This window comes from Flavobacterium sp. AG291 (assembly GCF_003350375.1).
Taxonomy (GTDB): domain Bacteria; phylum Bacteroidota; class Bacteroidia; order Flavobacteriales; family Flavobacteriaceae; genus Flavobacterium; species Flavobacterium suzhouense.
In genome coordinates this window covers 358,397-414,681 of sequence record NZ_QQAR01000002.1, presented here as the reverse complement: position 1 = coordinate 414,681, position 56,285 = coordinate 358,397, and the positions used below count along the sequence as shown (strand labels likewise).

The window sequence follows — 56,285 nt, the reverse complement described above, 5'->3', positions numbered from 1 at the left end:
GCGGCAGTAGTGATCAAAAGCGGATCGGCCGTTAAAGTGGGCAGGGGTTATTATGTGACCAACTACTTTAGCGACAACCAGACCATAACAGTAACGGTAGAAGGTTATGGCGTATACCAGTACAGCCTTGACAACGGCCCATGGCAGGATAGCAATATCTTCAGCAATGTGGCACCGGGCAGCCATACGGTAAGGGTGAGGGATACCAACCCTGACTCGTGTGATGAGCTTGTGATCACCGATGCGAGCATTGTGGATTACCCTAACTTCTTCACCCCGAATGGCGATGGCTTCCACGATACCTGGAACATCATCGGGCTGCAGGACACAGGATCGGTCATCTATATCTTCGACCGCTACGGCAAACTGATCAAACAGATCAGCCCTGACAGTGATGGATGGGATGGTACCTTCAACGGTGTACAGGTACCGGCAACCGACTACTGGTTTACGGTTACCTACCCGGAATATGACGGAACAACAACCGTGATACGTGAATTTAAATCGCATTTCTCACTGAAGAGATAATATAAAATAATCAAAATTATAGTAAGGCCCTGTTTTTATAAAAGACAGGGCTTTATAATTTTTATAGAAAAATGACGTTTTAAAAATAATTTTGGCAGGATTTGTGTGGTGTATGGTTTTATATAATATGTTTGCATATTGAAATGAAGTTTAATAAAGTACATATAGGTCATAGAATATTATGGTTAATGATGGCATTGCACATCCTTAACTTTAGTATTGATAACCCGCATACGCTTTTTGAACACAATAAGGTTGATGCAGACTTTGATGAAATTGATAGTGTTGTAGAGCTTGTTGTTGAAGATGTACTTAATATGGACGACGCCATACCGGAGCATCATTCAAAAACTCCGATGTCTCATAAATTCATGGCTAAAAAAATGATTTGGTTATTTGAAGAGCAGATGGCCTTAGTTTTTAGTGAACCTACTACAATAAATTTCAGGATTGTGCAATCAAATATTCATTATGCCAATCCAATATATAACTCACCATTGGTGAATATATTTTCTCCACCTCCTCAGGTTTAAATACTATAACTTTTTCCGGCATAGCAATATATATTGCGATGAATTTTTACATGCTCATTTTTGAGGTAAATCCGGTATATCTATGTTTTGCCCCTCAATAGGCATAACTAATTCATATATAGTATTTAAACAATTTTATCATGGAATTTAAAAGTAAATTCTTTGTCTGGATAGCAATTTTGTTCATCCAGACAGTAGGCATGGCACAAACTCCTGAGCCGGTTACGCTTACTATAAAACAGGCTGAAGAACTATTCTTCAAAAACAACTTTATGCTGTTGGCTCAACAATATAATATTGGCAAGGCAGATGCCGCAATCATTCAATCAAAAGTATATCCTAATCCTGAAGTAACGGCAGATATGATTGCTTATCAGGCTCAGGACAATTTATATTTTCCAACAGGTAACAGGGGAAATTTCGCAGCAGGTATTGAGCAGCTTATTATTTTAGGAGGCAAACGTCGTAAAGAAATTGAAATGGCTAAACTTGATAAAAAGATTGCTGAGACCGAACTTACCGATTTGACCCGAACCCTTCAATTACAGATATGGGAATCTTTTTATACACTTCACCACCAGCAAAAGGTAATTGAGAAATATAATAAGCTTCTGGATAGGCTACAATCTCTAATTACAAGTTATGAGATTCAGGTAGCTAAAAATAATATTGCGCTTAAGGATTTAGTTCGTTTAAAATCGGTATATGTAAAAATTAATAATGATAAGTCAGAGGAAAGCAAAGTCCTGATTGATGAACAGCAAAAACTGAATATTCTTTTAGGATTAACATCTACAACTCAGACTATTTATACTGCCGGTGATGCTGACCTTTACGCCGGAAAGCCTTTGTTTTATGATAAGCTATTAAATGAATCGCTTGAAAGCAGACCGGATATGAATCAGGCAAAACTGGAAATCGAATCCGCAAAGCTTAATGTTTCGTTGCAGAAAAGAACAGCTATTCCGGATATTACACTGAGGGGTGGCTATAACCAGCAGGGGGATGCTTTTATGAATCAGTACAATGTGGGACTTGGTATACCTCTTCCAATATTTGACAGGAATCGTGGCAACATTCAGGCGGCAAAAGTTAATCAGGAGCAACAGACTACAAATGCTTCTTATAAAGAGCTTGAAATAAAGAATCAGGTTTTGGCCGCATGGCAAAATTATACCCGAAGCGTAGAGGAGTACAAGCACATTGGTTTACTTATAAACAATGATTTTGATTCTGTTTATAACGGGATGACTTCAAACTTTCAGAAAGGCAATGTTTCAATGATTGAATTTGCCGACTTTTTTGAAGCTTATAATGAAGCGCAAACAGAAGTAGAAAGGGTTAAAAAACAACTTGCCCTTGCTGCAGCCCAGATTAATTATGTAACAGGAACCAACAATTTTTAAGAAATGAAAGCATTTAAATATATATACCCAATAATAATATTTACTACAGCATTTGTAAGCTGTTCAAAAAAGGAAGAAGCTCCTGCAGATGAGAAGAAAAAGTTTGTGATGAGTCAAACCATGTTTAATACAAGCACTTTTGCTGATGCTAAGATGGAAGATGCTCAAAATGAAATTAGGCTGTTTGGTAAGGTAACTGCAGAAAACAACAATATGGCACAGGTGTTTCCTGTTGTTGGAGGAAGCGTACTTACCATTAAAGCTGAACTTGGCGATTATGTTAAACAAGGACAGTTGCTTGCCAGTATTCAGAGTAGTGAGGTGGCAGGATTTCAGAGCCAGACCAGTGATGCCGATGCCGATGTTAGTATAGCAGAACGTAACCTGCAAAGTGTTAAAGATATGTATGACGGGAAACTAGCGTCTGAAAAAGATCTGGTAATGGCTAAAAAAGAGCTTGAAAAAGCTCGTGCTGAAAAGGAAAGAATGACAGAGGTAAATAAGATCTATCGTTTAAAGAGTGGATCTGTTTATAATATGTATGCACCTATAAGCGGATATGTGGTAGCTAAAGATATCAGTCCTAATGAGATGCTTAGCAATAACAGGGATGAAGCTGTTTTCACTATTGCAAAACTTGATAATGTCTGGGTTTTGGCAAATGTAAATGAAAGCGATCTTGGAAGGATAAAACAAGGGCAGGATGTGAGCATCCAGACGATTGCTTATCCAGACAGGAAAATAACGGGTAAAATAGATAAGATTTTTAATGTTATTGATCCTCAGACAAGAGCGGCTAAAGCGCTTATAAAAGTTCCTAATAGTGATGGTTCACTTAAACCGGAGATGAATGCGACGGTTACCGTACATTATTTGGATAATGATAAATATATAGCTGTACCATCGGCAGCTGTAGTGTTTGATAAAAATAAAAATTTTGTGATGGTTTATAAGTCGAAAGATGATGTGGAAACACGAGAGGTTAGTATTTACAGGACTCTTGAAGATAAGACATATCTTAAAGGCGGATTGAAGGAAGGAGAGAAGGTAATTGTGAAAGGCAATTTACTTATATACGACGCTATAAACGACTAAATAAAACAGCATGAACAAGTTAATTAAAGGCATAATAGGGTTTTCCCTACGCAATAAGCTGTTTACCTTTTTTTGGGTAGGTTTGGTAGTTATTGCAGGTATTATAAGCTATAAAAATATTCCGGTGGAAGCATTTCCGGATGTAACAAATACTCAGATAATAATTGTAACGCAATGGCCTGGCCGTAGTGCAGAAGAGGTTGAGCGATTTGTTACTTCACCCGTAGAGATTGCAATGAATTCGGTGCAGAAAAAAGAAAATGTGCGTAGTGTAACCATGTTCGGGCTTTCTGTAATCAAAATTATTTTTGATGATGATGTAGATGATTTTTTTGCAAGACAACAGGTAAATAATCAGCTAAAGAATGTACAGCTTCCTGATGACGTTGATCCTGAAGTTCAGCCGCCATATGGACCCACAGGAGAAATTTTCAGGTACACTTTAAATAGTAAGGAAAAAGATACGAGAGAACTTCTTACGATACAAAACTGGGTAATTGACCGCCAGCTTAGAGCCGTACCCGGAATTGCCGATGTTGTAGCTTTTGGAGGGCGTGAAAAAACGTATGAAGTAGAAATAGACCCTATTTTATTGCAAAAGTACGAGCTTACATCTCCTGAAGTTTATGAGGCGATTAGTAAAGCTAATGTAAATGTGGGTGGCGATATTATTGAGAAAAATGGTCAGGCTTATGTTGTGCGTGGTGTAGGCTTACTGGACTCTCGTGCTGATATTGAAAATACTATTGTGGCACAGTCTGAAGGAAATCCTATACTGATTAAGAATATTGCCAAGGTTACCGAATCTAATATTCCAAGAGTAGGGCAGGCGGGACTTAATGGTAATGATGATGTGGTAGAAGGTATTGTTGTAATGCGTAAGAATGAAAACCCGTCTGAAGTACTGGCACGCCTTAAAGAGAAAATTGCATACGTTCAGGAAAATGTATTGCCCAAGGATGTAAAAATGGAAACATTTTATGATCGTGACAGGCTTATGGAATATTGTACCCATACCGTAACCCATAACCTTGTAGAGGGTATAATTCTGGTTACAGTAATAGTATTTTTATTTATGGCCGATTGGCGTACCACTGTTATTGTATCCATTATTATCCCTTTGGCACTTTTGTTTGCATTCCTTTGTCTTAAGCTAAAGGGAATGAGTGCAAACTTACTGTCTCTGGGTGCTGTTGACTTCGGTATCATTATCGACGGTGCCGTGGTTATGGTCGAGGGACTCTTTGTGACCTTAGACCAACTCCAGCATAAGATAGGTGCGGAACGCTATAATAAGCTTTCTAAACTTGGATTAATTAGAAAATCAGGTACTAAATTAGGTATAGCGATCTTTTTTAGTAAACTGATCATTATTTCTGCATTACTGCCAATTTTCTCATTTGAAAAGGTAGAGGGTAAAATGTTCTCTCCCTTGGCATGGACTTTAGGTTTTGCTTTATTGGGAGCTTTGATATTTACTTTGACTCTGGTACCTGTACTATGCTCAATATTACTGAACAAAAATGTAAAAGAGAAGCACAATGTGTTTGTTGAGTTCTTTAATAAGATAGTAGCAAAAGGACTTAATGTAACCTTTAAAAATAAAAAGATTTCTATAATTATTTCTATGGTTATATTAGGTTTAACCTTGTTTTCAACACGTTTTTTAGGGTCTGAATTCCTTCCTCCACTTAATGAGGGTGCGCTTTGGGTTACAGCCGAGTTACCTATAAGTAATTCGCTTACCGAAAGTGTAAAAATGGCAAAGATTATCCGTAAGGAATTAAAAGAATTTCCGGAGGTAGATGATGTGTTATCCCAAACCGGGCGTAGTAACGATGGTACCGATCCTAATGGGTTTGGTTTCCTTCAGTTTCAGGTAGACCTTAAGCCAAAAGACGAATGGAAAAGGGGAGTTACCCAGGATGAGCTTATTGAAGAAATGAACCATAAGTTAAGCCGTTACCAGGGTATTACCTGGAATTACTCGCAGCCGGTCGTTGATAACGTTGCGGAAGCTGTGGCCGGATTTAAAGCATCTAACGCTGTAAAGATATATGGTGATGATCTTGAAACCCTTGACAAACTTGCTAATGAAGTAATGGAGAAGATAAAACATGTTGAAGGCGTTAAAGATGTCGGAGTGCTTCGTAATCTTGGACAACCCGGAATAAGCGTCAAATTTGATGAAGAAAAAATGGCCTTATACGGTGTTCAGAAACAAGATGCCCAAAGTATTATCGAAATGGCCATAGGTGGTAAAACGGCTACCCAGAAATATGAAGGTGAGAAGAAGTTTGACATAAGGCTACGTTATCAAAAGGATTACAGAAAAGACGAGCAGGATATTATGAACTTAATGGTGCCAACCCTAAGAGGTACTAAGGTACCGCTTAAGGAAATAGCCGAGTTGACTACCGAAACAGGTCCGGCGCTTATTTACAGAGATAATACCAAACGTTTTATTGGAGTTAAATTCTCAGTTCGTGACCGTGATCTTGGAAGTACGATTGCAGATGCTCAGGCAAAAGTCAAAACCCTTAAAGTTCCAGAAGGATATTCAGTAGGGTGGACAGGAGAGTATGAAAACCAGATAAGGGCAAGTGCGAAACTAGCTCAGGTAGTGCCAATTTCACTAGTGTTGATATTTGTACTGCTATTCATAATGTTTGCTAACATTAAGGATTCATTACTGGTTCTTGTAAATGTACCTTTTGCAGTTATAGGAGGAATACTTGCTCTTCATGTAACGGGAATTAATTTTGGTATATCAGCAGGTGTTGGCTTTATTGCTTTATTGGGTATTTGTATTCAGAATGGAGTAATACTCGTCTCAGAGTTCCATAGCAATCTTAAGATGAAGATGTCATTGACAGATGCTATCATTAATGGGGTAAAAACAAGAACAAGGCCGGTTATTATGACTGCCCTTATGGCCGCTATAGGACTTCTGCCTGCAGCCTTATCTACCGGTATTGGTTCAGAATCGCAGAAACCACTTGCAGTATCAATCATTGGCGGACTTGTTACCGCTACAGTATTTACATTGTTAGTATTCCCTAATTTCTTTTATTGGGCAATGCGAAAAAAACATCAGAACCTGATGGAATAAGAAAGTTTTAGTTGATTGGTTAATTTGGAATCGTCCGGAGCACTATGTTTCGGGCGATTTTTTCATTGCCTTATCCATTTTTTCATTTTAGGAAATGAATATTCATCATAAAAAGCGTCATCTTTTGAATATGCCATTCCAAACCATTGTAATAGGGGTAAGCCTATATAATTTTGATTTGTGAAGTTTTCAATATACCATTCCGAATGTCCTTTGTATCCATCTTTATGAAAAACGAATTCACATGGTAGATCTAAATGTTTTAAAGCAGCATAAGACCATAGAATAGCAGCAATTTCATCTCCTTGTGAAGGCCAGTTCTGAGAGATTTCATTTGTTCCGATAAGTGATCTTTCATGGGGTGTAGTGACAGCAATATGTCCTGCTTCATGTAGGATATCCCCCGGATACTTTATCTTACCGTGGTCTATGTATATGGTATTGCTGCCAAGTAAAAGACCGGGAAGAAAACAGGTGTCATCTAATTTTTTTTCTATTACTTTGATACCTATACTTTCAAGAAACTGCATGCATTTTTGAAGATATCCTGTGCTATATTCCATGAATTAAGAGCTGTTAATTTGTTCATTTTCAAAGTTAAGATGTAAAGGATTTTGAAAAACAGGTGTTTTTACGCATATTTTGAACTACTCAAATATTTAATTTAGTCCTGACAAAAGTGAACCTTACCACTTAAATCAAAGGGGCGGTATCTGAAAAGCCAATGAGTAAGAAACAACTAAAAAAACTTTAATATTATGAGTACAGCTACAGCAGAAAAAGCAACAAGCAAGTTAATTGGTGCTTATTTAGTAAACGGAACAATGGGTAATGTTGGGATGCCTGGTGCACCTATAATGCATTTCTCTTTAGTGGTAGTTCCATCTACTAACAGTGTATCGGGAACTGTTGAAATTACACAAGCTATCCCTGGAGGAGACATTGTAGTAAGAAACGTAACAGGAACAATTCGTGCAACCGGTTATGGAAACGTAACTCAGGTTGTTGCTCTTGAAGGGCAGTATGTACAATCTGTGCCACCACCGGCAATAGGTTCTTACCTTGCAGAGTTCTCAGCTCATATGGCTATCGATAACAACTGGAACGGAAAAGGCGGTTTCACTTATGGTAACCACAACGTAGAAAATGTTGATGTTAGAAAAGCGTAAATATCACTTTACTTACTATTACAGAAATCCTCACTTAGTGAGGATTTTTTGTTTTATAGCAATAATGTAGGAGGGAGATAATATTTTGGCTAAATTTCACGAATAATATTTTCATATGGAAAACAAAACTTTTGCATACAAACTAACTATCAAAGAATTTCATCTTGACACATTTGGGCATGTAAATAATGCTACTTATTTACAGATATATGAAGAGGCGCGTTGGGAATTTATAACTCAAAATGGTTATGGGCTTGACAAAATCAGATCTACTGGAAAGGGGCCTGTCATTCTGGAAATAAATATACGTTTTATAAAAGAGCTGGGCTTAAGGGAAAACATAACTATATATTCACAAACAGGAGAATATGAAGGTAAAGTAGGTAAGATCAGACAATGGATTGTTGATGAGCAAGGCAGTATATGTTCTGACGTTGAGATGAAAATAGGTTTGTTCGACACACAATTACGCAAACTCGTTGCACCGACTGAAGACTGGCTGGCGGCGATTAAATAATTTTATAGTTCTGGAAGCAAAGATTATTTCCCCTTCAATAAATTAATGCTGACAGTAGCTATATCAGCATCCGGAAAGCGTTTAAAAATTGTAGGATCAGGAAATAGTCCGGCTTCCGCAGCAACAGTATTGAAAACGTCAATCTCGACAATATACTGATCCGAAAAACCATGGGTGGCATCATAAGCCGTAGCCGGTGTCTTGCCTAAATTATTGGCTGTGAGTTTAGGGTCAATAGTATGTAACTCAATTAATAACAATCCGAATTTACGAACATAGGGAGACCATTTTTGAAGATGTTCAAGCAGATTGTCTTCAACCAGATTATTGCTGATTCTTTTTCCTCTATAAGCAAAGGCTCCGGTAGATTTACTGATTCTGTTTTGGTTTATATGTTTAGGGTCTTCCCAAATTCTGTTATGATCTAAAAAAGTCCTAACGTTAAGCAAATCTTTCAGATCAATGTTGTAATTCTCTTTTAAGTCCTCAGAAAGTAAGTGGGGTTGTCCGATATCTCCCCAAATTACTTTTGCCCAGATATCAGCCTTAATTAAGTTGGCTCTGGTTACTTTTAACGCTGCTTCATTATAATCTGCACCAACAAGAAACAGTGGGTAATCATCAAGCATTTTACCTCTTAAGGTTTGTCGGTCTATTACCTCAAAAATATGCTGAAGGAATGCTCCGTTACCGCAGCCCATATCTAAAATACCTTTAGGTTGCTCTTCAATAGGCAGGTTAAAAAGTTTAACGAGAATCTCATCTATAACTTTAAAGTAAGTGTCATGAGCCCCACCGCTTCCCCAAACATTCATCTCGCGGTCTACATGTATTTCATTTTCACCTTCAGCAACCATCCGCAATGCATTAGGATCTCCAAAAATCAGTTCTTCAATTTTGGCAAATGTTGGAAGATAGGATACAGTAACTCCATAAGCACTCGCTCTTCTGGCGTAGAACAAACCTGTATCGGTAAATTGGTAATTGCCTTTTTTTTCCTGAAACCATCCCAGGTGAACAAAAAAGTCTAATATTTTTTTAAAATTTTCAGGTGATCTGTGAAACTCCTCAGGCCTGAAAGAAGTTTCCATAAAGTATTTATGAAACATTCCGTTCATTGCCAGTCGTACTATTGTAGGACCTATCAAATAGCCTTCAATATGCTTCAGGATTTGTCCCTGAATTGTATTTGTAAGCTTGTCATCCGATGGTACTATCCCATAATTTGCTTTATATTTTTCAAAAATAACATTTAGTTTTTCGAAAGGAGCATCTTCAAAAAGACGCGGATGAAAGTGAGTCGAAAACTGAAGCAAATCAACTACGTCTTTATACAGATGAAAATTAGAAAAAGCTATTTGTGATTTTTCATTTGTCGATATGGTTATTTCCTGTGTATTGTTATCTACTTCATATTCTAAAAATCCCTGTGAGGCCAATACCCTTAATCCAACATTTAAATAGCCCTCATTTGCTTTATATGTTGTTAGTAGCTCAGATAAATATATTTGCTTTTTGCTCAATAGTGTTTCGAGAATTCCCTTTTTTTGTATAGCTATGGCCACCGGTGCAACAGCTAATCCATCAAGGTGTCGGAATATAGAGCTTCTAAGTAGGGATTTATCGTTCATAATAAACAGGTCATATATACTCAAAAATAGTGAATTTTTTAAAATAAACGAATTCCTCTCAGTTACTGAAAAATAAAAAGCTACCTGTTTTAGGTAGCTTTTAAAAATAAACTAAATATGTCTTATTAATTTTGTCTTAGTTACGATTTTTTAGAAAGTGCTTTTTTCTTTTCTATTTCCTTTTCTGCTTTTTGGAGGTCTAGCCTTGCAGCTTCGAGTTGTTTCTGAGCTTCTTTCATTTGTTGTTTTGCCTGCTCCATTTCTTTCATGACCTGCTTCATTTCATGATCTTTTACCCCTGAATCTCTTAAAGATTCATTGATTGATTTTTCGATTTCCTGTCTGTCAATCTGAAGTTCTTTCATAGCCTGTTGTATTTCAATCTGGGCTTTTTTCATCTCATCCTGAATCTCTTTTCGTTCTTCTTCAGAAATACCTTCAAAAGCAAAGTTCTTTTGCCAGTCAATATTAGCTAATGCATCCATACCTGTACTTACGCCATTTAGAGCTAAAGACATTACTTCATCCATATTTGGCATAGTAAAGTTGAATGAGTTATTCATATTGTCACTGTTGCCATATGAATAGCTAAAATTAGATTGAATTGGTTGTGTAGTAATTTCAACTGCACCGTTTTTAGCTTTCTTTCCATATTTCTTTTTAGCATCTTTTGCTGTAAGAACGGCCATGTTCATTATTGTCTGGCCTTTTGGTAACTGTAAATCTTTAAGATTATCACCAATTTCTTTTTGTTCAACTCCATTTACATAAAATACTGCTCCTTTGTAAAGATTTACAGCATTCGGGCCATTGATATATCCGGTAGAAGATGATGTGTTGTAGTTAACATTTGTATGAATCGGTACATTTTCTTTAGCTGATGCTACACTTGCCTTATTTGCAGTAACATTAAACGGATTCGGATTTCCAAAACCAATGATATTGCCATTAGCATTACTATTCTTTTCCATTTCTATTGTAAATGGTTTAATTGGAGTTGTCCCGCTAACATAGTGGTCCTGAGACTGGTCTTTGTCTTTGACTGTTGCTTTTATAGCAGTAATTTCACCAGAGGTATTTCGGGCTACATTACTAAATGTAACGTCGGCTTCAAATTCATCTTTAAAAATGTCTGCGTTAGCATTTAGTTCTTCGTCGCTGGTGCTCTTATCAATTGTAATAACAATTTTTGTTTTTTCCTGAGAGCTGGTATTTACCTCAGTAGCTTTTTCCTGAGCCACAACTTTTACCTGAAACATTAAGATAAATGCTGCCAGGGCCGGAAGTACAATTCCATATTTCCATGAATTGCGTTTTTTTGATTGCTTTTTGTTTAACATAACGATTCGTTTTTTGATTAATGATTGATAAAAATGATTAGTGATTGATATACATTCCGGCTGAAGTGTAATTTTCAGCAGGGTTTTTTGATATGCTTTTTTGTCGCTCAGCTGCTTTATGGCAACCGCATCGGCAATGAATTCAAGGTTTTGAGATATGGCTTTTTTATAAAACCATACAAATGGATTAAACCAAAATACAATACAGAATAACTGACTGATAATCATATCAGCTGAGTGTTTTTGACTGCTATGTACTTTCTCGTGATTTAAAATACTTTCAAGTTCTTCAGTTTGTAACGATGCAGAGTTGTAAACGATATAATTAAAGAATGAAAAGGGCGATTGTACCTTTTCGGAATCAATAAGTTTGAAACGGCCTTGCTTTATAATACTGTTTCCTTTGAGTATTTTTCGAATGGATAAAAAATCCATAACAAAGCGCATTAGAAAAAATAGTAACCCTATGCTATAAATTGCTATTACTATGTAATACCAGTTTATGGTAAAAGGTTCCTGTTTAGCTGCCATAAACTGTTGCATTACCAAATACTGTTGTAACTGCTCATTACTGATATTCTCAGATACAATAGATTGCTGAACCGGCTCTACAAATATTGTTTTGGTATATTTTACTAGTGGGAGCAGGGTTGAGGTTATTAAACCTGCCAATAAAAAGCCTCTGTTTGAATTGAAAAAAGTTTCTTTTCTCAAAAAGACATAGTACGCAATAAAGAATACGGCAAGTAATCCTGACGCTTTAGATATGTATATAATAAAGTTTTCCATATCATTCCTTTTTTTCGATCATATCAAGAATCTCGCGAAGCTCTTTGGCGCTAATCTTTTCCTCTTTTGCAAAAAAGGAAATCATGCTCTTGTAAGAATTATTAAAGTAATTCTCTATAGCATTGCTCATAAAACCTTTTCTATATTCTTCTTTAGTTACTAAAGGAAAATATTGATGGGTGTTACCATATGCATTATGGCTAACATAACCCTTTTCTTCAAGATTTCTTATTATAGTAGAGAGCGTATTGTAATGAGGTTTGTCATCCTCAATTTCCATTAGTACATCTTTTACAAAGGCTTTTTCAAGCTTCCACAAAATGTGCATTATCTCTTCTTCTTTATTGGTCAACTTTTGCATGGTATCATATTTAGTATTCCAAACTTAAAACTATTTTTTTAGTTACACAACTAAATTTATAGTTAAATAACTAAAATGATAGTTTTTTATTGTATGATAACCTTTAAAAAAGCTTTTAAGTATTTTCAGAAAGTAATTTTTTATGGAGCCAAAGTAGTGATAATGTTGCTACTATAGCTAAGGTACCCATAAAGATCCAATTGGCAAAATATCCATCTTCTTTATAATAGGCAATAATGGCAAGTCCGGTCTTACCGCTTACAATATGCGCGAGGCTGAACATCATTGTGTAATATGCCATGTACTGGCCTTCACGTCCGCGGGGAGCACGGTTCATGGCGAATCCGTTAGAAAAAGGAAAATTAAACATTTCGGCATAGGATATTATAAACATGCTAATAATAAGTATGCCTGCCCATCCTTCAAATAACAATGCATAAAAGCTTAAACCCATACAAAATGCGCCCAGAGCAATTACCTTTATTTTTTGGATTCCCTTACGTTCTACATAACCTACGATAGGCATTTCGCAGAGTAATACCAGGAATCCGTTAAAGGACATGAGTAAACCGGTTTGGAACTCTGAAAGACCGTATTGCTTATGATGGTATAAAGGCAAAGTAGAGAAGAGCTGGAAAAATACTGTTGCCGTAATAAAACTGCAAAACAGAAAAAGCCAGTAAAGCTTATCATTTTTTATAGAACGTTCAATTTTGCTTTCATCTACTGTAACAGCTTCCGGTTTTAATCTTTCTTTTTCTTTGACCAAAAACATAAAGATAAGTATGGAGATGATGCACGATGTTCCATCGGCCCAAAACAAACCTTTATAACCTATTCCTAATATTATTAGTCCGCCCATTGCCGGTCCGGCCATAAAGCCAAAGTTTACAGCAAGTCGCACAAGGGTAAATGCTCTGGTACGGTTCTCGGGTTTAGCATAAGTACCCAGAGAAACAAACATTGCAGGTCGAAACATATCCGCAATAATCATAATGCTAAACATGGCAATACACAGTCCGGGAAATGTGTTAATGTGTTCTATAATAAAGAAAGATGCTCCACTGACAAGCATACTGAACACCATTACCTTATAAAAGCCTATCTTATCGGTTAATTTACCGCCTAACCAAGAACCAATCATAGAACCAGAACCGAAACAAACCATAACCCATCCCACCTGATCCAGACTAAAATGCAGGTCTTCATTAAGGTATTTTGAAAGAAAAGGGAATACCATAGTACCGGCACGGTTAATGAAAGTAATGATGGCGAGTATCCATACTTCTCTGGTAAATCCTCTAAAATTATTTATGTAACGGGTGAAAGCCTGCTGAAGCATTTGTTTGATTGATTTCTACAAATTTACAAATGTTAGTGTGCCTAAATAATTATTTTTGCAGAAACCTCATACAGATGAAACTCTTTTTTACAACCATTACATTATTCTCATTTATAGTACTCAAAGCACAGGATTGCAGTATCGAAAATTCCAGGAAATATCAAGAGCAACTGAACAAGGAATATGCAGACCCTTTGGAATCACCATTAACCCCCAAAGATCTTAAGAAATTCAAATCGCTGGATTTTTATCCTGTAGATATGGCTTATTGCGTAGAGGCAAAATTCGTACGTACACCAGATGAAAAACCTTTTGCAATGCCTACAACAACTGATAGAAAACCTATGTATGTTAAGTATGGAGAGTTGTATTTTACATTACAGGGGAAACAATGCAAGCTGGATGTTTTTCAAAATATTGATCTATCAAAAAAAGAAGAGTTTAAAAATTATTTGTTCTTGCCTTTTACTGATTTCACTTCGGGTAATGGTAGTTATGGCGGAGGGAGGTATATAGACCTGCAAAAACCGGATACTGATAAAATGATGATTGATTTTAATACAGCTTATAATCCATACTGTGCTTACAATCATAAATATTCATGTCCTATACCGCCTGCTCAAAACGATCTTCAGGTAGAAGTTAAGGCAGGAGTAAAAGCATATGATCATTAAAATAACAAAACCCCATCCGCGGCGGCGGATAGGGTTTGTCTTTTTCATAGCTTTTTTTGGTTGTGGATAGTAGTAGTTTATATTTGAACAGCAATTTCATTTTGTTGTGCAGCAGTTTCTTGTTCGGTAACAACGTGTTGTAGTATGAACGATCTGTCACCGGTATTACCTGCCTGTATATCTTTCAGATTTTTAAGTGTTATAGTACCGGTAATATAACCCGACTCATTGTTAGTGTAAGCTTCATCAATAGTTAGAAACTGTTTTTTAAAGGTATCTGCGTCTTCTTTTTTGTGTCTTAATAATACGCTAAGGTTTACATCGTCAGACAGAACAAGGTTTTCCTTTTGGTTTATCTTTTTATATTCATATTTGTAATCGTAACTAAGAGCAGATATATCTGATAACACAGCCGAAGCCGTTGGATGAGCACCCGCGCCTCTTCCTACGAAGAATTGTGTATCGGCAAAGCTTGTTTTGGTAAGTACTCCGTTAAATACATCATCTACGTTAAACAGCCTTTCTTCAGACGATACGAATTTAGGTATCACAAAAGCTGATAATTCACCTTTACTTCCTTTAAAAGCCTGTGCTATCAGTTTTATCTTAAGCCCTTTTTCTTTAGCATATTTTAACTCAAGAGGGCCTATGTTATCAATTCCTATATTGAAAATATCGGCTGGTTTGGCAATATAACCAAATGAATGTGCTAACAGTATCTGTAACTTGTATTTAGCATCAAATCCGCCTGTGTCAAGAATAGGGTTGCTTTCAGCAAAACCTAAATCCTGTGCCTGTTTAAGTGCATCATCATACGACAGGTTCTCTGCAAAGGTCTTGGTCAGAATATAATTGGTAGAACCATTTACAATTCCTTCAATAGATTCTAAAAGGTCATTATCATAGTACTCCTCAAGATTTCTGATGATTGGAATACTGGCGCATGCAGCAGCTTCATAAAGCAAAGGAACATTGTGTTTTTCCTGTAGTTCTAACAGTTCGGTAAAATGTTCGGCAATCATCTTTTTGTTTGCCGAAACTACTGCTTTACCTCTTTTCAATGCCTCTGATACAATTTCAAATGCTGCATCGGCATCATCTATAAGTTCTACAACTACGTTAATCTCATCATCGTTAAGTATATCGTTTTTATCGAAAGTAAAATTTTCGATACCTATTTCCCTTGGCTTATTTTTGTCCTTGACACAAATGTTTTTGATGTTAGCTTTAAGTCCGGGAGTTTTTTGCAATACTTCGTAAAGACCAAATCCTACGCATCCAAAACCATACAGGCCTATATTTAAAGTTTTTCTTGACATGAATTAAATCTATTATACAGCAGCTGTTGCGTTTTTGTTAGTACTTTGTTTTACAGCGATTTCAAGAGCCTGCTTCAGGTCTTCAATAAGATCATCAGCGTCTTCAAGGCCAACTGATAAACGGATAAGGCTATCGGTTACACCAGAGCTGTATCGTTTTTCAGTCGGGATAGATTTATGTGTCATTTCACAAGGCAGACAGCAAAGACTTTTTACTCCACCAAGGCTTTCTGCAAGCTTAAACAGTTTTGTGTTGCTAACAATTGCAGAAGCAATTTCTTTATCATCAATTACAAGGTCGAAAGCAATTACACCGCCAAAGTATTTTTGCTGGCTTTTAGCGATCTCATGGTTGTGGTGCGATGGCAGTCCTGGGTAATAAACATTTTTGATTAGTTTTTCTTCCAGCAGGAATTCTGCAATTTTTTGAGCATTCTCGGCATGTTGCTTAATACGCAGTGTTAGCGTTTCAATTCCACGAATAGCTAACCAACTGTCAAATGGTCCAAGTATTGCCCCTGATGCATTTTGAATAAATTTGATTTTGTCTCCAAGTTCCTGAGTTGAAGTTACTACAAGTCCGGCAATAAGGTCGCTGTGTCCGGCAAGGTATTTAGTAGCACTGTGAATTACAATATCAGCACCAAGAGTAAGTGGTTTTTGAGCAGCAGGCGAAGCAAATGTGTTGTCTACACAAAGAAGTACATCGTTTGCTTTAGCAATAGCTGCAATAGCTTTTATATCAGAAATTTTAAGCGTTGGGTTTGTTGGCGATTCAATCCAGATAAGTTTTGTTTTATCCGTGATTGCATCAGCTACATTTTGTGCATTGGTAGTGTCAACATATTTGATGCTGATCCCAAATTTCTGGTAAATATGAGTAAACAATCTGAAAGCACCTCCGTAAATATCGTCTACTGCAATAACCTCGTCACCTGCTTCAAGAAGTTTGATGACAGCATCGATAGCTGCAAGCCCGCTGGCAAATGCGTAACCGTTTGTTCCGTTTTCAAGTTTAGCGATAGTATCTTCAAGAACTTTACGTGTCGGGTTGTTGCTTCTTGCGTAATCGTAGCCTTTATGAACACCCGGTGCATCCTGAACGAATGTTGAAGTTTGGTATATTGGTGTAGAGATTGAACCTGTTAGTGGATCTACCGGAATGCTGTGTAAAATTTGAGTTTGCTCTTTCATTTTGTTTTTAATTTTAGTTTGTAAATTTTTTCTGTCAGTAAAAAACATCCTAAAACCAGTTATCGAAAGAGCATAAAATAAAAAATGCTCTCCCGATAAGTCAGAAGAGCATATAATATTTTGTGGTATTATGTACAATTTCTAAGCTTATCTTTCCGCTGCCAGGCAACGGTTGAATGTGGCACCTTATACGCACGATTGCGAACAGGTTGCCAAGACGTCATAGGGTCAATTCCCTCGGTCTTTCTGGATAAGAATAATTTTTTAAAGAACTTGCTGCAAATTTAGGTCACAAAAAATGTAAAAACCAAATAAAATTTAAAATATTTTTTATTTAACTGATTTAAAACGTTTTAGTGTGGTTTTTTTATTTGTAAATCTGAGAAAAGGTGATTAAAATTATGGCAACAAGTGCCAAAGAAAGACCCAAAAAATTCAATTTGGATAACTTTTCCTTAAAAATGAATATTCCAACAAGGCTTCCAAGAACAATTACTCCCATATTCATGGCAGCAAAAACCGTTGATGGATTTTCTGAAAATTCTTTATGTGCCATCAGATAAAAGAGAATATTACCGAAGTTAAAAATGCCTACCAATGATCCAAAAGCAAAATTTATAAGGTCTATTTTAACTCTTTCAAAGATTATTTTATACAGTGCTATAATAGAGATTACTAAAAGTGCACCGCAAAAAACAACAAAAAGGGAAGTTGTAAAGGGTAGTGAGGTTTGTATGGCTATTTGTTTAAAAAGCACATCTATTATACCAAAACCAATGAGAACCACGGCAGGGTATATCCATTCTTTATTAGTGTTTTCATCTTTTTTGGAAAGGATAAGAAGAATGGCAGGAAAACCTACGCCAAGTCCTATAATTTTAAGTAAATTAAAATCTTCTTTGAAAATGAAACATGCAGCAAGTATCGGTATAAAAAGGGAGAGACGTTGGGCTGCATCTGTTTTTACGATGCCCATCCGGTTTATGGAAGAAGCCAGAAAAAGGAATATCGCAGGCAATAACACCATTAATGGTAAATAAATTTGCCAGGGAGCGTTGGTGTCTACATGTTTTAGATCAGGATTAAAGAAAAGGTGACAAAAAAGCAGAGCAAAAACGTAATTCCATAGTACTACCTGGGTCAGAGAAATACCATATCGTCTTGCCGTTTTAAAAATTATGCCTACAGATACGCTGCAGACAATACTGAGTATTAAAAAGAACATTGTATTCGTTTTTTTGGTAGACAAAAATAGTGTTTTGTAGTATTCATCGCTGTTTTTAATCGATTCTTTTGTACATTTGATAGATAATTGCCCCTTTTAATGAATAAGCTTAAAGTACAAATTTATGACAGATCCCGGGGAATGATAGCATTCTGTATCTCTTATCTCAATGGGAACTTGCTGAAATTTGGGCAGAAATCCGAGTAGTGATGAAAAAGGTTATGTTGTTGATACTACTGTTTACAAGTGCTTTAGGTTTCGCACAGGAAGATGCCTGGATTTATTTTAAAGACAAACCGGATGCTGATTATTACTTAGCCAATCCGACTGAGATGCTATCCCAAAAAGCTTTGGATAGAAGGGCAAGGCAAAATATTCTCCTTGATGAAAAAGATATTCCAATTCATGCAGATTATCTAAATGTGATTAAAGAATCGACCGGTGTTACCGTCATGTCTAAATCGAAATGGCTTAACGCTATCCATGTACGTGGTGAAAGAGACAATATTGAACTGCTAAAGGCTAACAGCTTTGTAGATCATATTGATTATGCGGATAAATCTCTTAATACGTCAAGAATCAGTATTCAAAATCAGGTTGTGTCAGCCAATAAAAATCTTGAAACACAAATTGATTTTAATTACGGAAATTCTGCTAATCAGATACAAATGCTTAACGGACAATTGTTGCATCAATCAGATTACACAGGCAAAGGAATTACCATTGCTGTGTTAGATGCAGGCTTTCCGGGAGTAAATACAACACAGCCATTTCAGCGAATGCGGGATAATGGTCAGATTAAAGGAGGTTATGATTTTGTAGCACGTTCTGAGGATTATTATCAGGGAGGTACGCATGGCACACTAGTATTGTCTACAATGGCAGGTTATGTAGAGGGGCAATTGACAGGTACAGCCCCTGATGCTTTTTATTACCTTTTCAGGACTGAGGATGCTACCAGCGAAAATCCGGTAGAAGAATCTTACTGGGTAGAAGCAGCAGAAGTAGCCGACAGTCTCGGTGTAGATATAATCAATACATCATTAGGTTATTTTGTATATGATAACGGACGTTACAGCCATACTTACGAACAAATGGATGGCCAAACGGCATTTATTACTCGTGGTGCTGACATTGCAGTTTCGCGAGGGATATTTTGTGTGGTTTCCGCCGGGAACTCTGCCAATACGGTAAATCCGCATATTGCAGCTCCAGCAGATGCTCCCGGAGTACTCACTGTTGGAGCTGTAGACCTAAACGAAATGTATGTGAGTTTTAGTTCCATAGGTCCTACAGCTGATAACCGCATTAAGCCCGATGTTATGGCGAAAGGTTATCAGGCAACTTTAGCAACTCCAGAGGGTACTATTGGCATTGCAAGCGGAACATCATTTTCGAGCCCTATAACGGCAGGATTGGTTGCTTGTTTATGGCAGGCATTACCTGATAAAACCAATACAGAATTACGTGAACTCATAAAAGAGTCTGCTGACAGGTATAGTGAGCCCAATAATCAATACGGTTACGGTATTCCTGATTTTAGCCTTGCAATGCAAAAAGCTATGGGACTTACCGATGGGAATTTTATAGTATACCCAAATCCTGCTAATGATATAGTACATCTGCTTTTTCCTAAAAATATCCAAAGAACAACGGTAACTATTTTTAATGAGCTAGGGCAAAGGGTTTCGCAGCAAAATGTTACCTTAGCCAATCCTTCATTTGATATTTCCCAACTGGCTACAGGCATTTACAGCTATAGTATGGAAGGCACATCACAAAAAGGAAGGATTATTAAACAATAGACAAACAAATACTAACTAAATAAATTTAATGAACAGAATAACCCAACTTTTTAATATTCAGTATCCTGTAATACAGGCAGGCATGATATGGGCAAGTGGCTATAAACTGGCAAGTGCCGTGAGTAATGCCGGCGGACTTGGTATAATCGGTGCAGGGTCTATGTATCCGGAAGTGTTACGAGAGCATATACAGAAATGTAAAAAAGCAACGGATAAGCCTTTTGCGGTAAACGTACCAATGCTGTACCCGAATATTGAAGAGATAATGAATATCATTGTTGAGGAAGGTGTAAATATAGTATTTACTTCTGCCGGAAATCCTAAAACATGGACAGTATGGCTGAAAGAAAAAGGTATTACGGTGGTGCATGTGGTAAGCAGTGTGAAATTTGCCCTTAAAGCTCAGGAAGCTGGAGTAGATGCTGTTGTAGCTGAAGGTTTTGAGGCAGGAGGCCATAATGGGCGAGAGGAGACTACTACGTTTACGCTTATTCCAATGGTCAAGGAGCAGCTTACTGTGCCGCTTATTGCTGCCGGTGGAATTGCTACTGGTCGTGGTATGCTTGCAGCCATGATACTCGGGGCCGACGGTGTTCAGGTAGGAAGCCGTTTCGCGGCTTCGGTAGAGTCGTCTTCGCATGATAACTTTAAACAGGCAATTGTGGATGCCCAGGATGGCGATACGCATGTAACGCTAAAAGAACTGGCTCCGGTGCGATTGATAAAGAATAAGTTCTTTCATGATGTAGTAGCATTGTATGCAAAAGCGCCAACTGTAGATGACCTGAAAGCTTTATTAGGCCGTGCCCGTGCTAAAAAGGGTATGTTTGAAGGAGATCTTGAAGAAGGAGAGCTTGAAATAGGACAGATTGCCGGTCTTATCCATGATATTAAACCCGCCGCTGAAATCCTGAATGATATCATTACAGATTTTGAGAGAGTAAAACAGGAAGCTGTGAGTTTATAAAAAAAATAAGGGCTGTTTTTTTAACAGCCCTTATTTTAAAACTTGTTTTCTACTTCTGCAGCCTGAAGCATCAGGTAGTGCAGGTCGGTATTTTTAACGAAAGGCTTAAGCAGTTCGCTGCCCGGGCCAAACATTGCCAGTTCTACATAATCGGCCGAGTGATCCATACTTATCCAACCTACTGAGTTATGTTTTTGTTGTATCTGTGCAAAGGTTTTGAATGGTACTTTTTTGTAATTGTACAATCCGCCTTCTTCCTTATGAAGTCCGTCATAATATGTAAGTACAGTTTTTGCATCTTCTTCAGAAATAGCAGTTGCATTTGCACTTTCCACAATTTCTCTAACCTGAGCGATTGTATTGTCAGGTTTAATGCTGTTCAGTATCCATTCGTTAGTGTGAGTGTATTTCTGAATGCTGTCAAAGTTATTATTGGCATCCTTGCCATAAATAACTCCCGGGTTAGCGTTACCGTGGTCGGTAGTGATGATAACAAGGGTTTCACCGTCTTTTGAGGCAAAGTCTATCGCTACTTTAATAGCTTCGTCAAAAGCTACCTGATCGTATAGTAATGCGCCTATGTCGTTAGCGTGTGCACCCCAGTCTACCTTACCGGCTTCAATCTGAAGTACGAAGCCGTTTTTGTTTCCTTTCATTCGGTCAATAGCTTTCTGAGCCATTTCTGCCAGGGTAGGAGTGCTGTCTGTTAATGCTTTGTCATTAGTTCTGTCAATGTTGTATGGAAGTCCGTCATCAGCAAATACGCCTAGTAAAGGTTTACTGTTATCAGCAGCCATCATTTCCTGACGGTTACGTGCTATCTGCCAGCCTTTAGCTTTATATAGTGCGTAAATGTCTTTCTTATCTTTTCGGATATCGGCACTGAAGTAATTATTGCCGCCACCCATCATGATGTCAAAGCCAAGCTCAAGGTATTGCTCGGCAATATCTTCCTGTGCGTTGCGGCTTTTGCTGTTTACGCAGAATCCGGCAGGTGTAGCGTGCGTAATAGGTACTGTGGTTACACAGCCGGCCATTTTACCTGCTTTCTTAAATTTTTGCCAGATAGGCATGTGCATTTCACCATTAGGACCAACGTTTAAGGAACCATTGTTCACCCTGAAGCCGCCTCCCCATGAAGAACTTCCTGCCGATGAATCGGTTACGATTGAGCTGGCCGAAGCAGTATCCATCAGTGCACGGTTTATGCGTTGTTCTTTATACAACTGTAGCCAGTTAGAGCCTTTTCCGGTTTTGCGGTTCAGGTAAAGATCGGCCATATTAAGGGTTCCGGTACTCATACCGTCGCTAACCATAAAGATAATGTTCTTAGCCTTTTTATTTTTATTTATAGTTTGAAGGTCAAGAATGCTTGCAGTACTCTCAAACGGATTGATTAATGCCGTTCCGAGTGTAAATAGCGATCCATTTCTGAAAAACTTTCTTCTGTTCATTGTAAATTAATTAGAAAGCCAAAGTTAACAAAGTAAACTATAATGCGGTTTTGATGTATATTATTTAACTGTTATGGATTGGTGTGTTCGTTTAAATGTAATTGAAAGAAAATATCTATATTTGGGTAACCAACTATTTAATTATGAAAACAATAAATTTATTCTTCGTTTTATTTTTTCTATCATTTTCCTCAAGTATGATTTTTGCACAGGATACGGTTCCTATGAATGGGATTTATGCTCCGGGGACAGAGCATAGTTATAAATTTCTAAAAGCAAAGCCAGTATATTGGGTAAACCTTGCAAATGAATTTAATGTTTATGTTGATAGTAAATCACAGTTATTACTTACTTTAAAAGACAATACTTGTCCTGATCTTAAAGAATTGCCTTTATTTGAAAGGGTTTTTGTCAGTGATTATTCATTTATGTTATGTACGGAAGATAAAAAAGGATACTATTTTACTACTAAAGGATATGAACAAGATCAGACTTTAGATTTAGTTAAAAATTTTGGCTACGAGATTGTTAATGTATTTTATGGTTCGGACTTCACTAAGCAAAAAGTAAACAATATTTCTCTGGAAAAACTTAAAGAAGCCAAAAGCATATATGAGGTTATTGGTAATAAATAAAAAAACCGCACTTTTCAGCGCGGTTTTAAATATAGTTTTCAGTAAGCTTTATGCAATTACAGCTTCTTTGTTTTCAGTTTTTTTTTCTTCAAAATCAATGATTACCTGATTACGTATAATGTCTTCAAAGGTTTCACGCTCTCTGATAACATGGCCTTTACCCTGATACCAAAGAATTTCTGCCGGGCGAACACGTGAGTTATAATTACTGCTCATAGAGAAACAGTAAGCCCCTGCATTACGGAAACAAAGGATATCACCTTCTTTTATTTCAGCAATTTTTCTGTTGCTTCCAAAAGTATCTGTTTCACATATATAACCTACTACTGAATAGAAACGGTCTTTTCCTTTCGGATTTGAAATATTGTCAATATTGTGGTGTGAACCATAGAACATAGGGCGGATAAGGTGGTTAAAACCACTGTCGATACCTGCAAATACTGTAGATGTTGTTTGTTTTACCACATTTACTTTGGCCAGGAAAACACCTGCTTCACTAACAAGGAATTTACCAGGCTCGAATGTCAGGGTAAGGTCACGGCCATATTCTTCGCAAAATGCGTTGAAGCGTTTTCCTAATTTTTTACCAAGTTCTTCAACATCAGTCTGTATGTCGTCTTTTTTATAAGGTACTTTAAAGCCGCTTCCAAAATCAAGGAACTCAAGTTCTTTAAAGTTACGCGCAGCTTCAAATAATATTTCGGCAGCATAAAGGAATACCTCAATGTCAAGGATATCAGATCCGGTATGCATGTGTATACCGTTTATGTGCATGCCTGTATTTTGAACGATACGTAACAGGTGAGGCATCTGGTGGATAGAAATACCAAATTTACTATCGATATGACCTACTGATATGTTGCTGTTTCCACCCGCCATTACGTGAGGGTTTATACGGATACATACAGGAGTTTTTGGATGCTTGGCTCCAAATTGCTCCAGTATAGAAAGGTTATCTATATTTATCTGTACACCAAGGGCAGCTACTTCTTCAATTTCTTCCATAGATACACCATTAGGGGTATATATGATCATTTCAGGTGAGTAACCTGCAAGCAGACCAAGCTGCACTTCCTGAATTGATACGGTATCCAGACCGGATCCCATTTGTTTTAATAGCTTAAGTACAGATATATTTGATAATGCCTTTACAGCATAGTTTATTCTTAGATGATTTACCTTTGAAAAGGCTTTTTCCAACCTTAAATACTGAGATTGTATTTTCTCCGCATCATACACATATAGCGGGCTCCCGAATTCTTCTGCAAGTTGCAGTAATTGTTTAGTGTCCATCTTCGTTAATCACTTAATTAGAATACAAAAATACTGATAGTATGGTACTTAAAAAAGTAAACAACAGAACATTAACAAAATATAACAAAAAGTTATAAATATAACAAAATAAAAAACTATTTCGATTTCAAATCACAGAAAACCTAGTGTTTACTAGTGTTATGGAATTAGGTCAGCTCTTACGGAGGTATATTTCAGGCCATCAATAGGGGAGTCGTCGAGCAACAGCTGACCGTTAGAGTCGATAGTATAGCAAAAGAATGTATACTCATTTACCTCCATTGATTTAGGACAATATTCAATTTGTGCAGTATTATCTTTTACTAAAAATTGGTAGTTACCTGAGTCTAATGCGTCAGGTTTATTTTCATCAGTATTATTGTAGTTATCAAAACCGAACATCGGCTTTAAATCTCCATCGAATTACTCCTTCTTCAAAAGTATAATCTGTACCGGTAAAACCACCACCGACCTTAATGAGTGTCCATTGATGAAGCAGTGGATCAATTGCTTTTCTGTCATCTTCATTATTACAGCCACTTAAACTGAAAAGGAGCAATGACATTAAAGGGAGTAATAGTCTTTTCATGGCAATTTGTAGTTTTATTTAAAAAAAATCCGGACTTTATCTATAAGCAATGCGGCTTGACTTATGGTTTAAGTCCGGAAAATACAGAAGTAATAGCAATTAAAAGTTTTATTTCAAATCAGATACTTGATTTTCTTCGTTTTCCTAAATAAATCAGGGTTAGGGCTATGGTGGTTACTAAGCAGAGAATTGTTTTCATGGATATAAGAGTTTATGGTTAGTTATCAGTTTAGTTAATAAATTATCGTTTAAAAGTAAGAGTATACATATCTGCTCCTACCGGAGTTATTGTCATAATGTTGCCTTCTATATTTATACATCCAAGATCTACAGCCTCAATATTGAGGGTTTTATCACAAGATTCAGGTGAAACTTCATTTGTTACCATACTATAATTGTATATAGCTGTTGGGAAATTTATACCATCAGTTCCATCAGAGTTATTTTCAATGGCGACAATTTCATCTTCAGAGTTGAATGTCCATACAACCTCGCCGTTTTCAAAGTCAAGTGAATGTCCCTGAAATCCACCTCTCTGATTTACAAGATTCCATTTACCTGATATACCTTCAGGAGTAATCAAGGTACTATTTGCGTTATCATCATTGCAAGCTGTTGTAAGTAATGCAGTGAGTAATAAAAAAGGTAATATTTTTTTCATAGCATTAAATTATCTGATTGTCTATCTTCTAAAGAAAAGATGGCAAACATTGTAAATGGTTGCGTTAAGTTAGGTAAATTTTAACAAATGTTAGTAATTTAATAACAAAAAATAATAAGCGGCCTAAAAAATGCAATGTGATTTCAGTACTGGTTAGCTGTATAAATACCTTTATTATAGGAATAGAAATTAATAGAAATTGTCCAATGGAGAAAAAATTAAAAATACTTATGGTCGTTGGATGTATTTTGCTATTTTTGTTCCACTTTTAATAAGATAAATGCAATACTTATGAATTTACACGAATATCAGGGAAAAGAAATACTAGCCGGCCATGGTGTACGCGTTCAGCGTGGTATCGTTGCTAACAGTCCTGCTGAAGCGGTAGCAGCTGCAAAACAGCTAACTGCAGAAACAGGAACTTCATGGCATGTTGTTAAAGCACAGATACACGCAGGTGGCCGTGGAAAAGGCGGAGGCGTTAAGCTTGCTAAAAACCTTCAGCAAGTAGAAGAGATCGCAGGACAAATAATAGGTATGGACCTTATTACTCCTCAAACTCCACCTACAGGTAAAAGAGTACACAAAGTACTTATCGCTGAGGATGTATACTACCCGGGAGAAAGTGAAACTTCAGAATTCTATATGTCTGTTCTATTGAACAGAGGACGTGGCCGTAACATGATTATGTATTCTACCGAAGGTGGTATGGATATCGAAGAGGTTGCTGAGCACACTCCACACCTTATCTTTACAGAAGAGATTGATCCTGCTGTAGGCCTTCAGGGCTTCCAGGCAAGAAGAATTGCTTTCAATTTAGGTCTTAGCGGAAATGCCTTCAAAGAAATGACTGCTTTCGTTGCTGCTCTTTACAATGCATACATTGACAGCGATGCTTCTATGTTTGAGATCAACCCAGTGTTAAAAACATCTGATGATAAAATCCTTGCTGTAGATGCTAAAGTTGTTCTTGATGACAATGCACTTTACAGACAAAAGAAATACGCTGATATGCGTGATATCCGTGAGGAGAATCCAATCGAGGTTGAGGCTAAAGAAGTTGGCCTTAACTATGTTGACCTTGACGGTACGGTTGGTTGTATGGTAAACGGTGCTGGTCTTGCTATGGCAACTATGGACCTTATTAAATATGCAGGTTTTGAGCCGGCAAACTTCCTTGACGTAGGTGGTACTGCTGATGCTAAACGTGTTGAAACAGCTTTCCGTATTATCCTTAAAGATCCAAACGTAAAAGCTATCCTTATTAACATCTTTGGTGGTATCGTTCGTTGTGACCGTGTTGCTCAGGGTGTTGTTGATGCTTACAAAAATATGGGTGACTCTATTAAAGTGCCTATCATTGTGCGTCTTCAGGGTACTAATGCTGATATCGCTAAAGAACTTATCGATAACTCTGGTATGCCAATCCTTTCTGCTACATTGTTCCAGGAAGCTGCAGATCAGGTTAAAGCTGCACTTAGCTAGTAGATACAAAATATCCTATATAATAAAACCACGCTCTAAGCGTGGTTTTTTGTTATGTTTTAATCATTTTTTCCGTGGCAGTATGCGGTTATAATGACAGAATTGCAAACTGATTACTTCTTCTCCAGAATCCTCTTTACTTCATTTAATAATAATGGATAGGCGGGGTAAGCCATATTATGCCCGTAACCATCTAGTTCCATTAATTTGGTTTCTTTATGTCCGTTTAGTTTCATGGCACGAGCCATAAAAGCATTCTCTTCATAACGTCCCAGTAGTTCAAGTTCTCTGTCACCCGTAATCAGGAGTAGAGGTGGGGCGTCTCCGCGTACATGATAAAGAGGAGCCATCTCGTCCACTAACGGTTGAGTATCCTTAATGCCTTTTTCTTTTCTGACGGTAAAGTGTGTTATGCATTGCCCGCTAAAAGGAATAAGTCCGGCTACTTTGTTAGCGTCAATATTATGTTTGGCAAGATATTTTTTATCAAGAACACTCATCATGGCTAAATATCCGCCGGCTGAATGTCCGGAAATGAATATTTTGTTTGCATTGCCACCATATTTTTCAATGTTATTGAAAACCCAGGCAATTGCTGCTGCACTATCTTCAATGCAATTTACAGCTTTTACGTTAGGACTCAGTCTATAACCAACACCAATAATACAATATCCTTTATCTTTTAAGTCGTCGGGAATTTCTTTATGCCATTCAGTTAGCCCTCCACCGTGAAACCAAATAATGGTTGCAAAATTTTTTGCATCATTTGGGCAGTAAATATCTAATACACATCGCTCGGAGGCATGGCTATCTCCTTTATAAATGTTTTCAGGGTAATACCTGATGTTAGATTTTGTTATGTAGTCAGTTTTTTGTGCGAAAGCACCAAATGAAGTGATAAGCAGTGCTATCAAAAAGTGTTTCATGGTAAATAGTATTTATCCAAATATAAAGAATATGCAGCATACTCTAAATTTACCAATGCTATTTAGTGTGAGAATTTGACTATTGTTTTTTAGAGGAAAAGGTATTGATGTTTTCTTTCCAGAAATCAATAAGATTTTTTATTTTTTCTTTATAGCGATTATAGTCGTTAGTTTTTTGAATATAGCCCTGTATGAAAAGTTTGTTGGCTTGTTTAATGGAATACTCGTCCTGAGCGTTAGAAATAAATATATATGGAATGTCTTTATCTGCTAAAACTTCTTCTTCAAGTATCATGTCCCTTAACTCAAAGCCTCCAAGTTTAGGCATATTGATATCGGATATAATTATAAAAGGGTTAACTTCGGGTTTTCTGATATATTTAAGAGCTTCGGTACTGTCAGAGAAAAATATGATATTGTTTTTATATCCCAAATCTCTGAAAATTTCTTCCAATATCTCCCTGTCATCTTCATCATCTTCTATAACAAGTATATCCCTGTGCATTTTCATAATAAATCGTATTGTTTAGTGGAGGGGGCATTCTAGCTGCAAAATAAGCATTTTTGCTTAAATATTAATTACGGTTTTTCCGCAATTCTTCATTTAAACAGGATAATTTGTATAAGTAAATTCTTAAATTGCAACGTCAAATTTATTTTCTTAAAATTATTCAAAAATGAAGTTAAGATTAATTTTTTCCGGTTTGTGTTTGATTGTTAGTTTTTTTACCGTCAATGCTCAGGAAGAAGCTTCTGTATTAATGAAACAGGCATATGCTCAGGCATCCAAAGACAATAAGAAAGTGTTTGTAATGTTTCATGCCTCATGGTGTGGGTGGTGTAAAAAAATGGATAATAATATGAAAGCTGCTTCTACCGAAAAGCTTTTTACAAATAATTATGTATTGGTGCATCTGGATGTAAAAGAATCACCAAAGACTAAAAATTTAGAAAACCCAGGAGGAGAAGAGCTTTTAAAGAAATTTAAAGGAGAGCAGGCAGGCTTGCCTTTTTGGGTGATTTTAGATGCAAAAGGTAATCTGCTTACCGACTCATTTAATGCAAATCTTGAAAACTTAGGTTGTCCTTCAAGTCCGGATGAAGTAACTGAATTTACTGCTAAACTTAAAAAAACATCTAAGCTTACTGATAAACAACTTGCAGTAATAAGGGAAACGTTTGTAATAAAGAAGTAAATATTATAAGGTAAAACACTTATTTTTACATAAACTTTTATGTAATGAAAAAACTGATTTTTATTTTAATGCTTGCTGGAATGTTTGTTTCCTGTGAAGCACAACAGCAAAAAGGGGTTGAACTTGTTTCTGTAAAACAATTTACTGAACATATGGCTAAAGATAAAGGTCAGCTTATTGATGTTCGTACACCAAAAGAATACAAAGCAGGGCATATAAGTGGAGCAACTAATATACATTTGTACGACAAGGATTTTAATGAGCGAATTAATAAGCTTGATAAAGATGAAACCGTTTATGTGTATTGTAAAGCCGGCGGACGAAGTGCTGAAGCCGTAGACTTATTAAAAATTAATGGCTTTCAGCATATTGTAGAGTTACGTGGAGGTACTGATGCCTGGACCGAAGAAGGGCAGCCCCTTGAATAATACTGGCGTTTTTTCAGTTCATAATTCTCAATACTTTTTTATAAAATGTATACTACCTTAAACGTTATACTTACAATTACTATTGTGGTGCTGTTTGTGCTGCTTATATGGATTATTGTGAGGATGCGTAAAGCAGAAAAGGTTAAACAAGTTTTAGAGACACGTTTTGTAGAACTTGAAAATAAAACGAATACTTTGCATTTACAAACACTTGAAGCAAAGTTAAATCCGCATTTGTTTAAGAATATACTCAATTCGATACAATCGCATGCTTATCAAACGTATTTTGCAATGGATAAGCTTTCAAACGTTTTAGACTATATTCTTTATGAAAGTCAGAATCGTTTTGTGAGCCCACGAGAAGAGCTTGAGTTTGCATTTAACCTAATAGAGATTAATAAGATTAAAATAAGTCCTCTTTTCTCAATTACGGTGAAGAAAAAGATTGATGAAGCAGATGCATTATATGATCAAAAGATATTGGCGCCTTTAATATCCATTGATCTGATTGAAAATGCTTTTAAACATGCCGATCTGCAAAGCCCAGATGCTTTTATAACTGTTGCTATCGAATTTAAGGATAGTCAGTTTTCTATGATGGTATCTAATAAAATATCTCCTAAATCAACATTTCTTAAAGAGCATAGTGGAATAGGGACAGCGACATTAGAACAACGTCTTAAAATTATATATAATGGCTGCTTTAAGCTTGAGCGTTATGTAGAGGAAGATGTATATATTGCTAAACTAAAAATAAACCTGCTTGAACACAAAAATAAAATGCTTACTACTTGATGATGAGCTTCCGGGATTGGCTTTTTTAAAAATGATATGCGAACAGATGGAAGAACTTGAGGTTGTAAAAGCCTTCAATAGCCCTGATGCTCTTTTAAATGAGTGGCAATCGCTCGATTTTGATTTGCTTATCACAGATATTGAAATGCCTGGTATGAACGGTTTGCAGGTGGCAGATGCCATTAAAGGAAAAGCAGTTATTTTTACTACGGCTTATAAAAACTTTGCGGTTGATGCTTTTGACCGTGATGCGGTAGATTATGTTGTTAAACCTGTTAAACAGGAACGCCTGCTTCAGGCTGTGCAAAAAGTTGCAGCCCGTATGGCGATACCTGCTGAGGTGACAAAACAAATCCAGCTTAATACCGATAAGGGGAAAGCATTAATAAATACAGGGAAAATATTCTGTATGGTTACATCTACTATTGACAGCCGTGACAAAATACTGTTTTTAAATGATGGCTCTAAAACTACTGTAAAGAACATTTCTTTTGAAAAATTACTGGAAATGCTTCCTGCGGCTGAGTTTTGCCGTATAAATAAAAAAGCTGTTATTGCCCTAAGACATGTGCAGTTTTTCAGCCATGATGAGATAGTTGCAGATATGGTACATCCGGATGGTAAACATTTTACTTTCCCTCTGAGCGAGATTTATCGTAATGATTTCATGAAGCGGGTTAAGAATTGAGAATTATCTTAGAGATCTAACGTCTATTATCTCACATCTCATCTATTTTATTACATAATTTATCCATTATATTACAAAAAATTTAAGCCTGACTGTTAATATCTTGTTAAGTCCTTATTTCTGTGTAGTTTTGCGGCTTATAAACAACTTGCCAAAAAACAAATGATTAAAAAATTCAAAACAAGCCTCTTTTATATAGTTGTAGTCGCTTTTTTCTCATCGTTAATTTACTGGGCTCTTAAGAATGGTAAAAAACTCGAGGAAGGACAAAATATAATTGATAAAACTTCCGGACATGGACAATGGCAGGATTTTTTGGACTCCTTGTTACATAATTTAACGCATCCGCTTGCACTATTACTTGTGCAGATTATAACAATAATATTTGTAGCCCGTTTTTTTGGATGGATATGCCGTAAAATAGGACAGCCAACTGTTATTGGAGAAATGATAGCCGGTATTGTTTTGGGGCCATCACTTGTAGGAACTATTTTTCCGGAATATTCAGCATTACTTTTTCCTGATAAATCTTTGGGTAATCTTCAGTTTCTTAGTCAAATTGGGCTTATATTTTTCATGTATGTGGTTGGTATGGAACTTGATCTTAGCGTACTAAAGAACAAAGCAAAAGATGCCGTAGTAATAAGCCACGCCAGTATTATAATTCCATTTACATTAGGTATAATACTTGCCTATTTCATTTACAGGGATTTTGCTCCTGAAGGTGTTGCTTTTTCCTCTTTTGGATTATTTCTCGGTATTGCAATGAGTATAACTGCATTTCCTGTACTAGCCCGTATTGTTCAGGAAAGGGGGTTGCATCGTACAAAAATTGGAGCAATGGTTATAACCTGTGCTGCTGCCGATGATGTTACAGCCTGGTGTATATTGGCTGCTGTAATTGCTATTGTAAAAGCAGGTTCATTTATAAGCTCATTATATATCATAGGCTTATCAATTGCTTATGTAGGTCTTATGCTTTTGGTGGTTAAACCTTTTCTTAAACGTATTGGCGAACTTTATACTAATAAAGAGACACTTTCTAAATCGGTTATAGCTATATTTTTTCTTACGCTCTTAATATCATCTTATGCAACAGAGCTTATCGGTATTCATGCATTGTTTGGAGCATTTATGGCTGGTGCCATCATGCCTGAGAATATGCGTTTCAGGAATATTTTTATCGAAAAGGTTGAAGATGTATCGCAGGTAATGCTGTTACCTTTATTCTTTGTGTTTACAGGGCTTCGTACCCAGATAGGGCTTTTGGATGATCCATACCTATGGAAAGTTTGCGGGCTTATTATTGCTGTAGCTGTTGTAGGTAAATTTGTTGGGAGTGCCATTACAGCCAGATTTGTCGGACAAAATTGGAGGGATAGTTTTACCATAGGTGCACTTATGAATACAAGAGGTCTTATGGAGCTTATAGTACTTAATATAGGTTATGACCTTGGGGTGCTCTCAGCAGAAATTTTCTCCATGATGGTTATCATGGCATTGGCTACAACATTTATGACAGGGCCTGCGCTTGATTTAATTGGATATATTTATAACAGGAAGAAAAATTACATTCCAACCGAAATAAGACAGGAAAGTAAATTTAAGGTATTGGTTTCTTTTGATAGTCCTGAGAATGGGAAGTCGTTGCTTAGATTAGGTAATGCATTGGTAAAAAAAATGCGTAGTAACGCTATGCTTACCGCAATGCATATTTTGCCCAGCAGTGAGATTCATACTTTTAATCTGGAAGAATATGAAAAGGAAAGCTTTAAACCTGTACTTGCAGAAGCTGATGAACTTGGGCAAAAGGTAACAACACTTTTTAAAGCTTCGACAGATATTGATAGTGATATTGCTACTGTAGCTAATAAGGGACAATTTGATCTGGTTCTTGTAGGAATAGGACAGAGCATCTTTGAAGGAACACTTTTGGGAAAAATATTAGGCTTTACCACAAGAATAATAAATCCTGAAAGCTTAGTGAATACAATTACGGGTAAAGAGAAACTTTTTGAAAACTCTCCTTTTGATGAACGTACTCAGCATATATTATCAAAAAGTGAAGCTCCGGTTGGGATTTTAGTTGATAAAGAATTTCAAAGTGCTGATAGGGTTTTTGTAACTATTTTTGACGTTGACGACGCATTTCTTATAGAATATGCTCAAAAACTAATAAGTAATGTAGGTGCTCAGGTTACTGTTTTAGATGCTGAAGGCTCCATAAAAAATAATGCTGAGATTAAGGAAACTATCCGCAGTATTGAACACAATGTGCCAAATCATATCAAACTGATTAGTCAGCGTACGCTCGAAAAAGAATTCCTTCAGCAGCAGGATTTGATGATAATAAGTGTAGACAGCTGGAAAAAGCTTGTAGAATCGCGCAGTCCATGGCTTAACGATACACCTTCTCTTCTTATTATTCAGAAATAAGCAATGAAAAATATAAGATTTGTTATGCTGTCATGTTTTATAGCATTAGGCAGCTATGCTCAGGAAACAGCTCCTGAGGTGACAGAACAGCCAAAAAAAATAAAGAATGTTGAAGCCGGTTTTGATGGTTTACTGGCTATGTCATACGGGAGTAAAGCATTAGGTATAAACGTTGGAGGACCGAGTTTAAAATATAAGTTTACTAAAAAGTTTAAAGTAGGAGTGGGAGCTTTCCCATCACTTTTTATAACAGATGATAAAGCCGTGCCACGTCTTGCTGTTTCGCCAATAGTTGAGTACAACCGTTGGATGTTGATAACACCATACTATGGTTATGATAGTAAAAACAAACAGATATGGACATTTGGTATAGGTTATAAATTCATATAAAGAAACTATATAGGGTTAATTAATTCGGCTAAAGGATAATCAGTAATGGTTATCCTTTTATTTTAAAATATGAATCCCCGAAAAGCATAGCTTTCCGGGGATTCTACCAAACAAAATAACCTGGAGAAAATCCTGATTAATACTTTATATTTTCGTACCGTCTTTTAATTCTTCGCTGGCAGCCTTAACTAACTTGTCATTAGCATCAAGTGCTCCGAAAATCTCTACACTTTCGGCAGTTTCACGGCCTTTTTTCACTTCAACACGTTGTGTTTTGTTGTCTTTTACGCGTATAACAAATACTCCTTCAGAAGTATTGATTACAGCAGATTTAGGTACTACAAATGTGCTGTCCTGTGCTTTAAGCGGAAGAAGGACTTCTGCCACCATTCCCGGTAAAAGTTTGTTATCATTATTGATAACGTCCATCTCTACACGCTCAGAACGTAGCCTAAGGTCTAAGGCGCCAGACATACGTTGTATTTTGGCTTTAAAGTTATCATTAGGAAGTGAGCGAACGTTGAAACCAATCTCGTCACCATTTTTCAGGTAGCCGGTATACATTTCGGGAACTGATACCGCCAGTCTCAATTTCTTTTGGTCCTGAACTGTAAGTAGTGGCAAATCCGATCCTTTTCCTGAAGGCCCTACATAGGCACCGGTATTTACATTACGTGCAGTCACTATTCCGGTAAAAGGTGCTCGTATTTGTAAATAACTTTGATTAACCTGTATCTCACGTACGGCAGCCCTTGCAGCCTGTAGCTGTGCATAGTCAGAACTTTTACGGGCCAATGCCTGATCGAGGTCATTTTTAGAAATAGTACCTTCAACTTTGCTTGTTTCGAGGAAACGGTTATAGTTGGCGTTACTACCGGTGTAAACAGCTTCGAGTGAATGAAGTCTTGATTGTGCAGCAGCAAGCTGAGAGCTTATCTCTGGTGCTTCAAGTTGTATTAATAGTTGTCCTTCAGTAACCTGAGAACCTATATCTACCTTTAATTCTTTTACATAGCTGGCAACTTTAGCATAAAGGTCTACCTGTCGGAAACCTGATAACTCTGCAGGCAAGCTGATTTCAGATGATAATTTTTCTTTTTTAAGGTCGAATGTTTCTATAACCGGGGCAGTATCAAAAGGTACTGCTTCTTTTTTTTCCTCGCCGCAACTGTTGAGTAGGATTGCTGCCAGCAATAATGCTGTTGGGATGAATGTCTTTTTCATTTTATTTGTGTTCTATAGTAGGTACATAAAATTTACTTTCTTTATCTTCAGGATCAAGAGATACTGACTGTGTAGTGGCCTTGCCCTGTGCCCACGCAAATATCAGCGGAAGGATAATAAGCACGGCAAACGTAGAGAACAATAATCCTCCAATAACTGCACGGCCAAGTGGTGATACCTGCTCTCCGGCTTCTCCGTGGCCTATTGCCATAGGAAGCATACCGGCAATCATCGCAACTGATGTCATGATGATAGGGCGAAGGCGCAATGAAGCTGCTTCTCTTGCAGATTGCAGTGCATTACCATTCTTTCTTCGTAGTTGTTCTGCATTGGTAATTAGAAGCACTGCGTTAGCAATAGATACCCCAACCGACATAATAATACCCATATATGACTGAAGGTTAAGTGTAGAACCTGTAGCAAGCAGCATAAGCAATGCACCAAGTACTACCGCAGGTACAGTTGTTAATACAACCAGTGATACCCTGAACGACTGGAAGTTTGCAGAAAGCATAAGGAAGATAACAACTACAGCAACGAGTAGTCCCGATTCCAGACTGCTCATGGTTTCGGTAAGTACTTTACTTAAGCCGATTGGTTCAATAAACAATCCTCTTGGAAGTTCGCCAAGGCCCGTAATTACTTTGTTTACATCTTTTGTTGCTGAGCCAAGGTCGGTATGATGAATATTTGCTGTTACTGATATATAAGGCATAGCACCAAGGTTGTCGTTCTCTCCGTGAGTTTCAGAAGGTGTTATCAGCGCAACATCACCCAGTACAGGTCTTACAGCATTTTTAAGTAAAGGAATTTCATTGATATCATTTTTAGATGTCATATTATTTAGAGGTACCTGTACCTGTACACTGTATGATAATCCTGCTTTTTCATCAATCCAGGTATTCTTTTCCGTATAACGTGAAGAAGAAGTAGATGCGATAAGCGAGCGTGAAATATCATTCATATCCACACCTAACTGTGCAGCTCTTGTACGGTCTATATTAATGTCAAGGGCAGGGTAGTGAATAGGCTGTGCAATTTGTACATCTCTGAAATAATCTTTTTGTTTCAGTCCTGCTATTATTTTGTTAGCGTATTCCTCATTTAATTTTTTATTTTTTCCTGCAATACGAATTTCTACAGGAGTAGGCGATCCCTGACTAAGAACTTTATCAGTAAGTTCTATAGGTTCAAATGATATTGTCGCTTCAGGGATATTCTTTTTAATACGTGCTCTAAGCTCATCTTTAAAGTTATCCATATCTCCATTATGATAATCTTTCAGGGCAATCTGAAATACAGCTTCGTGTGGTCCTGCCATGAACATATAAATAGGCGATACAGAGAATAGTGATGGGTGCGTACCAACATAAACTGATGATATACCCACGTGCTCTTTACCAACCATTTGTTCAATCTCATTAAGTACATCGTGTGCTTTTTCTTCAGTACGTTCTATCCTGGTACCATTTGCTAAACGCATTCTTATCTGGAACTGACTGGAATTTACTTTAGGAAATACATCCTGTCCTATAACGTTTAGAAGCAATACTGCTAAAGCAGATATACCAATCAGGTACGTTATACCAACAAATTTACGTTTTGGCATTAGTTTGTCTATCATTTTCATGAAGCCTATTCTAAAACGTTCAAATCGGCTTAACTTTCCGTCGTCATCATAATCTTCTCTTTCGGCAAAATCATTTTTATCATTTGTTGGATGTTCTTTTCCGTGACCTCCGGCCTTCATCAGCCAGTTAGCCATAACAGGGACAAAGGTTTGTGAAAGCAGGAATGATATTACCATCGAGAATCCTATTGCCATTGCCAAAGGAAGGAAAAGAGCTCCCGGTATACCTTTCATGGTAAATGCAGGTGCAAATACCGCGATGATACATAGTAGTATCAATAGCTTAGGTAACGCAATCTCTTTACAGGCATCCCATATGGCAAGGGCTTTTGGCTTGCCCATATCGAGGTGCTGGTGAATATTCTCAATGGTTACCGTACTCTCATCTACAAGGATACCAATGGCAAGCGCAAGCCCGCTCAGGGACATCAGATTAATTGTCTGCCCAAATAATTTAAGGAATAATACCCCTGAAATAACTGAAATAGGTATAGTAAGAATAACAATTAGGGCAGCCCTGCGGTCGCCAAGGAATAATATTACCATTAACCCGGTTAGCACCGCTCCGATGATACCTTCAGTGATCAAACTCTTTACAGAATTTATAACATACACCGATTGATCAAATTCGTAAGATATCTTAACGTCCTCGGGTAATGTACTCTGTATTTTAGGTAGACTTGCTTTAAGGTTTTTTACTACTTCCCAGGTAGATGCATCACCAGCTTTAGCAATACTTACATATACAGAGCGCTTACCATTTATAAGAGCATATCCGTTAGTAACATCGGCGCCATCCTTAACTGTTGCTACATCTCCCAAAGAAAGGTTTTGCACACCTACTTTAAACAAAGGAATCTTTTCGAAATCTTTGATTTCTTTTATAGTATTGTTTGTGGGTGTAAGGTAGTTTTTGTCACCTATCCTTACGTTACCCGATGGTGCAGTCTGGTTATTTATCCTGATAGCTTCAACAATCTGGTCAGGCGTTAGGTTATGGGCACGTAGCTGAGCGGGATCCACATTTATTTCTATTGTCCTTGGGCTACCTCCAAACGGTGGGGGTGAAAGTAATCCGGGAATAGAGGTAAATGAGGCTCGTACATATACGTTGGCTAAATCCTGAAGCTCATTATTGGTACGTGTTTTACTGCTCAGTACCAATTGTCCTACCGGAAGTGAAGAGGCGTCAAAACGGATAACAAATGGCGGTTGCGATCCGGGTGGGAAAGCTGCCTGAATCCTGTTTGACAGGGCACTTAGCTCGGCAGCTGCCTGAGCCATGTTAGTATCTTCATAGTAGGTAACCTTCATTAGGGTAAGTCCCTGTATGTTTTTAGTTTCTATCGATTTTACACCATTGGCAAACAACATAATGTTGATGTAGTTCTTGGCGAAATAGGATTCCATCTGGTCGGGGGTGTACCCACCAAAAGGGTGTGCAAGGTAAATAACAGGAAGGTTCATCTTGGGTAGGATGTCAACCTTTACGTCCCTGATCGCTCCGATACCGAAAAAGAATAATCCGGCAACGAGTACTAGTATCGAGATAGGTTTGCGGAGTGCAAAACGTATTAAATTCATATCTAACAGTAAATTAGAATTCGTTGATAAAAAGGTTAAAGTCACCGGTTGCAGCAGCTTTCATAAGCAATGCCTGCCATACATTGGTATAAATAATATCGCGGTCAGTCTCAGCGCGGTTAAGCGTATACATGGCCTGTGTGACATCTACCAGGTTGGTAAGGCCATTGTTATAAAGTGTAGTGCGTTGCAGATAAGCCTGTTGTGCTGCGCGTACCTGTTTTGGTGCTTCGCTGAAATTTTGCATCGCATAATCAAAGCGAACATCGGCTGCATCCTCCTGTGCTTTAAGCTGTAGGTCTACGGCCTGATATTCATCTTTAAGACCTTGTGAAATAAGTTTTTGGGAACTTACTTTTTTAGATGATCGTGCAATTGAAGTAAGATTCCATGTCATACCAATCCCTAATAGATAGTTTTGGCGTGTTGGGTCGATACCGTCAAAGTAGTTTCGGGTAAAAGCTGTCTGATCTGAAGCATAATTGCTGCTGAATCCTGAAGCCCTTGTCTGGAATATACCAAACATACTAAAAGTAGGGTAGTATTCTCTTTTATACAATCCCAGTTGTGTATCACTCAGTTCAATTCTGCTTTTGTAGAACTGGCGTACAGGATTATTAAGGCTGTCAGCCTGATTGGTACCTGTAATTCCTGCTTTAGGTATTGCAGCTACAAATGTAGTATCGGCATTAAAATCGGCAGGTTCAACCCCCATGAGTTCTACAAGTTTATTATTTTGTAGCTTAACCTGTTCCTTAATCTGGTTCAGGGCAATTTTAGCACGTGATACTTCGGCTGCTGCCAAAGTTGAATCTACGCCGGCTAATAAGCCATTTTTAACTCTGATAGCTGCATTTTTATGAACCACTTCAGCTCTTTGCAGGTTTTTGATCTGAGAGCGTTCCAGTCGCTGACTGGCAAGCAGGTTTAGATATGCTCCTGCAATTTTTACCTTTTGCTGAAATTGTTCTTGTTCGAAGTCTTTTTGCTGCCTGTTGGCATCGGCTTTGGCAATGTTAATGCGTTGTTGCATTCTGCCAAACGTAAAGAAGTCCCAGTTCATGTTAACCAGATACAGAGCTCCAAAGGCAGCATTCCAGTTTTGGTCGGCGAGTGGTAATCCCGATGAGGCTACTCCAAGTCCGCCAAGTCCGTAAAGTGGGCCATTCTGACCATTTACAGTACCGTAATCCTGCTGAGCTGAAAGATTCAGATTAGGCAGATAGTCACGTTTGGCCTGTTTTACTGTTTCCTGTGCTGCTTTGGCATAGCTTTCTTTGGCTTTTACAACGCCGTAGTTGGCAATGCCTTTGTCTACCGCATCCTTTAGCGAAAGCTTTGTCTGGCTAAAACCGCTAAGGGAACAGAGCAGGAAGAATAACGTTAGTTTTTTTGAGTGCATTATAGTAAGTGAATTATAGAATAAGATGTTTTTATGGAAATTATTGGCAAAAGTAAAACAGCTATTTTGGCTAAGCCGTTTTTTAATGATGAATTGAATTCGTCATACAAATTGTTACAGTTATGTATATTAGTGCTTACTTTGCAGTAAGAAATGAAATGAAATGAATAAGATTTACAGGAATGTAATAGAGAATAAATGGTGGCAGGAGTTTTTTATACTGGCTTTCTCTTTCATTCTTTTTACCCTTAACGACTGGATACTTATCAAGTCATGGCGTGGCATATGGTCGGGTTGTGCTTATTTCCTTATGTTATATGCACATGCGCAGTTAAATCGCTTTTTGCTACTTCCGATATTGCTTAAAAAGCACAAGATATTCCTATATGTATTTCTTTCGGCAGTACTTGTTTTTGGTTTTTCGATAATCATGTATGAGGTTGCTTCATTGTGGATATACAAAAACTGTTTCCTCTACAAATCCTCAGAACAAAAGAGTTATGTGTTTCAGGCTGCTACACTTGTTGCCACACTTATTTGTATTCTCTCGGTACACATGATATTGAAGTTTTATCGTGATCGTAAAAACCTTGATGAGGAAAAGCTTTTGTATAACCAGGCGCAGCTTAATTCGCTAAGGGAGCAGCTTAATCCGCACTTTTTATTCAATACGTTCAATACGCTTTATGGTATTAGTCTTCAATATCCGCAGCGTACGCCGGGGCTTATTATGCATGTCTCTCAGTTAATGCGCTATCAGCTGGAGAGTAATGAAAGACAATGTGTCGCCCTTGAAGATGAAATAAGCTTCATTAGCAGTTATATAGAATTGGAGAAGGAGCGAGTAGGCTATCGTTGCAATATCAGTTTCAATAGCGAGATTGATGATGCTAATTCATACAAGATTCCACCAATGTTACTTATCTGTTTTATAGAGAATGCATTTAAGCATGGTACCTGCACGATAGAGAAATGTTTTGTAGATGTTGATATTACAGTAAAAGCAGGTAAGCTTGAAATGGTAGTGAGAAATTCACTACCTGAAAAGAAGACTGAAGTTGTATCTACAAAAATAGGGATCAAGAACACTACAGAACGATTAAGGCTGCTTTATGGCGCTAATTATTCGCTGGATATAGAGCAAACCGATATTTATACCGTAAATTTACAGTTACAGCTAAAGAGGTATGAGCCAGTTCGTTAAAAAATGTATCATTATTGACGATGAACCCGCTGCACACTATGTGCTTGCCAACTACATCAGTCAGAACCCTTCACTGGAATTAGTTTTTCAGGGATATAATGGGGTTGAGGCTCTGGAATATCTTGAGAATAATACGGTAGACCTTATGTTCCTTGATATTGATATGCCGGAGATTTCGGGTATAGAAATGCTGCAAAAATTAGATAAACCACCACGTACCGTCCTTACTACAGCTTACAGTGAATTCGCTTTGGAAAGTTATGAGTACGGCGTTCTTGATTATTTGCTTAAGCCAATATACCACCCTCGTTTTCTAAAAGCAATCGATCGTTTTTTTGAACTTGAAGGGGCTGTACAACAATCTCAGGAGGAAGAAGAAGTGTCAGGTAGCATTTATGTAAAAGTAGATAGCGATACTATACCTATCGAACTGAACAGCATATTGTATGCACAGAGTTATGGCAATTATGTAAAGATCATTACCCAAAAGCGTAATTACCTGGCAACAATTACCACCAATGATATGGAAAAGATGTTGCCTTCCTCCCTGTTTATGAGATCGCATAAATCATACATCATTGCGCTTGACAAGGTAGATGAGGTGATGAAAGACCATGTTGTGATTAAAAAAAATCCGGTTCCTATTGGAATTACTTATCGTAGGGAACTGGCTGAAAAACTGAAACATTTGATCAAAAACTAAATAAATAACACAAAAACAATCTAAAAACTATGATTCAGGTAAAAGCTTTTGCGGCCTATGATGCGGAGACGCCTCTTAAGCCCTTTGAATTTGAACGTAAAGAAGTAGGTCCTAACCAGGTGCAGATAGAAATATTATACAGTGGTGTTTGCCACTCTGATATCCACACTGCTAAAGGTGACTGGGGTCCTGCAATATATCCATTGGTTCCGGGACACGAAATTGTGGGAAGAATTATTAAAACAGGTGAGAAAGTAGCTAAATTTTCTGTTGGGGAGCTTGCTGGAGTAGGCTGTTTTGTTGACTCATGCCGTACATGCGCAAGCTGTAAGGAAGGCGAAGAGCAATATTGTGAAGAAGGCATGACAGGAACATACAACAGCTATGAGCGTGGAACTAAAATCCCCACCTATGGAGGATATTCTACTACGATTACTGTAGACGAGAGCTATGTACTTCATGTATCTGAAAAACTTGATCTTAAAAGGGTAGCTCCTTTATTATGTGCCGGTATCACTACTTATTCCCCATTACGTTATCTTAACGTAGGTAAGGGACATAAAGTAGCTGTACTTGGATTAGGTGGACTAGGCCACATGGCAGTAAAATTTGCAGCTTCTTTTGGAGCTGAGGTTACTATGCTTAGTACATCGCCATCGAAAGAGGCTGATGCCAAAGCGTTGGGAGCGCATAATTTTGCCCTGACTTCAGATTCTGCTGTTATGGCATCACTTGCTAACAAATTTGACGTGATCATCAATACGGTTTCGGCGAAGCATGATTACAATACTTACCTGAACCTGCTGAACAAGAACGGTACTATGGTAATTGTAGGATTACCTCCTGCCGGTGAACCAATACAGGCTTTTAATCTGGTAATGAAACGCAGAGCCATTATGGGTAGTCTGATCGGTGGTATAAAAGAAATGCAGGAAATGCTTGATTACTGTGCTGAGCACAATATCACTTCTGATGTTGAGATTATTGATATGGACTATATCAATGAAGCCTATGAAAGAATGGACAGAAGCGATGTAAAATATCGTTTTGTTATCGATATGGCTTCAATGAAATAAAAGGCTTAAGGAGAAAGTTCATTTAAGGTTATATGCTTTCCTCAGGGAAGGGCAACCATAACGGTTGCCCTTTTTTATTGAATCAGGGCAATAGCTATACTGCTCAATCCAAGATAGAGGCAAAGTGGCGAGAAATAGCGGCTGTCGTTTTTAGCGAAAAGCGTTTCCTTTATAGTTTTGAAAAAGCCAACATATTTAAAATCACCTATAGCTCTCAGCAGGAATAGTATACCTATTGCCAGTGTAGCGTATTTAATAAAATCGTCAGAAAGGTAATCATTATAAATACCAAGGTCACCCACAGTAACGAAAGCAAAAATTCCAAGTAAAGCGGCTACTGCAAAAGTACCAACTATACCCGGTTCAAAAACTGCTTTTCCATCAGGCAGGGTGGGTATTACGTCTTCTTTACCCAGGCTACCGTTGATAGCCCAGTATACATGAATAAAAGAAAGCATAATAAAGATTACTGTATTTATAAGTATAAAAAAAATCATCAGGTTGTGGTTTGCCTAAAGGTAAGCAATCCTACTGATGATTCTTTTAATACTATGCTAAAATGCCTTTAGCTATTTTGATAGTACATCGTGTATTTCAGGAGTCTTATCAAACATTTTTTTAGCGAAAGGGCAAAGCGGAATTATCTTTTTATTATTCTCCCTTGCATAGGTTACTGCTGCATCAAGAAGTTTTCTGCCTATGCCTTTAAATTCGGGATTGCCTTCGGTATGATCGATGATGAATGTATTTTCGTTAGACCATACATAGGTCATTATACCGGCTTTTACTTCGCCTTCTTTGGCACTGAAGTAGCCTTTTTTGCCATCGTCTGAGTGTTTTATTTCCATTGGTGTTGGGTTATCTTTTGATGTTAAAATTAGGATTTTGAGGTGGTAAAGGAACATATCCTGTTTCACCCGGAATTTTAGGGAATGTCTGTTCAATCCAGCGCTGTTTAGCATCTTCTATCATTTCAGTTGATGTAGCCACAAAATTCCAGTAAATGTGTCTTGGTTCAGGGAATGCTTCTCCGCCAAATATATAAACGGTTGTATTCTCGTTCATGGTAAATTCACAGATGGAAGCGTCTTTGGCAACCAGAAGCTGTTTAGGTTCGAATGTGGTACCATCGCTTTCAATGCTGCCTTCTAAGATATAAAGCCCACTTTCACCATATAGCTCTTTACCAATCTGTAGTTTTTCTTTGCTTTTGCTTTTCAGTTCAATAAAATATAACGGACTGTAAACAGGTACTTCCGATTTTTTTCCGAAAGCTTCCCCTGCGATGAGTTTAGCATCTACTGAACCTATTTTCCAGGTTGGCATACCATCTTCTTCTATATGGGCAAATGATGGTTCCATTTCTTCCAGATGCTTGGGTAAAGCTACCCAAATTTGTAATCCGTGCAGTGGTTTGTCCGAATGGCGAAGGTATTCCGGTGTACGTTCAGAGTGTACTATCCCTTTTCCTGCGGTCATCCAGTTCACCTGTCCGGGTTTTATTTCTACTTCAGTTCCCAAACTGTCTCTGTGCATAATGCTTCCTTCAAACAGGTAGGTTAGGGTAGAAAGACCAATATGTGGATGTGGACCAACGTCCATATTCTCACGTTCGCTAAGCATAACAGGCCCCATGTGGTCTATAAAGGCAAATGGACCTACAGTTCTTTTTTCACGGAAAGGCAGTAATCTCCCAACAAGGAAATTACCTATATCGCTTGGTCGTTCTTCTATTATAAGGCCAATGTTTGACATAGTGGTTGTTTTTTAGAGTCGGTTAAAGTTAGTGATTTTGCCTGACTTTTAAAGCAGGGTTACTTTAAGGTTACTGCATTAAAAAGAGAAGCAGCTATCGGGCTGCCTCTCATTGGTAACTAAAAACTAATAAACTAAAAATTATAGTGTTATAAATACTGATGACCTTATAGCATCGGTAATATTCTTTGTTTTGTGGCCTTTGCCGGTGGTATCTTCTACTAAAAGGACTTCTCCGGCGTTAAAGGTACGTTTATCACCCAGCGACGTTTCAATTTCAATTACACCATCCATAAGCAATATATATTGTCTTGCAGGTGCATTATGAAAATCATAATCGTAATGCTGCATAACTTTTCTGAATATTATTGTACCTGCTTTTTGTGCTTCTGACAGGAAACCAATTTCTCCGGCCTCATTCAACGGAATGCTAGCGTCTTCAAAGCGACTGTCTCCGTTTTCATCAGCATAAACACGTGTTACAGCAAATGATTCCATTAGTTGAAGTTTTTTTCCAGCCATTCGGCAGAAAGTTTTATATCATCCATAGTCAGGTTATGGCCTGTTGGCAGCTCATGATAGTCTACATTAAAACCGAGTTCTTCAAGGGTCAATACATAAATTGGTGTTGCAGAAGGCTCAATAGTTGGATCGGCTATACCTGAACTGAAAAATACAGGAACAGCGCGTTCCGTACCTTGAGATTTTATTGTTTTGAAAGGTTGCATAGGTCGGTACAATACTGCACCCGCTAAAAAGTCGGGATACTTAACTAATGTAGATCCGGCAATATTGGCACCATTAGAGTAGCCAAGCGCAATAACTTTGCTACTGTCAAAATCTTCTTTTACAGCTATTTCTTTAATGAAAGCAACAAGTTCATCAGTACGGAAATCAAGATCCTGTTCATCAAATACTCCCATACCCAAGCGTTTAAAAAAGCGAGGCATGCCGTTTTCGCTAACATTACCGCGTACGCTCAAAATGTTGTAACATTTGCCAAAATTTGCGGCAAGAGGCAAAAGGTCATTTTCATTTCCTCCTGTGCCATGCAGTAAAAGGATGGTATAAGCATCGGCATTTGCCGATGCTTTATAGATATATTTTAATGGCTGAAAATCCATAATATTAATTTTTACAATGAATTGATAGGTACTAAATGAGCTTCAATTGCGGCACGCTGGCTTTCGTATTGTTCAGGAAGTTTAAGACCTTTACCAAGGTTTTCAAGCTCTTCATCTACAGTAAAGCCCGGATTATCGGTGGCAATTTCAAAAAGTACACCTCCCGGTTCCCTGAAATATAACGAATGGAAGTACTGTCTGTCTATTTGTGGGGTTATGCTAAGGCCGATACTGGCTACTTTTTCACGGAAATACATCAATATCTCGTCATTTTTTACCCTAAAGGCTACATGGTGTACTGAGCCGTTTGCTACGTGGCCACGTTTTTCAGACGGTAATTCTACAAGGTCTACTATTGCAGCCTGATTTACAGCATCGGTAGCATAACGGTAACGATTGGATTCCTGAGCTACTAATCTGTAACCGAAAATGTTGGTTAATACATTAGCAGTTCCTTTAATATCATTAAGAGTGATCGTTACTTTGTGAAAACCTCTTGTGGCATGGGCTGCTTTAACTTCATCTGTTTCCCATGGTTTCCTGTCGTCATTTTCCTGTTCAATAAGTTCCAGTTTCAGTCCATCTGGATCAAGAAAAGTTAAATATCTTTCACCAAATTTTTCAGCAGGCTTGTTGTAAATCACGTTATATTTTTCAAAACGTTCTATCCACCATTCAAGACTTCCTTTAGGTACAGAATAACCTATTTCAGTAGCCATTCCTGAACCTCTTCTGCCTTGTGGTATGTCTTCGCCCCAAGGGAAGAAAGTAATTATGGTACCTGCACTACCTATTTCATCACCAAAATAAAAATGGTAAGTTCCGGGATCATCAAAGTTTACAGTTTTTTTGATAAATCGTAAACCTAAAATATGAGCGTAAAAATTAAAGTTGCGTTTGGCATCGCCAGCAATAGCTGTTATATGGTGGATGCCTAAAATTGTATTTTCCATGATTATATATGTTTTAATTTGATAGTGTAAAATTACCTCCGGACTTAATTCTGCGCATTGAACTGGGACAAGAAAGTAATTATAGCCTCTTAGGCAATTTGCATACCTTTTTTATAAAATGTTGTTTTATACGGCTGGGTAGGCTTTTAATGGAGTTTTAGTTAACGATATATCGTTAATTGGCAATACCACTGCGATAATCAGCAAATTGTAATATTCCATATATTTACATAAACTAAATTATATGTTTGACAATTTTATTAATTACCTGCAATCTAAAATTACGCTGACACGGGAAGATATTGCAATGGTTGAAAGCGTTTGCAGATTGAAAAAACTAAGGCGCCGGCAATATTTGTTGCAGGAAGGTGATGTTTGGCACTATAACGCCTTTGTGTCTAAAGGACTTGTAAGGACATACAGGGTAGATGATAAAGGTGTAGAGCATATTTTTCAGTTCTCTCCCGAAAACTGGTGGGCCGGCGACAGGCATAGTTATTTATATGGCGATCCTGCAAAGTTTAATATAGAGGCTTTAGAAGACAGTGAGATCATTCTTATTGCAAAAGGAGATTTTGAGAACTTGCTGGAAGCAATTCCCGGATATAATACCTTTCAACGCAATTTGCTGGAGCGTAGTTTTGTAGTACTGCAGCATCGTATTCATATGGGGAATAGTTATACCGCTGAAGAAAAGTATAACGAATTCATTAAAGCATATCCAAATATAATTAATCGAATACCACAGCACATGATAGCATCCTTTGTTGGCGTTTCTCCTGAAACACTAAGCCGAATACGTAACAATGCTACTAAGAAATAAAACTTTATTATATGGTATAACTCCTGATGATGTCAGGAGTTTTTTTATGCTCAGAATTTTGTTGATATAGATCAATAGTTTTTTCTGCTTTGGGTCAATGTTTTGATGAGGCAATCGATTGCAACTTTGTAACAGAAAAACCAATTGAATGGTTGCTCTGAAAAAACAAAAAATCATTAATAATTAAATTACTTATTATCATGTCAACTTTAGTAAATAAAACAGCATTAGTAACAGGCGGAAGCCGTGGAATAGGAGCAGGAATTGTTAGAAGGTTAGCGCAGGACGGTGCCGATGTAGCCTTTACTTATGTATCAGGAAAAGAACAGGCCGAAAATCTTGTAAAAGAAATCGAAGCTTTAGGACGTAAAGCAGTAGCTATTCAGGCAGATGCTGCCGATGCAGTATCGGTGTCAGCGTCAGTAGAAACTACAGTAGCCAAACTTGGAAAACTGGATATACTTGTAAACAACGCAGGGGTAGGTATTATGGGAACTCTGGATACTTTTGCCCTTGAGGATTTCGACAAAACCTTTGATATTAATGTCCGTGCTGTATTTGTTGCTATTAAGGCTGCTCTTAAGCATATGACCAGCGGTAGCCGAATAATTACCATAGGCAGTACAAATGCTACCCGCATGCCTTTTGAAGGAGGCTCAGTTTATGCAGCAAGTAAAGCCGCAATACAAGGTCTTACAACAGCACTTTCAAGAGATCTTGGTCCATTAGGGATAACAATCAATAACGTTCAGCCCGGCCCGGTAAATACCGACCTTAATCCTGAAAATGGAGAGTTTGCCGATTTCTTAAGAACGCAGCTTCCGGTAGGACGTTATGCTCAGGCAGATGAGATTGCAGCCTTTGTTTCTTTTCTTGCGGGACCTGAAGCAGGTTATATTACAGGAGCAAGCCTTAATATTGATGGAGGTTTTAAAGGTTAATTCTTAACCTTATGATAATGGAAGGACAGCCTTAAAGCTGTCCTTTTTTATTTGATGTATAATAGAATTTCTATCTTTGAAAAACCAACTAAAACCTTACAATTCATGAAATACCTTTCCATTTTCTTAAAGTCGGTGTGGCTTAACATAGGAGGAATTCTTTCAGTAATAGCTATTTACTATTTGCTTACTGTTATCGATCAGGGAGTAGATGTTGTAATACAGTCAGGAGAAAATCTTTCACCAGCCTTGTGTACTATAGCAGGATGTATACTTTGGGCAGGGATTTTATGGTATAGCGGCCGAATGCTTAGTTATATCAAGCAACAAAAGCGATATGATAAGAATCCGGTAGATATGAATACTGTTGATGCCAAACAGAGGGCAGTTATTATGTTTACTACGCGTCTTCAAAAACATATGCCAAGGCTTATAGCATTTAATTGTTTTGTATGCCTACAGGCGGCTATCATAAGTTTGCCTACAGCATCACCAACTCTTGATGGTTGGTTGTTAATGCTTTTTATTTTGGCTCATAATGCGTTCTATTTTTTATTGAATACATCGTTTAAGGCGGGTGCAAGCCGTGCCAAACGCATTCTGACTTTTACTTTTATTGCTTTTTATAGTTTTCTGGTTATTACTTTTATTACCAAATCGGCAGTTGGAGATATTGCAATAGGAGCCAACAGGCATATTTTCTGGCTGTTTTGCTATTTGCTTATTTTCTTTTTATTGGAGTGTTTAGCTGTATTCTTTTTTATAAAAAGAAGGGAACGTATAGACAGGGATAGGGCTGAAGATGAATCTTTTCCTGAAAACGGTATTACTAAAATAATGAACTTCTTAAAAATAAGGGAGGATTTTATTGGAGCTGAACAATGGGGTTTCAAACTATTTACAGTTTTTGCCCTCATTGCTGCTATAATGTATTTTTCGGGGATATTCTCTATTGATATTTCCTGTTTTATGGGAGCCTTGTCTTTTGCATTGCTGGCAATGGCTATTATCATTGGAATAGCTAATATCATTACTATGATCAATATCCGTACAAGGATAAATTTCTTTTTATTTATCTATATATGGGCTTTTATTGTGGGAAGTTTCAATGATCCATATAAAGTAAGAACTCTAAAGGCAAAAGAAGATTTTACCTATGCCGCCATACGTCCTTCAACCGATAAATACCTTAACGACTGGTTTTATAAACGTATGAAGCTAATGGAAAAGAGTGAGGTATATAAGAACAATCCCGATAAGAAGTTTGATGTATATGTAGTGCTTTCTGACGGAGGCGCATCAAGAGCAGGGCAGTGGTCAAGTAGTGTGCTTTGCGATTTGCAGGACATGAGTGTTAAGCAAGACCCGAATAATACTTTTAAAGATCATTTGTTGTGCCTTGCCGGGGCTTCCGGGGGGACTATTGGTAATACTGCATTTTATTCTTTATTAAAAGCCGATGAAGAGCATCCGATAGAAGGCTACCGAAAATACAGTGACAGCTTTTTTGAAAAGGACTTTTTAACCTTTACTTTAGGAAGGATGCTAGGGCCTGATATATTTCAGTATATCATCCCGTTTTGTTTTGATAACAGGGCAGATGCATTGGAGAGAGGATTTTCAGGAAGCCCTGCAGAAGATGATATAGCGCCTGAAATAGATACGCTGATACCTCATTTTTATAATAGGCCTTTATCCAAAGTATATGACTATTCCGGAAAGTTGCCTTTGTTGTTCATTAATGTTACCCAGGTTGATAATAGTTACCCGGGAGTAATAAGTCCCATAATACCCAAAAGGGAAAAACAGAAATGGTATCGTACCGATGTACTGGAACTGGTAGACAGTCTTAAAAAGAAAGATTCCAGAACAGACATTCGCTATAGTACTGCTGCAGCATTAAGTTCAAGGTTTCCATATGTTTCACCGGCAGGAAAGATACATGACAGGTATTTTGTAGATGGAGGCTATTATGATAACTCAGGTGCAGGTACTACGCTGGAATTTCTTCAGCAGTTAAAGGTATATCTTGCCAGTAAAAAGGGAACTCCTATTTATGACAGGTTTACCTATCATATACTGCATCTAACCAATTCTGACACTAAGAAAAAGCCATCCGGCAGGATACATCCGCTAACGAATGATTTGGCAACACCATTGCTTACTGTACTAAAAACATCTGATACAGGTACCGGTTTTGGTAACGATGTGCTTAAGGAGTATTTTAGAGAGAATTTCAATAAGGATACTATTACTTCCTATATAAACTATAGTCTTTATAAAACGAAATTTAAAAAAGGAGAGAAGGAGGACATGCCTTTTCCAATGAGCTGGGTAATTTCCGATTATCATCTTAAAAGAATGGTAGATACGCTACAGAGGGAGCATAAAAATAACAAAGGTAAATTTGAGTTTTTAAAGAAGTAATGTTTATAATGTATTGATATAGTGGAGTTAATTTAGTAAAAATTTAAGATTATTCAATTATTAAAAAATTACTTTTGGCACTATCACTAATCATTTAATAAGAGAAATCATGAAAATCACATTTTTAAGAAGCATGCTAATGGCTGCTGTACTTGTTGGAGGGCTTAGCCTGACATCTTGTAAAGAAAAGACATCAACGGAAGTAGATACTGAAATGGAAACTACCATGGATGGAGATACTACCACTACAGTAACTGAAACGGAAGTAGACGCTCCGGGCGCAGCTCACGACACTACAATGACTGACACAGTTACTAAAGTAAAATAATTTAAAGACAGCTTTAGCTGTCTTTTTTGTTTACCAATTTACCTAACATTAAATTTTAAAACCTTAATTTATGAAAGTTATATTTTTAAGAAATGCTTTTATGGTTACTGCCCTTGTAGCAGGACTTAGTCTTACTTCATGCAAAAAAGAAACAACTGAAACGACCGAAACAACTGTTATGGATGGCGACACAACTTCGACAACAACCTCTGAAACTACAGTGGTTGATGAGGTAGGTGCAAAAGATACTATCTCAGTTACTACTGATACAGTAAAAGTGGTAAAGCCATAAACGATTTCATTACAATATAAAAAGGACGGCTCATAATAAGACCGTCCTTTTTTATTTATATATGGTGCTATTTGATTAGCTTCTGAAAGATGATGGTGTAGCGTTGGTAAACTTTTTAAAGAAATGGTTGAAATGAGCCGATTCATCAAAGCCCAAGGCATAACTTATTTCAGAGATATTCCAGTCTGTATGTCGCAACAGTGCTTTAGCCTCACTTAACAAACGTTCAAAAATATGATCGGATGTTGTTTTTCCTGTAGTCGTTTTTATGGCACGGTTAAGATGGTTAACGTGAACATTCAGCTGTCCGGCAAAGTCTTTTGCACTTCGTAAAGAGAACTGCTGACTAGGCGATTCTATTGGGAATTGTCTTTCAAGTAGTTCCGTAAATACTGCTGTAATACGTGAATTGGCATCTATGTGGGTATATAATGTCTCAGTCGGTCGCATTTTTATGGAGTAATGCACCATTTCCATAATGTAGTTTCTTATCAGATCAAACTTAAACTGATAATCACCCTGCATTTCATCTACCATTTTAGTAAATACATTAGCAATATAATCATATTGACTGTCATCAAGTACATAGGCAGGGCTTGCACCCGGAGTGTACATAGGTAAGTCTTTCAGGCTGCCACGCATATGCTCGCTGAAGAAAGCATCTTTAAAGATGCAAAAAAAGCCGGTAGAGCTTGGGGTGACCGCTTCGAAAGTGTAGGGTACACTCGGGTTAAAGAATAATAATACATTTCCATTTACCTCAAGGCTTTTATCGGCATAGTGGTATATATAATGACCGCGGATAAGCGCTATTTTGTAATAATCCCTTCGGGTATACTTTACGGGTTCCTTACCGGGACCTACACAGTCTTCGTGACGGAAAACATTAAAGTGGCCAAGGTCTTTTTGAAGCCCTTCGGGCATCCAGTTAAATTTTTGCTTGTATAAATCTTCAAGAGTTTCTGTCCTTTCCATGATTTACAGTGCTTTAGAATAGTTTTGTGATCGATTTTGTTTTACAAAAGTAATCTGCTACTCACTATAAAGGTATGCAAAAAGCAAATCAATGATTGCGAAATTCAAACAATTTTTTAATTTTTTGCTTGTGAAAGACTGTTTGAAAAACACAAGTAATGGTTTGATTCGTGTAAAAAAAACTTGTAACTCATACTGTAAATTTGTACTGTTAATAAATGAATTATAATGTCATGATACGATTGAGTATTACAGCAAATAACTGATAATATGTATAATCTTCATTATCATATTTACCAATTACCACAACCTGATATTCATAAAAAAGGATGGTATAGCTTTTGTCTGTTTAACGACACATCCGGCAAAAGCGCGTTATTGCTGTTAGATGCTTCATCGGTCGAAATACCAAAGGGGCTTAATGAGGGGATCGTATTCTCTGTTCAGGAAGACCAGTTGCCAAACCAGGTAAAGGAGAGCCTTAAAAAGTATCCGTTGTTTTACCAGAACGGGCATGGACCGTTTGTGTTAGGTGCAGCACAACAAAGCGATGTAAAGAAACTTTTTGAAAAGATAGGTTCTCAGATAAACACATCTTATATCTATAAGGATTACCTGCTTGCTAATTTTGCATTACAGCTTATTCATTTTGGAATAAAACATTTTGTATTAGCCAATGCACTTTGAAACAATTGTTTGATTTATGTAATCAATGCTTTGTTTTATACAATAATTAGGATGGTTTGTGAATCTACTTTTGTATCATCTAAAAATTAACAATTCTAACCAAAAAATTCAGTCAAAATGATAAATGAAACAAATGCTGCTGTGATACAGGGATTGTATGCTGCTGTCAACCAAAGAGACTTTGAATACCTTAATACACTATGTGATGCCGAAAGTGAATGGTTTGACATTCCATTTAACAAAATGGCATTTGGTGTTACTTCGGTTAGTATGGCTTGGCATAATAGGTTTGCTATTTTTCCTGATATTAGCTGTGAAATTAAGAATCTTATTGCTCATGATAATTACGTAATTGTACAGGGGGTAGACAGAGGTACGCATGAAGGCATATTTACCATTTATGAAGAAGAGGCAGAACCTACCGGGCTTTATGTTGAGGTAGGTTTTTGTGACGTATATTACATGAATGAAGGTAAGATAATGAAAGCAAACTCTAATCTGGATGTGTATGCGCTCTTTACCCAGATCTATGGGGATTGTGTAGCATGAAAGAATAACATAAAATAAAAAAAGCATAAGAATTATTTGACTTGTTGTTTATGGGCAAACTACTGTTAGCCAATTTTATACGTTTGTTTTTTAACAAATAGCTATATTTTATTTAACAGTAAAATATATACGGAAATTCTAAGTATATTCGCGCTTATTTTAAATGCCAATTTAAACCAAAACCACATGATTAAAAAACTACTCTACGATTTTAAATTAGTCATACTCCTTATGCTCTGTAGTATTGCTAAAGCACAAACAACCCCAATTAGTTATTCGGCATCACCATCTTTTAGCAATGTGGTCTCAGGTCAGTCATTTACATTTTCAAATATTTCAACCTGTCAAACTAGTGTGACTTTAGATGTAAGTAATTATTGGTCGACTTTTTTAAATAATTATCCTGTATGTAATATTAATTATAGATTTAGAATTCTTGTAAATAATGTAGAGATTGGAAATAATTACTGTGATGGTACATTTGATTTATCAAGTTATATACCTGTTAATTCAGTGCAGATCGTTCCTTACCATAGCGGAGCCGGTAATGGTAATAGCGGTGCAAAAATGGATGTAGTGTTAACCGTTAATTCACCTACCGCTTCCATGCCTCCTCTGGCTACAACTAGTGATGTGTTTTATTGCTATAGTGCTACAGCATCTCCATTATCGCCAACTTTAGTAGGTTCAGGGGCATCATTCAAATGGTATACTGTTGCCACAGGTGGTTTACCATCAACGACCGCACCTACACCAAATACAAATATATCTAATACTAGTTCTTACTGGGTTTCGCAGGTAACAGCATCTGGTTGTGAGGGACAAAGAAAAGAAATACAGGTAACGGTAAATCCCGCAATAGTAACTTCGGTGGGTAATCAGGTAAATGTTCTTTGCCATGGCAGTACTACAGGTTCGGCTACAGTAAATGTAACAGGTGGTACTGGAACATACACTTACAGCTGGAATACAACACCGGTACAAACTACGGCTACGGCAACAGGCCTTGCAGCCGGTACCTATACCGTAACGGTAACTGACGCTACCCTTTGTTTTAAAACACAAAGTTTCACGATTACAGAACCTTCAGTACTTACAGCTTCAGCGGGTACTCAGGTGAATGTTCTTTGTCGCGGAAATGCTACAGGTACAGCTACAGTAAACGTAACGGGAGGTAATGGGGCATACAGCTATAGCTGGAATACTACACCGGTACAAACTACGGCTACGGCAACAGGCCTTGCCGCCGGTAATTATACAGTAACCGTAACCGATGCTAACCTTTGTACAACAACGCAAGGCTTCACAATTACACAACCAACTGCTGCACTTGTTGCGACAGCAGGAACTCAGGTAGATGTACTTTGTAATGGCAATGCAACGGGTGAAGCTACAGTAACCGCAACAGGCGGTACAGGAGCTTATACCTATAGCTGGAATACGACTCCGGTACAAACAACCGCTACGGCCACGGCTCTTGCAGCCGGAACGTATATCGCAACAGTAACTGACGCTAACCTATGCACAGCAACACAAAGCTTCACTATTACAGAGCCAGCAGTACTTACTGCTACGGCAGGTACTCAGGTAGATGTTTTATGTAATGGTAATGCTACAGGAGAAGCTACGGTGAACGTAACAGGAGGAACAGGAACATATACCTATAGTTGGGATACGACCCCGGTACAGACAACTGCTACGGCTTCGAACCTTTCGGCAGGTACATATATAGCAACAGTAACTGATGCTAACAATTGTACTGCAACACAGTCATTTACCATTACAGAACCAATAGTACTTACTGCTTCAGCAGGAACTCAGGTAAATGTGCTTTGCCACGGCAATGCAACAGGTGAAGCTACAGTAACCGCTACAGGTGGTACAGGAGCTTATACGTATAGTTGGAATACTACTCCGGTACAAACAACAGCTACAGCTGCAGGACTTGCGGCGGGAACATATATAGCTACGGTAACCGATGCTAACAACTGTACAGCAACGCAATCATTCACCATTACAGAACCTGCTACTGCGCTTACAGCTTCAGCAGGTACTCAGGTTGATGTACTGTGCCACGGCAATGCAACGGGTGAAGCTACAGTTACCGCTACAGGTGGTACAGGTAGTTATTCATATTCATGGAATACTACTCCGGTACAGACAACTGCGACTGCCTCAAACCTTACGGCTGGAAACTATACAGCTACTGTTACCGACGCTAATGGCTGTACTGCTACACAATCATTCACTATAACAGAACCTGTTTCTGCACTTGCATTAACACCAAATACAACCCAAACTGATATACTATGTAATGGTCAGGCTACAGGTTCGGCTACTGTTGCAGTAACAGGTGGAACAGGTTCTTATACTTATCTATGGAGTAACGGAGCGACAACAAATACAATTACAGGTCTTTTAGCCGGTACTTATACTGTTGATGTAACCGATGCTAATGGATGTGTTTTATCAAACAGTTTTACAATTACTGAACCGATAGCACTTACAGCTACTGTTGATAGTCAAACCAATGTTTTATGCTACGGTGATACTACAGGTTCAGCTACTGTTGCTGTAACTGGTGGTACAGGCGCATATACCTATAGTTGGGATACTACTCCGGTA

Annotated in this window: 53 protein-coding genes, 1 pseudogene and 1 riboswitch; of the genes and pseudogenes, 29 read left to right on the top strand and 25 right to left on the bottom strand. The window is 37.5% G+C overall.

What is annotated here, in order from left to right; all coding sequences use genetic code 11:
• The 5 genes from DEU42_RS03900 to DEU42_RS03880 form a co-directional block, all read left to right on the top strand.
• A partial coding sequence (locus tag DEU42_RS03900; RefSeq protein WP_147278055.1) for a T9SS type B sorting domain-containing protein occupies positions 1–528 on the top strand: 528 nt, incomplete at its 5' end.
• Positions 529–671: 143 nt separating this feature from the next.
• Entirely contained in the window at positions 672–1,061 is a 390-nt protein-coding gene (locus DEU42_RS03895; protein WP_114756955.1) for a hypothetical protein, read from the top strand.
• Positions 1,062–1,201: 140 nt separating this feature from the next.
• Entirely contained in the window at positions 1,202–2,467 is a 1,266-nt protein-coding gene (locus DEU42_RS03890; RefSeq protein WP_114756954.1) for a TolC family protein, read from the top strand.
• 3 nt (positions 2,468–2,470) lie between these two features.
• Positions 2,471–3,562 (top strand): efflux RND transporter periplasmic adaptor subunit, encoded by a 1,092-nt coding sequence (locus tag DEU42_RS03885; protein WP_114756953.1) that lies wholly within the window; start codon positions 2,471–2,473, stop codon positions 3,560–3,562.
• A 10-nt stretch (positions 3,563–3,572) separates the two neighbouring features.
• A complete protein-coding gene (locus tag DEU42_RS03880) occupies positions 3,573–6,674 on the top strand; it encodes an efflux RND transporter permease subunit (protein ID WP_114756952.1) in 3,102 nt (1,033 codons plus the stop codon).
• Between the two features lie 62 nt (positions 6,675–6,736).
• Here DEU42_RS03880 and DEU42_RS03875 read toward each other — a convergent pair whose 3' ends face one another.
• Positions 6,737–7,204: a hypothetical protein gene (locus tag DEU42_RS03875; RefSeq protein ID WP_233506616.1), complete on the bottom strand. Its 468-nt coding sequence runs from the start codon at positions 7,202–7,204 to the stop codon at positions 6,737–6,739.
• A 228-nt stretch (positions 7,205–7,432) separates the two neighbouring features.
• Between DEU42_RS03875 and DEU42_RS03870 the strand changes: the two genes are divergently transcribed.
• Together DEU42_RS03870 and DEU42_RS03865 are read left to right on the top strand one after the other, a co-directional pair.
• A complete protein-coding gene (locus tag DEU42_RS03870) occupies positions 7,433–7,843 on the top strand; it encodes a DUF1842 domain-containing protein (RefSeq protein WP_114756950.1) in 411 nt (136 codons plus the stop codon).
• Between the two features lie 115 nt (positions 7,844–7,958).
• Complete coding sequence (locus tag DEU42_RS03865; RefSeq protein WP_114756949.1) at positions 7,959–8,360, top strand: acyl-CoA thioesterase; 402 nt, start codon at positions 7,959–7,961, stop codon at positions 8,358–8,360.
• A gap of 23 nt (positions 8,361–8,383) precedes the next feature.
• On the opposite strand, the gene DEU42_RS03860 is transcribed toward DEU42_RS03865, so the two are convergent.
• The 4 genes from DEU42_RS03860 to DEU42_RS03845 all read right to left on the bottom strand — a co-directional run bounded on the left by DEU42_RS03860 (position 8,384) and on the right by DEU42_RS03845 (position 13,823).
• Positions 8,384–9,991 (bottom strand): class I SAM-dependent methyltransferase, encoded by a 1,608-nt coding sequence (locus DEU42_RS03860; RefSeq protein ID WP_114756948.1) that lies wholly within the window; start codon positions 9,989–9,991, stop codon positions 8,384–8,386.
• A 140-nt stretch (positions 9,992–10,131) separates the two neighbouring features.
• Complete coding sequence (locus DEU42_RS03855; protein ID WP_114756947.1) at positions 10,132–12,120, bottom strand: M56 family metallopeptidase; 1,989 nt, start codon at positions 12,118–12,120, stop codon at positions 10,132–10,134.
• Position 12,121: 1 nt separating this feature from the next.
• Positions 12,122–12,481 carry a BlaI/MecI/CopY family transcriptional regulator gene (locus tag DEU42_RS03850; protein WP_114756946.1) on the bottom strand — a complete coding sequence of 120 codons (360 nt, stop codon included), beginning with the start codon at positions 12,479–12,481 and terminating at the stop codon, positions 12,122–12,124.
• Between the two features lie 115 nt (positions 12,482–12,596).
• The gene (locus tag DEU42_RS03845) at positions 12,597–13,823 is read right to left on the bottom strand and encodes an MDR family MFS transporter (RefSeq protein WP_114756945.1); all 1,227 of its coding nucleotides are present in this window, start codon (positions 13,821–13,823) and stop codon (positions 12,597–12,599) included.
• A gap of 74 nt (positions 13,824–13,897) precedes the next feature.
• On the opposite strand from DEU42_RS03845, the gene DEU42_RS03840 reads away from it, so the two are divergent.
• Positions 13,898–14,497, top strand: a complete 600-nt coding sequence (locus DEU42_RS03840) for a DUF1684 domain-containing protein (protein WP_114756944.1) — start codon at positions 13,898–13,900, stop codon at positions 14,495–14,497.
• A gap of 77 nt (positions 14,498–14,574) precedes the next feature.
• Here the strand turns inward: DEU42_RS03840 and DEU42_RS03835 are convergent, their stop codons facing one another.
• The 3 genes from DEU42_RS03835 to DEU42_RS03825 all read right to left on the bottom strand — a co-directional run bounded on the left by DEU42_RS03835 (position 14,575) and on the right by DEU42_RS03825 (position 18,235).
• Positions 14,575–15,816, bottom strand: coding sequence for a homoserine dehydrogenase (locus DEU42_RS03835; protein WP_114756943.1), 1,242 nt, complete (start codon positions 15,814–15,816; stop codon positions 14,575–14,577).
• Between the two features lie 12 nt (positions 15,817–15,828).
• On the bottom strand, positions 15,829–17,010 hold the full coding sequence (locus tag DEU42_RS03830; RefSeq protein WP_114756981.1) for a trans-sulfuration enzyme family protein: 1,182 nt from the start codon (positions 17,008–17,010) through the stop codon (positions 15,829–15,831).
• A 144-nt stretch (positions 17,011–17,154) separates the two neighbouring features.
• Positions 17,155–17,267, bottom strand: a riboswitch (SAM riboswitch).
• A 110-nt stretch (positions 17,268–17,377) separates the two neighbouring features.
• Positions 17,378–18,235 carry a DMT family transporter gene (locus tag DEU42_RS03825; RefSeq protein WP_114756942.1) on the bottom strand — a complete coding sequence of 286 codons (858 nt, stop codon included), beginning with the start codon at positions 18,233–18,235 and terminating at the stop codon, positions 17,378–17,380.
• A 209-nt stretch (positions 18,236–18,444) separates the two neighbouring features.
• Between DEU42_RS03825 and DEU42_RS03820 the strand changes: the two genes are divergently transcribed.
• Entirely contained in the window at positions 18,445–20,040 is a 1,596-nt protein-coding gene (locus tag DEU42_RS03820; protein ID WP_114756941.1) for a S8 family serine peptidase, read from the top strand.
• 28 nt (positions 20,041–20,068) lie between these two features.
• Entirely contained in the window at positions 20,069–21,007 is a 939-nt protein-coding gene (locus DEU42_RS03815; RefSeq protein WP_114756940.1) for an NAD(P)H-dependent flavin oxidoreductase, read from the top strand.
• 35 nt (positions 21,008–21,042) lie between these two features.
• Here the strand turns inward: DEU42_RS03815 and DEU42_RS03810 are convergent, their stop codons facing one another.
• Complete coding sequence (locus DEU42_RS03810; protein ID WP_114756939.1) at positions 21,043–22,461, bottom strand: alkaline phosphatase; 1,419 nt, start codon at positions 22,459–22,461, stop codon at positions 21,043–21,045.
• Positions 22,462–22,604: 143 nt separating this feature from the next.
• On the opposite strand from DEU42_RS03810, the gene DEU42_RS03805 reads away from it, so the two are divergent.
• A complete protein-coding gene (locus DEU42_RS03805) occupies positions 22,605–23,096 on the top strand; it encodes a hypothetical protein (protein ID WP_147278054.1) in 492 nt (163 codons plus the stop codon).
• A gap of 48 nt (positions 23,097–23,144) precedes the next feature.
• Here the strand turns inward: DEU42_RS03805 and lysA are convergent, their stop codons facing one another.
• From lysA to DEU42_RS03785, 4 genes are all read right to left on the bottom strand, one after another.
• Entirely contained in the window at positions 23,145–24,389 is a 1,245-nt protein-coding gene (lysA, locus tag DEU42_RS03800) for a diaminopimelate decarboxylase (protein ID WP_114756937.1), read from the bottom strand.
• A gap of 159 nt (positions 24,390–24,548) precedes the next feature.
• Entirely contained in the window at positions 24,549–24,791 is a 243-nt protein-coding gene (locus DEU42_RS03795) for a hypothetical protein (protein ID WP_114756936.1), read from the bottom strand.
• Positions 24,778–24,978: a hypothetical protein gene (locus DEU42_RS17340; protein ID WP_147278053.1), complete on the bottom strand. Its 201-nt coding sequence runs from the start codon at positions 24,976–24,978 to the stop codon at positions 24,778–24,780. Before DEU42_RS17340 ends, DEU42_RS03795 begins: the two co-directional genes overlap by 14 nt.
• A 241-nt stretch (positions 24,979–25,219) precedes the next feature.
• Positions 25,220–25,639, bottom strand: coding sequence for a hypothetical protein (locus tag DEU42_RS03785; protein ID WP_114756934.1), 420 nt, complete (start codon positions 25,637–25,639; stop codon positions 25,220–25,222).
• Positions 25,640–25,930: 291 nt separating this feature from the next.
• Here DEU42_RS03785 and sucC point away from each other — a divergent pair, with 291 nt between their 5' ends.
• Positions 25,931–27,124, top strand: a complete 1,194-nt coding sequence (gene sucC / locus DEU42_RS03780) for an ADP-forming succinate--CoA ligase subunit beta (RefSeq protein WP_114756933.1) — start codon at positions 25,931–25,933, stop codon at positions 27,122–27,124.
• A 113-nt stretch (positions 27,125–27,237) separates the two neighbouring features.
• Here sucC and DEU42_RS03775 read toward each other — a convergent pair whose 3' ends face one another.
• Both DEU42_RS03775 and DEU42_RS03770 read right to left on the bottom strand, forming a co-directional pair.
• Positions 27,238–28,050: an alpha/beta hydrolase gene (locus DEU42_RS03775; RefSeq protein WP_114756932.1), complete on the bottom strand. Its 813-nt coding sequence runs from the start codon at positions 28,048–28,050 to the stop codon at positions 27,238–27,240.
• A gap of 79 nt (positions 28,051–28,129) precedes the next feature.
• On the bottom strand, positions 28,130–28,561 hold the full coding sequence (locus tag DEU42_RS03770; RefSeq protein ID WP_114756931.1) for a response regulator: 432 nt from the start codon (positions 28,559–28,561) through the stop codon (positions 28,130–28,132).
• Positions 28,562–28,727: 166 nt separating this feature from the next.
• Between DEU42_RS03770 and DEU42_RS03765 the strand changes: the two genes are divergently transcribed.
• The 6 genes from DEU42_RS03765 (at position 28,728) to DEU42_RS03740 (ending at position 33,983) form a co-directional block, all read left to right on the top strand.
• Entirely contained in the window at positions 28,728–29,246 is a 519-nt protein-coding gene (locus DEU42_RS03765) for a thioredoxin family protein (RefSeq protein ID WP_114756930.1), read from the top strand.
• Positions 29,247–29,290: 44 nt separating this feature from the next.
• The gene (locus DEU42_RS03760) at positions 29,291–29,674 is read left to right on the top strand and encodes a rhodanese-like domain-containing protein (protein WP_114756929.1); all 384 of its coding nucleotides are present in this window, start codon (positions 29,291–29,293) and stop codon (positions 29,672–29,674) included.
• A 45-nt stretch (positions 29,675–29,719) separates the two neighbouring features.
• Positions 29,720–30,469: a sensor histidine kinase gene (locus tag DEU42_RS03755; protein ID WP_114756928.1), complete on the top strand. Its 750-nt coding sequence runs from the start codon at positions 29,720–29,722 to the stop codon at positions 30,467–30,469.
• Entirely contained in the window at positions 30,438–31,157 is a 720-nt protein-coding gene (locus DEU42_RS03750) for a LytR/AlgR family response regulator transcription factor (protein ID WP_114756927.1), read from the top strand. Before DEU42_RS03755 ends, DEU42_RS03750 begins: the two co-directional genes overlap by 32 nt.
• A gap of 165 nt (positions 31,158–31,322) precedes the next feature.
• Positions 31,323–33,593, top strand: a complete 2,271-nt coding sequence (locus DEU42_RS03745; protein ID WP_114756980.1) for a cation:proton antiporter — start codon at positions 31,323–31,325, stop codon at positions 33,591–33,593.
• A gap of 3 nt (positions 33,594–33,596) precedes the next feature.
• A complete protein-coding gene (locus DEU42_RS03740; protein WP_147278052.1) occupies positions 33,597–33,983 on the top strand; it encodes a hypothetical protein in 387 nt (128 codons plus the stop codon).
• Between the two features lie 144 nt (positions 33,984–34,127).
• On the opposite strand, the gene DEU42_RS03735 is transcribed toward DEU42_RS03740, so the two are convergent.
• Genes DEU42_RS03735 through DEU42_RS03725 form a run of 3 tightly spaced genes read right to left on the bottom strand, consistent with a single transcriptional unit; the run spans position 34,128 to position 39,823 of the window.
• Positions 34,128–35,207 carry an efflux RND transporter periplasmic adaptor subunit gene (locus DEU42_RS03735; protein ID WP_114756925.1) on the bottom strand — a complete coding sequence of 360 codons (1,080 nt, stop codon included), beginning with the start codon at positions 35,205–35,207 and terminating at the stop codon, positions 34,128–34,130.
• Between the two features lies 1 nt (position 35,208).
• Positions 35,209–38,421 carry an efflux RND transporter permease subunit gene (locus DEU42_RS03730; protein WP_114756924.1) on the bottom strand — a complete coding sequence of 1,071 codons (3,213 nt, stop codon included), beginning with the start codon at positions 38,419–38,421 and terminating at the stop codon, positions 35,209–35,211.
• A 13-nt stretch (positions 38,422–38,434) separates the two neighbouring features.
• Entirely contained in the window at positions 38,435–39,823 is a 1,389-nt protein-coding gene (locus DEU42_RS03725; RefSeq protein WP_114756923.1) for a TolC family protein, read from the bottom strand.
• Between the two features lie 163 nt (positions 39,824–39,986).
• On the opposite strand from DEU42_RS03725, the gene DEU42_RS03720 reads away from it, so the two are divergent.
• From DEU42_RS03720 to DEU42_RS03710, 3 genes are read left to right on the top strand one after another with little or no spacing between them, the layout of a single operon-like run.
• Entirely contained in the window at positions 39,987–41,027 is a 1,041-nt protein-coding gene (locus DEU42_RS03720; protein WP_114756922.1) for a sensor histidine kinase, read from the top strand.
• Positions 41,011–41,730 (top strand): LytR/AlgR family response regulator transcription factor, encoded by a 720-nt coding sequence (locus DEU42_RS03715; RefSeq protein WP_114756921.1) that lies wholly within the window; start codon positions 41,011–41,013, stop codon positions 41,728–41,730. The genes DEU42_RS03720 and DEU42_RS03715 overlap by 17 nt, the downstream gene beginning before the upstream one ends.
• Positions 41,731–41,759: 29 nt before the next feature.
• A complete protein-coding gene (locus tag DEU42_RS03710; protein WP_114756920.1) occupies positions 41,760–42,806 on the top strand; it encodes an NAD(P)-dependent alcohol dehydrogenase in 1,047 nt (348 codons plus the stop codon).
• A 74-nt stretch (positions 42,807–42,880) separates the two neighbouring features.
• Here the strand turns inward: DEU42_RS03710 and DEU42_RS03705 are convergent, their stop codons facing one another.
• The 6 genes from DEU42_RS03705 to DEU42_RS03680 all read right to left on the bottom strand — a co-directional run bounded on the left by DEU42_RS03705 (position 42,881) and on the right by DEU42_RS03680 (position 46,638).
• Positions 42,881–43,303: a DUF3995 domain-containing protein gene (locus tag DEU42_RS03705; RefSeq protein WP_114756919.1), complete on the bottom strand. Its 423-nt coding sequence runs from the start codon at positions 43,301–43,303 to the stop codon at positions 42,881–42,883.
• 72 nt (positions 43,304–43,375) lie between these two features.
• On the bottom strand, positions 43,376–43,654 hold the full coding sequence (locus DEU42_RS03700) for a GNAT family N-acetyltransferase (protein WP_114756918.1): 279 nt from the start codon (positions 43,652–43,654) through the stop codon (positions 43,376–43,378).
• A gap of 10 nt (positions 43,655–43,664) precedes the next feature.
• The gene (locus DEU42_RS03695; RefSeq protein WP_114756917.1) at positions 43,665–44,561 is read right to left on the bottom strand and encodes a pirin family protein; all 897 of its coding nucleotides are present in this window, start codon (positions 44,559–44,561) and stop codon (positions 43,665–43,667) included.
• 141 nt (positions 44,562–44,702) lie between these two features.
• Entirely contained in the window at positions 44,703–45,059 is a 357-nt protein-coding gene (locus DEU42_RS03690) for a hypothetical protein (RefSeq protein ID WP_114756979.1), read from the bottom strand.
• Positions 45,059–45,685 carry an alpha/beta hydrolase gene (locus DEU42_RS03685; protein ID WP_114756916.1) on the bottom strand — a complete coding sequence of 209 codons (627 nt, stop codon included), beginning with the start codon at positions 45,683–45,685 and terminating at the stop codon, positions 45,059–45,061. The genes DEU42_RS03690 and DEU42_RS03685 overlap by 1 nt, the downstream gene beginning before the upstream one ends.
• A gap of 11 nt (positions 45,686–45,696) precedes the next feature.
• Complete coding sequence (locus DEU42_RS03680) at positions 45,697–46,638, bottom strand: ring-cleaving dioxygenase (RefSeq protein WP_114756915.1); 942 nt, start codon at positions 46,636–46,638, stop codon at positions 45,697–45,699.
• Positions 46,639–46,882: 244 nt separating this feature from the next.
• On the opposite strand from DEU42_RS03680, the gene DEU42_RS03675 reads away from it, so the two are divergent.
• The 5 genes from DEU42_RS03675 (at position 46,883) to DEU42_RS03655 (ending at position 51,449) form a co-directional block, all read left to right on the top strand.
• Complete coding sequence (locus DEU42_RS03675) at positions 46,883–47,461, top strand: Crp/Fnr family transcriptional regulator (RefSeq protein WP_114756914.1); 579 nt, start codon at positions 46,883–46,885, stop codon at positions 47,459–47,461.
• Positions 47,462–47,661: 200 nt separating this feature from the next.
• Positions 47,662–48,402, top strand: coding sequence for an SDR family oxidoreductase (locus tag DEU42_RS03670; protein ID WP_114756913.1), 741 nt, complete (start codon positions 47,662–47,664; stop codon positions 48,400–48,402).
• A 105-nt stretch (positions 48,403–48,507) separates the two neighbouring features.
• A complete protein-coding gene (locus DEU42_RS03665) occupies positions 48,508–50,829 on the top strand; it encodes a hypothetical protein (RefSeq protein ID WP_114756912.1) in 2,322 nt (773 codons plus the stop codon).
• 109 nt (positions 50,830–50,938) lie between these two features.
• Positions 50,939–51,157 (top strand): hypothetical protein, encoded by a 219-nt coding sequence (locus DEU42_RS03660; protein WP_114756911.1) that lies wholly within the window; start codon positions 50,939–50,941, stop codon positions 51,155–51,157.
• A gap of 70 nt (positions 51,158–51,227) precedes the next feature.
• A complete protein-coding gene (locus DEU42_RS03655) occupies positions 51,228–51,449 on the top strand; it encodes a hypothetical protein (protein ID WP_114756910.1) in 222 nt (73 codons plus the stop codon).
• Between the two features lie 75 nt (positions 51,450–51,524).
• Here DEU42_RS03655 and DEU42_RS03650 read toward each other — a convergent pair whose 3' ends face one another.
• Positions 51,525–52,424, bottom strand: coding sequence for a helix-turn-helix domain-containing protein (locus DEU42_RS03650; RefSeq protein WP_114756909.1), 900 nt, complete (start codon positions 52,422–52,424; stop codon positions 51,525–51,527).
• Positions 52,425–52,694: 270 nt separating this feature from the next.
• On the opposite strand from DEU42_RS03650, the gene DEU42_RS03645 reads away from it, so the two are divergent.
• The 3 genes and pseudogenes from DEU42_RS03645 to DEU42_RS17430 form a co-directional block, all read left to right on the top strand.
• Positions 52,695–53,111: a hypothetical protein gene (locus DEU42_RS03645; protein ID WP_147278051.1), complete on the top strand. Its 417-nt coding sequence runs from the start codon at positions 52,695–52,697 to the stop codon at positions 53,109–53,111.
• Positions 53,112–53,228: 117 nt separating this feature from the next.
• Positions 53,229–53,660: an ester cyclase gene (locus DEU42_RS03640; protein ID WP_114756907.1), complete on the top strand. Its 432-nt coding sequence runs from the start codon at positions 53,229–53,231 to the stop codon at positions 53,658–53,660.
• Between the two features lie 186 nt (positions 53,661–53,846).
• Positions 53,847–56,285, top strand: a pseudogene (locus DEU42_RS17430) (hypothetical protein); the annotation flags it as partial.

Excerpts from the sequence above, each read along its gene's own strand:
- DEU42_RS03765 (WP_114756930.1), top strand. The coding sequence starts at position 28,728 with ATGAAGTTAAGATTAATTTTTTCCGGTTTGTGTTTGATTGTTAGTTTT.
- DEU42_RS03685 (WP_114756916.1), bottom strand. The coding sequence starts at position 45,685 with ATGGATTTTCAGCCATTAAAATATATCTATAAAGCATCGGCAAATGCC.
- DEU42_RS03810 (WP_114756939.1), bottom strand. The coding sequence starts at position 22,461 with ATGAACAGAAGAAAGTTTTTCAGAAATGGATCGCTATTTACACTCGGA.
- DEU42_RS03715 (WP_114756921.1), top strand. The coding sequence starts at position 41,011 with ATGAGCCAGTTCGTTAAAAAATGTATCATTATTGACGATGAACCCGCT.
- DEU42_RS03785 (WP_114756934.1), bottom strand. The coding sequence starts at position 25,639 with ATGAAAAAAATATTACCTTTTTTATTACTCACTGCATTACTTACAACA.
- DEU42_RS03840 (WP_114756944.1), top strand. The coding sequence starts at position 13,898 with ATGAAACTCTTTTTTACAACCATTACATTATTCTCATTTATAGTACTC.
- DEU42_RS03675 (WP_114756914.1), top strand. The coding sequence starts at position 46,883 with ATGTTTGACAATTTTATTAATTACCTGCAATCTAAAATTACGCTGACA.
- DEU42_RS03850 (WP_114756946.1), bottom strand. The coding sequence starts at position 12,481 with ATGCAAAAGTTGACCAATAAAGAAGAAGAGATAATGCACATTTTGTGG.
- DEU42_RS03815 (WP_114756940.1), top strand. The coding sequence starts at position 20,069 with ATGAACAGAATAACCCAACTTTTTAATATTCAGTATCCTGTAATACAG.
- DEU42_RS03670 (WP_114756913.1), top strand. The coding sequence starts at position 47,662 with ATGTCAACTTTAGTAAATAAAACAGCATTAGTAACAGGCGGAAGCCGT.
- DEU42_RS03645 (WP_147278051.1), top strand. The coding sequence starts at position 52,695 with ATGTATAATCTTCATTATCATATTTACCAATTACCACAACCTGATATT.
- DEU42_RS03730 (WP_114756924.1), bottom strand. The coding sequence starts at position 38,421 with ATGAATTTAATACGTTTTGCACTCCGCAAACCTATCTCGATACTAGTA.
- DEU42_RS03890 (WP_114756954.1), top strand. The coding sequence starts at position 1,202 with ATGGAATTTAAAAGTAAATTCTTTGTCTGGATAGCAATTTTGTTCATC.
- DEU42_RS03865 (WP_114756949.1), top strand. The coding sequence starts at position 7,959 with ATGGAAAACAAAACTTTTGCATACAAACTAACTATCAAAGAATTTCAT.
- DEU42_RS03835 (WP_114756943.1), bottom strand. The coding sequence starts at position 15,816 with ATGTCAAGAAAAACTTTAAATATAGGCCTGTATGGTTTTGGATGCGTA.
- DEU42_RS03805 (WP_147278054.1), top strand. The coding sequence starts at position 22,605 with ATGAAAACAATAAATTTATTCTTCGTTTTATTTTTTCTATCATTTTCC.
- DEU42_RS03700 (WP_114756918.1), bottom strand. The coding sequence starts at position 43,654 with ATGGAAATAAAACACTCAGACGATGGCAAAAAAGGCTACTTCAGTGCC.
- DEU42_RS03770 (WP_114756931.1), bottom strand. The coding sequence starts at position 28,561 with ATGAAAATGCACAGGGATATACTTGTTATAGAAGATGATGAAGATGAC.
- DEU42_RS03795 (WP_114756936.1), bottom strand. The coding sequence starts at position 24,791 with ATGTTCGGTTTTGATAACTACAATAATACTGATGAAAATAAACCTGAC.
- DEU42_RS03680 (WP_114756915.1), bottom strand. The coding sequence starts at position 46,638 with ATGGAAAATACAATTTTAGGCATCCACCATATAACAGCTATTGCTGGC.
- DEU42_RS03760 (WP_114756929.1), top strand. The coding sequence starts at position 29,291 with ATGAAAAAACTGATTTTTATTTTAATGCTTGCTGGAATGTTTGTTTCC.
- sucC (WP_114756933.1), top strand. The coding sequence starts at position 25,931 with ATGAATTTACACGAATATCAGGGAAAAGAAATACTAGCCGGCCATGGT.
- DEU42_RS03690 (WP_114756979.1), bottom strand. The coding sequence starts at position 45,059 with ATGGAATCATTTGCTGTAACACGTGTTTATGCTGATGAAAACGGAGAC.
- DEU42_RS03705 (WP_114756919.1), bottom strand. The coding sequence starts at position 43,303 with ATGATTTTTTTTATACTTATAAATACAGTAATCTTTATTATGCTTTCT.
- lysA (WP_114756937.1), bottom strand. The coding sequence starts at position 24,389 with ATGGACACTAAACAATTACTGCAACTTGCAGAAGAATTCGGGAGCCCG.
- DEU42_RS03845 (WP_114756945.1), bottom strand. The coding sequence starts at position 13,823 with ATGCTTCAGCAGGCTTTCACCCGTTACATAAATAATTTTAGAGGATTT.
- DEU42_RS03830 (WP_114756981.1), bottom strand. The coding sequence starts at position 17,010 with ATGAAAGAGCAAACTCAAATTTTACACAGCATTCCGGTAGATCCACTA.
- DEU42_RS03650 (WP_114756909.1), bottom strand. The coding sequence starts at position 52,424 with ATGGAAAGGACAGAAACTCTTGAAGATTTATACAAGCAAAAATTTAAC.
- DEU42_RS03895 (WP_114756955.1), top strand. The coding sequence starts at position 672 with ATGAAGTTTAATAAAGTACATATAGGTCATAGAATATTATGGTTAATG.
- DEU42_RS03755 (WP_114756928.1), top strand. The coding sequence starts at position 29,720 with ATGTATACTACCTTAAACGTTATACTTACAATTACTATTGTGGTGCTG.
- DEU42_RS03740 (WP_147278052.1), top strand. The coding sequence starts at position 33,597 with ATGAAAAATATAAGATTTGTTATGCTGTCATGTTTTATAGCATTAGGC.
- DEU42_RS03855 (WP_114756947.1), bottom strand. The coding sequence starts at position 12,120 with ATGGAAAACTTTATTATATACATATCTAAAGCGTCAGGATTACTTGCC.
- DEU42_RS03875 (WP_233506616.1), bottom strand. The coding sequence starts at position 7,204 with ATGCAGTTTCTTGAAAGTATAGGTATCAAAGTAATAGAAAAAAAATTA.
- DEU42_RS03775 (WP_114756932.1), bottom strand. The coding sequence starts at position 28,050 with ATGAAACACTTTTTGATAGCACTGCTTATCACTTCATTTGGTGCTTTC.
- DEU42_RS03710 (WP_114756920.1), top strand. The coding sequence starts at position 41,760 with ATGATTCAGGTAAAAGCTTTTGCGGCCTATGATGCGGAGACGCCTCTT.
- DEU42_RS03870 (WP_114756950.1), top strand. The coding sequence starts at position 7,433 with ATGAGTACAGCTACAGCAGAAAAAGCAACAAGCAAGTTAATTGGTGCT.
- DEU42_RS03825 (WP_114756942.1), bottom strand. The coding sequence starts at position 18,235 with ATGTTCTTTTTAATACTCAGTATTGTCTGCAGCGTATCTGTAGGCATA.
- DEU42_RS03660 (WP_114756911.1), top strand. The coding sequence starts at position 50,939 with ATGAAAATCACATTTTTAAGAAGCATGCTAATGGCTGCTGTACTTGTT.
- DEU42_RS17340 (WP_147278053.1), bottom strand. The coding sequence starts at position 24,978 with ATGAAAAGACTATTACTCCCTTTAATGTCATTGCTCCTTTTCAGTTTA.
- DEU42_RS03655 (WP_114756910.1), top strand. The coding sequence starts at position 51,228 with ATGAAAGTTATATTTTTAAGAAATGCTTTTATGGTTACTGCCCTTGTA.
- DEU42_RS03880 (WP_114756952.1), top strand. The coding sequence starts at position 3,573 with ATGAACAAGTTAATTAAAGGCATAATAGGGTTTTCCCTACGCAATAAG.
- DEU42_RS03695 (WP_114756917.1), bottom strand. The coding sequence starts at position 44,561 with ATGTCAAACATTGGCCTTATAATAGAAGAACGACCAAGCGATATAGGT.
- DEU42_RS03725 (WP_114756923.1), bottom strand. The coding sequence starts at position 39,823 with ATGCACTCAAAAAAACTAACGTTATTCTTCCTGCTCTGTTCCCTTAGC.
- DEU42_RS03640 (WP_114756907.1), top strand. The coding sequence starts at position 53,229 with ATGATAAATGAAACAAATGCTGCTGTGATACAGGGATTGTATGCTGCT.
- DEU42_RS03860 (WP_114756948.1), bottom strand. The coding sequence starts at position 9,991 with ATGAACGATAAATCCCTACTTAGAAGCTCTATATTCCGACACCTTGAT.
- DEU42_RS03735 (WP_114756925.1), bottom strand. The coding sequence starts at position 35,207 with ATGAAAAAGACATTCATCCCAACAGCATTATTGCTGGCAGCAATCCTA.
- DEU42_RS03720 (WP_114756922.1), top strand. The coding sequence starts at position 39,987 with ATGAATAAGATTTACAGGAATGTAATAGAGAATAAATGGTGGCAGGAG.
- DEU42_RS03820 (WP_114756941.1), top strand. The coding sequence starts at position 18,445 with ATGAAAAAGGTTATGTTGTTGATACTACTGTTTACAAGTGCTTTAGGT.
- DEU42_RS03885 (WP_114756953.1), top strand. The coding sequence starts at position 2,471 with ATGAAAGCATTTAAATATATATACCCAATAATAATATTTACTACAGCA.
- DEU42_RS03665 (WP_114756912.1), top strand. The coding sequence starts at position 48,508 with ATGAAATACCTTTCCATTTTCTTAAAGTCGGTGTGGCTTAACATAGGA.